Here is a 53,528-nt window from a genome sequence, read left to right as displayed (position 1 = left end):
TATGCAGATCCGAAGGCAGCCGATCGAGTGTTTGCAGCCTCGTGGAAAGTGACCGCGGTTCCGCTCAATCTCACAAATCGAACGGTGATGACGCGACAGGATATCGCCGCGGCCTCGGAAGGTGCCGATGCCGCCATGCAAATGGTAGCCGCACTGTCGCAAGGCTACATCGACTTCTACTTGCAATGGGGCGAAGCGGGTATGCTTGTGCACGACTGCAGCGCCGCAGTCTACCTGACCGACCCGCACTTATTCGCCACCCGATCCGGTTCGATCGTCGTATTGGAGGACGGCCCGGCGGCAGGTATGACCGTGCAGAGACTGGGCGCCGCCAGTTATTCACCGAACAAATGGGATCAACGTCCAATGCAGTCGGTGTGCGTTGGTGGCGATGCTGCAGGAATCTTGGCGAGGATTTACGCTGTCTGCAGGGGAAGTTTCGCGGAGCCATCCCCAAAAAGCTAAAAAGGCTCGCTCCGGCGAGAGAGCCGCGATAGCGCGCCCGAGCCTGTGGCGCGGCTTCTACCCACAGCCATCCAACGGGTCGGGCTCGAATGGTTCACCAGGCCCGACTCGAATGTTCCTCGAACGCGATTCTTGCAAATCGATCCGGTCTGTTCAGATCAGGACTTGTTCGTTGTCGACGGTTCGGTATCGGACAGCCTCCGGTGCACCGCCTCATCGGCTTTGTCGGCGGCGGACTTGACGACATCGCTGACCTTGTCAGCGAGCGTACCTTCGCTCGACGCCTGCCGTCCTGCTTCGTCGCTGGCCGCCTGGTAGGCTTCGGCTGCAACCTGCTTCACTTGGTCGACGCCCTTCTCGAGCGCGTCCTCGGCCCTCTCGCGAAGCTGTTCGCGATAGCCGCCGAGCCGCTCGTCTTCGAGTTGCGTGTGGGGCAGCATCGCGCCGATCGCTGCTCCGATCGCGAGACCGACAGCAGCAACTGCCAGAGGCTGATCCTCCATCAACTGCTGCGCGGAACGAGTGGCCCTCGTCGCCATGTCGGCCGTGGCTGTCGCCGAGTTCGTCAGCGTCTCCGCCGCGCCGCTTGCCATGCCAGATACGCTGCCGGCTGCGCTGCTGGCCATGTCAGACATGGTGCCGGCCGCACTGCTGGCCATTCCCGAGACAGTGCCGGCCGCACCGCTGGCCATGTCGCCGACAGAGGCATAGGTGTCCGAAGTCATGGTTCCGGTTCCAGCCGTAGATGTGCCGTCATGGCGGTCGGAACCGCGACGGGTCGCGTAGCCGGTCGCGGCGGTTGCGGCGGAAGCGCCGCTGCCCAGCATCAGCCAGGCCAGACCGGCGCCGATTACAGTCAGTGGCAGAGGATTGTCTCGCACCTGAGCCTTCAGGTTGTGGAGCATGTCGGAGCCTGCACCGCCGTTGAAAATACCGGTGAACTCATCGAAGAGCTGGCCGGGCGTCATCTTGCCTCGAATGGACTCGGCGGTCGCTACCACCCTTGCTCGCGTGGCCTCGGCTTCGCGTTCGAGTTCGGCTGCGGATTTGTCGCTCATCTCGCTTGTTCCTTGATTAAGTTCGCGTCACGCTTCAGTTGCTCCTGCGTACGGTCCGGCGCGAGCTCGGAGGGCGACATGCTCGCCATGCCGGTCCGCAGGAGGATGACACCCAGCACGGCAACGACCACTCCGACGAGCAAGGCGGACCAGCCGGCGCCCAGGCCGAGGCGGGTCAGGGCAATGACGAGCGCTTGCAGCAGCACTATCAGCGCGGCGAGAAGACATACCGCGCCGCCCAGAACCCCGACGGCGCCGGCCTCCGCTTTAGTCACGCTCTCGGATAGCTCCGCCCGCAGGAGTCTGGCCTCCGTTTGCACCAGCGTGCTCACCTGCTGTGCCAGGTCGGCGACCAGAGTGCCGAGGCTTTGATTGTCTTGAGTGTTCATTTCTTTAGCTCCGCTGCATTCCTGGGAGCGCCGCCGTCGACGCCCCAATTGGTCGTCGCGTCATCCCATGGCTTGCTCGCCTGCGCACCAGTCTGCCTGCTCGTTTCCCTACCAGTCTTCCCAGTCTTCCGTGGCGTCGCTGCGCTCTGCCCCGCGCGTCGTGTTTCCGGGGGAGAAGCCTTTATGAACCGTCCGAGCGCCAGTCCTGCCAGCACCGAACCAGCGATCAGAGTGCCGGGATTTTGGCGGCCGAAGTTCTGAATTTCCTCAAGCACCTCGCCGAAGGGCTTCTCCTTCAACGAGGAGGACAGCCTTTCCAGTCCGCCTGCCGCATCCCGCATGAAATTCGACGCCGAGCTCTGGTCGCTGTTGGCCAGATGGTCGCTTGCGGCACGCAGAGCGCCGGCGAATGCCGCCAGGCTCGATCCGATGTCGCGCTGCGTTTCCTCGGCCCTTTCCGACAGGGCCTCCTGTGCTTCCGACGCATAGTCGACTGCCCTGCGAGCAACCTCGTCGCGGGCATCGTGGAGCGCTTCGCCGGCGCTTTGGGTTTCTTTCTTAACTCGATCGGAAACTTCGTTCTTCGCCTTGGCGAAGTCGGCCGGCTCGCGGCCCTGATTATTTTCGCGCTGCATGACGCCTCCTAATGAAAGCCGAGAAAGGAGAGTATCGCGAGCACAACCACGATGAGACCGATAAGATAGATGACACTGTTCATGGCGCAGGCTCCTCCTTGCCTGTTCCAACTTCGCGCCCGCCGCGATGTTCCCTTCCGTGACCAGGATTTTTTGTAAGTAGCTACTTACCCCGATCGGCGCCTCCGAAGCCGGCAAGCTCGTCATCCGAACAGAGCAGCCGCGGCTGCGCCGGATCGGAGATATCGAGCTTGTCCCAAGGTATGCGGTAGAGGCCCTCGCGGCGCCGCAGCGCGAAAAAGTCGAGCAATGCGGTGCCGATGGCCGAGGCCGACAGGCGTTCAAAAGCTGCGAAGATGCCGACATGGAATTCGGTGACAACGAGGTCGTCGCCGTCCTGCTCGGCGATGACCTCCTCGATATGGCCGATGCTCCTGCCGCCCTGCGTGAGAACGCGCCGGCCAGCCAGATGCTCGAGATTCACATTTGGCATCCTCAGGCTCCCGGGATTCGGCCGACGATGCGATCGCGCAGCCAGCTCTGCCAGGCCAAGATCTTGGTCCTGCGCACGTCGATATCGAATTCGATGTCGACGCCGATGTCGCGCACCTTGGTCCAGGCGATGCGATGCGGCCGTGCCTGCTGCTTCCCGCTCAGCCTTGCGGCCAGCCGCGCCGTTAATCGCCCAGGCCGAGCGCCAAGCCGTCGGGCCAGCGCTATCACGCCAAGCTCGACCGCAACGACCCTCGGCGGCTTGCCCTGCCTCAGCTCGGCGACCAGTCCATCCACCTTGCCGATCTTCACTTGCTCGCGGTCGACGACCTGCTTGTCCAGGATATCGCGCAGCAGCTGCATCAGGTGCCTCCGAATATCTGCAGGGGAATAGTCACCACCGCCAGCACGAAGCCGAGCGCGATGACGAAGATCACGGCGGCATTGGAGATGACGCCGTTGCGGTGCTGGCCGACATAGCGCTCGTCATTCAGCAGGAAGAGGAACGGCACGACCGTCAGCGGCAGACTGGCGGCGGTCAACGCCATTGAGAAGATGGTGAGCCTCAGCGGGTCGAGACCAAGCGCTATCGGAACGGCTGCAAGAAAAAGCGTGAGCGTGTAGACGAGACTGAAGCCGGGATCGTCGCGCGGCTTGAGATCCTCGCCCCAGGTCCAGCCGAACCCTTGCGCGACGAGATAGGCCTGCTGCAGCGCCACTTCCAGAGCGGCTCCGAAACAGGCGATGCCGAGCGATGCGACGAAAAGGACGAAGCCCCAGAAGCCGAACACCGAGATCAGCATCAGCGGGAGCTGGTTGTAGTCGTCCACCTGGTTCACGCCGTGGGCGCCAAGCACAAGCGCGGCCACGATCAGCACGGCCACGGAGATCGTTCCTCCGAAGCTCATGCCGAGACCGGCAATCGCCCGGTTGGTGCCGAGATAGCTCTTGTCCCATTGATCCTCGACCGCGCCCGAGGAATAGAACATGAAAAGGTAGGGCGAGATGGAAGCGCCGAGGATGCTGACGGCCATGAACCAGTAGTTCGCCGTATCGTGTTGCGGCAGGCTGGGCACGGCACCGGCAGCCACCTGTTTCCATTCGGGCTTTAGCATCACCGATGCGACGACGAAGCAGAGCGTGATCAGGCCAAGCATCGACACGCCTTTCTCGATGAGGCCGAACGTGCCTTTCCACAGCAGCAGCCATGCGAGGAAAGCCGCTGGCAATGCCCACCATTGAAAGCCGATCCCGGTGGCAAGCTCGGCAGCAATGGCAACCCCGCCTATTTCTGCCGAGAGGACCAGGAAATTGACCAGCAGGACTGCAAGCAGCGGCCAAAGGAAAGCATTGAAGCCGAAGCGTTCGCGGATGCCGTCGGCGATGGTGTGATGGCTCACGGCGGCGAAGCGACCGGCCATCTCGACCAGGAAGATGATGCAGATGGTGCCGAGCACGATCGCCCAGATGAGTTGGAAGCCGAACAGGGCGCCTGCCTGCGCCGCTGTCGCCATCGAACCGACCTCCAGGAAGCCACCAACGCTGGTCACGACGCCAAGCGAAATTTCCAGCAGCTTCTTCATCGTTGCGGCGCGAAATAGCCGCGATAGGCCGTGGCGAGATCCGCCTGCGCGGCGCGAAGCTCGTTGCGTGCCCGGCTGGCCTGCGCCTGCTGTCCGGCCTCGACCGCGCTGTCGGCCCCGCTTGCCGCGGTGGACAGCCGGCTGATCGCCGCCTTCAGCGTGTCTCGCGTCGCAGGATCGGACGGCGAGGCCGATTCCACTTGCCGGCCGGCATCGGCGAGTGTCTCGGCGAAGGATTGTAGGGCAGAGGACGCGTAGTGGGACGGCGCGGCGCCGGAGAGCCAGGCATCGGTGACCAGCACCGCCGCCTGCGCGGTCGAGGCGGCACGCTTCGATTGCTGTTCGACGGTTTCAGACGAGGAGCAGGAAGCAAGTGTCAGTGCAAGCACCTGCAGTAAAGGCAGTTTTCGCCGAGCAATGCTGCGCAATGCTTCCTCTCACTGCTGCTGCTTCGAACATGGAGATAAAGCGGCGTGGATCGGAAGGTTCCCCGCCGTAGGCCGGTTGCACGGCACTGCTGCTTATCGGTCGCTCCGCTGCGCGTCCTCGGTGGTCGAAAGGGCAGCGATCTTGTCGATCATGGCGAGCACCGCCTGCGGGGCTGTCAGGTGCACCATATGCCCGGCATCGGGGACGATATCGACTACCGAGTTTGCGAGATCCGCGTGCAGCCGAAACGCTTCGGCCGGCGCGTCGAAAAGCTGATCGCCGGCGCCGGCGATTATCCCAACAGGAACGAAAATGTCGTTGTGCCGAGGCGTCACAAACGCCGCTGCGATCCACATCAGGAAGGACTCCGCCGCGATCGACCGCAGTTGCGAGGGGCGGCTCGCCAACTCCCTCGTCGTTGCGGTGAATGCCGCCGAGATCGCCGCCGGGGCAAATATCTTTCGCATTGACCAAGCCCAGCCAAGCCTGACCAGCGGCGGCAGCAAGGTGTGGCGGAAGGCCGTTCCGATCAAAGGCAAGATCGGCAACCCCGACAAGGCGAGTTCGAACCTTGGCGATGGATAGTGGTAGCCGGAGACAAGCACGACCCCGGCAACGCGCCCAGGGCGCCGTCGCGCCATCTCGAGCGCAACCGCGGCACCCCAAGAGTGGCCAACAACAATATAGCGTCCAATTCCGAGTTTCGCGGCCGCGGCATCGATCAGATCGGCCTGCGCGGCGGCCGACCAGATCCTGCCGATCGGGCGCGAGCTCCTGCCGAAGCCTGGTCTGTCGAAAGCCAGAACACGATAGTCTGCGGCCGCTTTGTCGACGATGCCGCTTGTCGTGAAATCCTCGGCCGAAGAGCCGTTGCCATGCAGCAACAACAGCGGCATGCCCTGGCCATCCTCGATCAGGTGCAGCCGCGCTCCGTCGACTTCGACGAAGCGTCCAAAACGTCGGCCGCGTAACGCCCGCCGCGCTCGCAGGCCATTGTAGAGGGCAAGCCCGGCCGCTGCCGCGGCAAGGAGGAGGACCACGTCGTTGAACGTGGCGATGTCAGGCATGATCCCGTGCTGCTACGGAGCCATGGCACAAGCCGCTGTTGAGAGAAGCGGCGGATGTACCCAGGCGCTGGCTTCCAAAGAAGGAGCTTTCAGGCCGAGCCCTTCTGAGGCAGCTTCGTCTCCTCATCGACCTGTTCCTGGAGAGCCCTGCGTTCGCGCTCTCTTCCCTCAGCGTCGACCGGTCGATCTTGCCGTTCAAGCTCGCGTTCCACCGTGTCACGCGCGCCCTCGACAGGATCTTCCTGCGGCAGACGCTTATCTGTTCGCTTTGTGCCTTGCTCGCTCGCCCGGTCACTGTCCGATCCCAGTTTGGACGGATCGTCCTTTGCAGAATGCTTCGTCATTGGCTTACTTACCTATCTGGCCTGCCACGTCGGCGGATCACGTGCCGATCTGTTCAGAAGCAGCCCAACAGGCGAGCTGTCTCTTTGTTCCGGCTATCCCGTGCGGCAGTCGGTCAGTCCCGATCCTCATGGTCTTCCGCCTGTGCCGGTTCCGACTCCTCGAGAGCTTCAATGACCGGGGCAAGCGAGGTCTCTTTCCGCTGATTTGATTCTGTCGGGTCCTCCTGCTCGGCCGTCATGTCGAGCGCCCGTTCGATTGCATCTTCGATATTGCCGATTTCCTCCTCGCGAACCTCGTGCCCGTAGCCCGCGGCGTCGGCGTCCTGCTCGAACTGTCGCACAAGCACCGGAACGCTGACTTGCGTGTCGGCAGGCAGGTTCCCGACGTTCTCCTCGAGCCAGCTTCGAAAGAACTCCTTGGTTGCACTCATGAGCCGCCTCCTTCGAGCTGAGAACGGCCGCCGTCTGCCAATGTTCCTCTGGCGGAGCTTGCGTTGCCGCGTCTTTCGTCTGAGCGGTTACAACGAGTATCTTCGCGGCAGACGGGATCGCTCATCCACGGCCCGACGGGAAGCTGGGCCCTCCAGTCGATCTGGAACCCTTAGCGCAGGAATGGCGGCTCCTCAGCAGCGTTCCTCGATCGACCGGATCACCTCGTCGACACCTCGCGGTCGATTTCGAGTTCCCGCGTGATTAGGTCATCTGGGGGCCTTGACATTCAGGGACCCGAAACGCCTTGCGCATGTTCGGAACGATCGAGTCCGACTGCCGTTACCGACAAAAGAACAGGAGGCACCGATGAGCGGACGCAGAACCCATGACCAGCAAGTGCGCATTCTGGAAGAACGTGAGAACACGAAGAACGCCAAGGCGGAGCTGAAGCAGTCGGCGGCGGAGCGCGAAGCGCGGCGGAAAGGTTCGGACCTCAGGAGCGACACGCCCGACCTCGTCGGCTCCGATGACCGCAACATGCTTCGCGGCAAGAATCAGGAAAGCGGCCGCAACAAGCATCGTGGCGACTAAGCGCGTCACGCATGTCTTGGTCCCGAAGCCGGATTTCACTTTCGGAAGACATGTTTTAGGCAGGGGGGCTTTCGGCGTAAGATGCGATCGTCCCCTTGCTGGCGGTCTTGGTTTGGGCACACCTGGTTCTGAATTCTTGGGCCTCGGCTTCCGTGAGATGCTCGATGCCGATGAAGTCGTTTTTTGCGCGGCCTGAGCGAATGAGCTCATCGAGCTTCGCCTGAATGGCCACGCCGTCGCGGTTCTGGGTGTTTTGAATCAGGAAAACCATCAGGAAAGTAACCATCGTCGTCGCGGTGTTGATGATCAGCTGCCAAGTCTCGGAATAATGAAAGGCCGGGCCGGCAATGGCCCAGAGGACCACCGAAACCACGCACAAGACGAAGGCCCATGCACGGCCCGCGGCATGGGCGACAATCTCCGCGAGCCGATTGAATGCTTTTTCCAACTTGAACTCCGGACTTTCACCCTGACGAAATTTCCCGCCAAGCCAGCCTGACGATATCGTACCGGATGAACTGCACCGAGGTGGAGCGGTCTATCCTGTCGGTCGGCGCTGGGTACCGGCAAGAAGTCAACTGAAGGCGACGCGACGCCAAGAAGGCGACCGCTCAGCGTTTCGCGAGGAGGCGGGCCCCGTCATTAATCGCGGCCCCGGTCAAAGAGACCGGGGCCGCGTCGCCAAGTCGACTTTTGGCATGCGAATAAGCGTTTATCGGGCGCCTTACGCGGCCGCCTGCATGGCCCGCTTGTTCGCACCACTTTCGCCGAGCTTGCTAAGTGCCTCGTCGGTAGCGGATTCTTCCTTGAGGGTGTCGCGCAGCAAGGGGAGGGCGTCTTTCAGGCCCAATTGCTCCGCCCAGGCAATCAGCGTGCCGTAGCGCGCTATTTCATAATGCTCGACCGCCTGGGCGGCAGCCACAAGGCCCGCGTCGAGCGCCGGCTCGTCCTTGTATTCCTCGAGGATCTCCGAACCCTCTTCAATGATGCCATCGATCGCGGGACACGTCTTGCCGCGCGCCGGCTTGCCCAGCATTTCGAAAACCTGCTCGAGCCGGTCGACCTGAGCTTCAGTCTCGGTGCGATGCTTTTCGAAGGCCGCGCCCAATTCCTGTGACTGCGCCGCCTTGGCCATCTTAGGCAGCGTCTTCAGGATCTTTTTCTCTGCATAATAAAGGTCTTTCAGGCCATCCACGAACAGGCTTTCCAAGCCGTTCGCCGCGCCGGACGAACTTTTCTTTGCCATCGACGTCTCCTTCGTTCGACTTTCTTGACCAAACAAAACCGGTGGGATCGACCGATGTTCCAGCGAAATATTTTTTGAAGCCGGGACGACGAGCCGAGGTGCGCGAGCGTTACTTCGGCGTGCCCTTGCCGTTGCGGGACGAAAGTTGGTCGAGCATGCTGAGCGCTGCACTGGGACCCGCATGCTCCAGCAGACCCTGCTCGGCGGCCGCCTTCTTGAAGGCGGCAAAGGCGATCGCCGGCCGGCAAATCCCGTTGGTCGCGTCTTCCACAAGCCGAACCGCCTTGCGATAGGCTGGTGAGTCCTTGCTCTTCCATTTCCGGCCAAGCGCCTTCTTGGCGTCAGCGATCGACGACACCATCATCGTGCCGCCGTTGACGAAGTGGATGGTGAGGGGCAGGAATCTGCTCAAGGCTCTTTCACCGTCCTAGCCATTCGCACACAGGCCGGGCGGGCCCGACGAAGAGGTCCGCGGTCGGCGCCGCCGCCAAGGGAATATCGGTCCGAAAGGATTTCATGGTGCTACCGCCTGTTTGAGATCGCATAAAACGAAGCTGCTGCCGGGTAGTTGCATTCAGCCGGCCCGTGGCGGTCAAAAAACGTGCTCCTTACTGATCGCCGTCCGGGTGAGCAGCGCCGGCGGTGGTGGCGGCCGTGGTTGAGGTCCCGACGGATGTCGCGACCGATGTCCGGATTGAGAGCCGGCAGCTTCGGAGCGAGGCCAACCTTTTCCGTTCGCGTGCGTTGTCCCTCGAAAGCGAAGGAGACACCGATGCCGACGAAATCCGACAGGATGACCGACTCCGCCACACCGATGAAATCGGCCCCGCGTACCAAATTCACCTCCGAGCAGGCGGCCAGCAAGCAGCGGAGCGTGCAACGCAAGGTCGACGCGACCGATCGCGCCAAGTCGAACGGCAAATCCAAATCAGAAGGCGCCATGCAGGCCGGCGCGCGGGAATACCCAGTGCCGCCTTTCCCGAAGCAGCATCATCCGAAACCGGGCGAGGAATGGGCGATCGAGCCCGCGCCACTCTACGACGCGCCGTTCTGGCAGGGATCGAACAAATTGGGAGGCAAGGTGGCGCTGATCACCGGCGGCGATTCCGGCATCGGCCGCGCAGTTGCCGTGTTGTTCGCCCGGGAAGGGGCGGATATCGCCATCGCCTATCTCAGCGAGGATCGCGACGCGAAGGCGACAAAGCAGGCAGTCGAGGCCGAAGGCAGGCGCTGCATCATCATGCGCGGCGACGTGGCCAGGCGGACCTTCTGCCACAAGGCGGTGGAGCGGACGCTGAAGGCCTTCGGCAGGCTCGACGTGCTCGTCAACAACGCTGCCTTCCAGGTGCATTCGACCGATTTCGCCGACCTCACCGAGCAGCACTTCGACACCACGCTGAAGACCAATCTCTACGGCTACTTCCACATGGCCCAGGAAGCCGTTCCGCACATGAAGCCGGGTTCGGCCATCATCAACACCGGGTCGGTCACCGGCATCGAAGGCTCGAAGGAACTCATCGATTATTCGATGACCAAGGGCGGCATTCACGCCTTCACCCGGGCGCTCTCTGGTAACCTGATCAGCAAGGGCATTCGCGTCAATGCCGTGGCGCCGGGGCCGGTTTGGACGCCGCTGAACCCGTCGGAGAAGGAAGCGGAGAAGGTCTCGCAGTTTGGCGCAAAGACCCCGATGAAACGGCCAGCCCAGCCGGAAGAGATCGCGCCTGCCTATGTATTTCTCGCTTCGCCGCAATGCTCCAGCTATATCACCGGCGAGATCCTGCCGATCATTGGGGGCTATTGACCGCGGCCGCCTATATGAAGGTCTTGATGAAAACGGCGGTTCTCGATCCCCCGGCCGTCTTGGTAATCCGGCCTGACGGGCCGCCCAGATAATCTGGTTGGCCAAACGGCCGGCAAGGCAGTCGCAGACGCTGGGAAGAGTCCGAAGGAATTCAGATTTTCGGCACAAGCCTGAACCTGTCGGCCTTTCGGCAGTTTTCAAGGCTAGGAGGTTTCGATGAACGAGCACACCGACAAAGGCGACTCGCATGACGGTGCCGTTGAGATCCTGGCCGGCCGATTGGCCAGGGAGGCAGACATTTCCGAAGAGCAAGCCCGCGAACTGATCGAGTTGATCGGGACCGATTGGAATTCCCTGCTTCGAGAGGCTCATTTTCTGAAGGCGCGGCATCGCCTATGAGCGAACGCGGGGCCGAATTCTTTGGCGAATGGATTACCAACAACGTGATGCGCGGCAGCGTCGGCGCTGACATCATTTCCGTCGCGGAATTGACGACCAAGCTCTTTGCAGATGCGAAGGCCGCAGGTGTTTCCGAGCATGAGATTGAAGAGGAGATCGGGAGCGCTTACGATGCCATACTGGCTGCAATCGTCGGACTTGAGGACTCGGGCAAGTCCGATTGAAAGCCAAGGCAGCCTGCAATTAACCCGGATAGGGGCGCGTTCAGCCCGCCTTGCGCGGAACGATGTAGCCCGTCCCTTTCGCGCCGCGGGATCGGCCGACGGACCGATGCTGCCTATGGGCTGCAGGCTCGATCGCCGGCGCTGTTTCCATCTGCGATCGCTCAGCGTCATCCGACATGACAAAGGAGAGCGCGATCAGATCGTCGGCGTCGATGCCGCCGCGACCGTTGTCCATATGGTCGGCGACCCTTTGAAATGCCTGCATGTCATCCATGCTCACGTTGGCCGCCCGCAGCCTTTCTTGGAGACCCGTCAACTTGGTGGCCAAGGCGTTGGAAATTTCGATCATAATTGCCTCCGTGGTTCCAATCTTAAGTGCCAGACCGAGGATAAGAGCCTCGAACAGTGCGGGGGCCGATGAACAGACTGATTTGCCATTACCTGCTATCGCCCAGCCGCTCGGCCTGCCTGGCAACCTTTGCGAACTCTCCGTCTGTTGAGATGACCTCGAGGGTGGCAGGGGCTCATCCTCGCCAGTCGCGACCCAATGAAATTTCTCGCAAGATGTTTCCTGCCCCCGACCTTTGAGTTGGCCCGTACGACATTTGTCCCGCATTCGCTGGGACCGGTGGCCGAGGTCCAGAATTTTAGGGAACGGTCGCTGTCGGATTTTGTTGATTGGATGCCTGCTGCGCACGTTGCCAGGTTTGCGCACTCAGGTACCAACCTCCAGAATACTCAGCCCGCAGGCTCCGGTCTGCGGGCTTTTTCGATGCCATGGGATGCGGCGCTCGCGCTGCCGCTGCCCGTCCGCATCTGGGACGGCGGCGTCGGCTGCGAGACTTGGCTCTCACTCATTAGCTTCGGAAACAAAAGGCCGGCCGGATCGTTCGCTCTATGCCAGACCACCGGGTGCCGCGCCATGCCATCCACCTCGATCAAGAAAACAAAATACGATCTGGCCAAAGGGATTCTTTCCGTATGGTTTGTGACCAGCGGGAAACGCTACGAGTTCGAGGGGGTGCCGCCGGAGACGTTCGCGGCATTCCGATCAGCCTTTGCCAAGGGCCGCTTTTTCAACGCGCACATCCGCAATCGCTTCCGATATCGTCGCGTCACAAGCGATGACGATGATTGACCGGCTATTCAGCGTCCAGTTCAAGCGGCTCGGCTGCGCTTGCTCATGGTTTGGCGTCACGGCGATCGACGCTCGTGCGGGATCTTGGTCATCCGCGAAGCTTTTCGGCCTCGCGTTCCAAGGTCTTCCGGTCGTTGCCGTGCTGTTTGATGAGATCGCGAACTTGTTGAGCCGTCAGGCCAACCTTGTTGGCGAAATGCCGTACTTCGTAGTCATCGTCCGCTGATACCCGGTTGCGGTCACCGCCGCCACGCTTGCTCTTGTCGTCTGCCATCGCTTCTTCCTCCGGCAGGGGAATAACAGCGGCCGCGCAGGAATGTTCCAGGCGCGGCAAGCGGCAATTTTAGGCGGGACTAACAAAAGTTATCGAAAACGGACTGCTCGCTCGTGCAGGATTGACGGTACTCCGCCCGCCACGGCGGAGGATGGGAGGACCGGCCTCAACAAAGCCGAAGGCCGGGTTACTTGGCCCGTTGCGCGGATCCCTTGGGCGCTGCGACGGGCCAAGGTCGCTTGCGTCAGTCTTTCCTCCAGCGGCGCCTTTCTCGCAAGCCAGTAGTGTACCATTAACATTTGTTACTGCGGACCTGCTAATGAACTGCGTAGATGACTTGGCGGGCGTTGCCCTGGGCTTTGGAGTTGGGTTCGGTTTGCGGCGACAGTGTCACCGACTTGAGAAGCGAACCGATAGCTAGGCCCGTTGTCTAACCTTGGCGGGTCACGGCAACGGGTCTAGCGTTCCTCCGCTTGGGAATGGGATTTCCGGCCGAAGATGAATGTGCCGTCTCTGACGGCGTTCACACTGCCCCGATACGAGCCCGAAACACCTTCGCGGCATGAGGAGACAGCCCGCCAGCGCTCACAAGGAACTTTAGCGGCATCTAGAAGTTCTCCTCGGGCAATCCCGCACTCCTTGGGTCGAACGATGGCCGAGCTGGCATCAACTTTCGCATATTCATCAGGGCTGACCGGCGATGATATGCTAAGCGCAGTCGTGTCGTTACTGGCCGGCCTGCTGCTCTATAATGTCATGCGCGAACCAAGCCGATAGGGGCTCCTGCCGAGACGAAATTCACAGACCGCGCAGTGACGCCGGACAAAAGTTCGGTGGGCGGCCGTTGCTCGGTAGCGCAGCATGGAGGCAATCGGCTATTTGCCCGGGACCTCAGTCCGATCCAATTGACTCGTAGCTGACTTTTTTGGGTGTATCCTTTCCCCGTTGTGGCGTATCGGGGTGAGGTAAACGATGCGTGGAATCGATCGCAATGCTGTCCCGCCCAAAAGTGCGGGATGCGGTATAGTTGAACCTGCAGAGGTCAACATTCTGGCCAAGGCGGTGAGTGACTACTGCTCCAGTCACAAGATCGAACGCAAGGACGAGCGCGAAAACGTCGCGGTCAAAGTCATGAGCCTTTTTGGACGCGGTGTGACTGATGCTGACCAGCTGTTGGAAGAACTCGAGAAGGTGCGCTAAAGCCTGGTGCCCTCGGCTGGAACAAGTCCACTAAAGCCGAAGTTCGCGTAACGGGTTCTGAGCAAATGAGCGCGTTCGGAAGAGCTTGTGCGAAATGATCCTCAGGCGATGTAGCACTGGGAGAGCGCTCTAGCCGAGAGACGCAACAGATGCCCGTCATTCCAGGAATGGCGGGCATCTATTTTCACTGCTGCCGACGAAGAAGGTGACGCATTTCCTCGCCGGCCCTACCAAATGATGCATCGGGCAAGTTGTTTCTAGCATAACGACCAATGCGCCGGCCTGTCTAACCTCAGTCGAGCGGAAAGAGGTCGTTCCTCGACGGCACTAGTTGGGATCGCCGGACCTCGAGCCCCCATGGGCTCCGCCGCCATAGCTGTCCCCCCGCGACCCTCCGTTGCCGGAGTTAAGAAACTTTGGCTTGGGCCCGACGTGAACGTGGTTCTTGTCACCCCATCCATTGCCCGGACGTGTTCCTCCCGATTTGGCAATCGCCCTGGAGTTCAAGCTTGTGCCGAGCAGCAATGTAATGGCCGGAGGCGTCACCGCAGCAAAGCGTCCAGCCTGCTTGAGAAAATCGCGGCGCGCGTTGGCCTCTGAAACAAGCTTTTCGGAATTCTTTTCAATAAGCCTTTTGCTCTCATTCGGCATTTTAGCACTCCTTTCCTGCAAGATACTTTAATTGCTGTCTGCAAAGAAAGTAGTTCTCCAAAAGGCGTACACCGCGCCGGTGTCCGGAGCGGCCCGGCTCTCTGGCCGACAAAGGCCAGAATTGAGCCGGGCCTGACCGGCGGGGGCTCGGAATCGCAACACGGCGCCGGCTGACCAATGAGCATATACCCCTGATTGTATAGCCGGAACGCATTCATAAGGATAAAGCCGAGCCGGATCAGTGCAGCCAATATTATGGCTTCAAGCTGGCGCTAATATTCGAGCAGGCTGATGGAACCCGAACAGTGCGGTTGGGTTGGTAACATGCGACCGCACTCGTTTTCTCCCATTCAGGGTGCGGCCGCTCTACTCCGTAAGCAACAGAAGCCCGTCGCGCTTGCGCCATTGCGCGACGGGCTTTCTGGTCCACTGAACTTGTAGGTCGATACCCTTCATGTGCGAAGCAGCACCGCGAAGGCGGCTTGACGGCTGAAAACCCAAACAGGTACCCGCCACCCGGGGGAGTGTATGGCGGGTACCTGACCTCTCTCCGCCGACGACTGAAGGGTTCCGCCGGCTCTACCAAATGTCGGAACGGGCCTAATGTTTCAGTACTGGGACCAATGCGTTTGGATGTCCGACTTCCGTCCGGAGCGACAATGCTTTCAAATCATTGGTTCAACCAACCCGCACTAGACCTGGGAAGTGCTCGGACTGGTCTATCATCAGCGCAATTCGATAGGCGCCTTTGTTCGCCACGCCACCCCAGATGAAGAACGCGGCAAGGGCGGCGACGATCAGCAGGATCGGTCGCATGGCTGGAACTCCCTCAAAGCTCTTCGTACGCGCGTGGCCTGATTATCCGCCTGTTCATCTATGTCTACAAGCAATTGCTAATATATTGAGAACTCGCCGGGCTCGCCGCCCCATAGCCCAGCCCCAAGCCCGACGAGTGCCGACCCGGGAGGGTACCGGCATCATCCTATTTGCAAGGCTGATGCCAGCATATTCCGTCCTGAAATGAAACAGAGGGTGTGTCAGCGTGCGCAGGCTTGAACGATGGCAAAGCCTATATGCCGATGACAACCGGTACGGAAACACTCCTCCTGCCCGAGACAAACGGATCATCAAGAAAATGTTCCGTCATCACCTCGCATTCGAAGAGGTTTGGGGCGCGGCGGCGCAATTCCCTCCCGATCATGTGCACAGCCGCCGGGCGGAGCCTCCCATTCTCCGCAGGCCCGCTCCCTGGCTCCCATCAGGGGCGGGCCGTTCTTTCAGATCGCGCTAAGGGAACGCTTACGGGAGTTCCATATTGAATCAAATTCGAGTTTCCCATTGGGGTTCGCATGCGCAAGCCTGCCGGCAGAGCCAGGCACGAATAGGAGTTCACCGCCATGGCGATCCGCCAAAGAGCACTGGAAGCGGAAATTTTCGATCCGGAAGAGCTGGAATTTCTGGCCCGCGTCTTCGACCGGTTGAAATATGATGGCCAAACTACGGAGCAGCGTGAGGCGCTGGCCTCTCGCATCATCGCCAACTTCATGGCGGGTATTGTGGACGAGAATGAACTGGTTTCGCTATCCAGGCTACCTTTAGGTAGGTAACGGTCTGAACGGACTGGACTGCCTGCCGCCCGCCCCTTGTGAATATTCGTCATTGTTGCCGCTGGGCTACAGCCCTTTGGGCGCGACTGTATTAGGAAACGCTTGTGCGGGGTTCCCGGAATCGGGCGGACCATCTGGGAAAGGGGCGCACAGCAGTTTTGAGGGAAGATGGCCCGTCGGCTTTGGTCGGCGGGCTTTTCTTTTGTATGGCCTTGTCTGTAGGGCCTTGTCGTCGATCAGCGCCGCTTCCTCGTGCTTCGGCCCTTCGTCGCTACTTCCGGACCTACATCTTTTTTAAATGACGGTCGGGTGCTGCCTCAGCCAGATCGGCGAGCCAACTTCAGCAAGGGGGATTCGCCATGAAGCGCACTTATGAAAAGCCCGTCCTGGTCAAGCGTGACCGCCTGTCCGCCGTTACGGCCGTGATCGTCGTCTCGCTCGTGAACGGCGCGACGTCCCAATAAGGACGATGCCCGTCACTCCAGGCAGGAAATGGCGGGCATCTCTCTAGCTGCTACCGACCAGGAAGGTGACGCACTTCCTCACCGGCTCTATCAAATGATGCAGCGAGGCTTAGGTTTCAGCATGGGGACCAAAGCGTCAGCCTCTCGGACTTCTGTCGCATCGGCGGAAGGGGACATTCTGCCAATCGTCCCGGTTGGGTCGCGCGGCGTGTGCCTCAGCTGAGGTTCACCTCGCCGCGAAAGGCGTTTCCTCAGCGCCCATTCGACCTTCCCAGGCGGGCGGGCTCTTTGTTTGTCTTGGAACAATTCGGTGCCGCTGCAGTTCGCATTCTGGGTGCAGCTCCCGGCAAGAAGAGACGGTCGAGCGCGCCTTGGTCGGGTTGCCCCCGACGCAAAGAGCCCGCCCGCGGAGGAGGTGCGGCGGGCTCTTCTGCTGATCCGGCTAATTCAGCCTGGCCGGCGGCTCGCCGGGATAGCAGTAGTGATTACTATCCGCAGGCCGACCGGGGTATAATCTCCAATGGCCGTTCGGATAGCGGTTGTCCTGGCGCTTCTCGCCGCCTTCGCCTACGGGTTTGCAAAACTCGTAGAGCGGTATGGCGGTGCGGGCAATGATCCCGCATCACCCTGCGGAAAGGTGCCAAGCGTCGATTGCCCGGACCCGAATGCGCCGCCTCCCTTTCCCAAGCCCGACCGGACGGAGCCTCAAAGGCAGTCCGGTGCGTCAAGCCTGAAGGCATATTTATAAATTGCGCGGTTTCCCTCATCGGTCACCCGCACCCAGAAATGTTCATCCCGTCTCGCCAGGACGTCTTTGCCGGTGACTTTCTGAGCAGCCTCCCAAGGTGCATGGGCATTGGCAACGTGATAAGCCACCACCTGGTCGCCAGCCATCTCTTCAACTCGGTATGTCTTCATGATCGCTCCAAACAGCGACCCGAACTTGGAGCAAGGAGGGTTGTTCCGGGTCTTCCATTTTCGCTCGCCCATAGCGAGCGATTGCAGGGCAGCCTTGGGCGCCTCTAGGCGGGGCAGGTGGCCCGGTAGCCTTGGGTGGCTATGGGGGTGGCCACCGGGCCTTGGCCGGCAGGGGCTTAGGGAACACGATGCCGGCGAACGAGTATATGCGCATCTACTAATAAATCAAAATTCAGCCAAAAGGCCGAGCTGGCCCTTGAAACGCAAACATGACGGCTGGACGCTCCAAGAGCTGATCGACGCGGGCATGTCTCCCACGGCCGGCAGCCTCAACTGCCGTCGTCAGAAAGCTCGATTGCCGGCGGTCCGCGACCGCTTCGGGCCAGAACATCAATCTGGCCCCAATCAGCCCGGTTTGGAGAGCCGGTTGAAATTTGTTCGGACGCGGCGGCCGGCAGGTTTGAGTGCCGCGACCATGGAATCCTTCAGAGCACCGCCGCTTAGAAAAGACGGGCTCCGGCCGGATAGAACTTCAGGCCAAAACCATAAAGCCGATCGTAAGATCACCAATTGTGCAGCCGCCATGCCTTCGGCGAAGGCGAGCGCCTTCTCGTTGACCGCAAGCATCGCCTCAATCCCTTTCGGGGCACGGCTGCTTGCATCCAAAGCAATCAGCGGAAGGCGCATGGCGACGACAGCGGGTGCCAACATCAGGTCTCCACAAAGCGAGAATGCATTTTGGGTGTGGCGCTTCTTGCGAGTTGACATTGTGCCCCCATCTGGACCCGGCTGTTCAGCCAATACGCACCAATCCGGGGTTTGTTCCTGGAGGATGGCGGCCTTCATGAGTCCGTCATAAGGTGCGAATACATTAGCGAGGCCGGATGTCCCATCATCGGCTCCTACAAAGTCTCCTGCCCGGTTTCGGCCGGGCATTCTTTTAGCCTTCAACGAGCGCCAGCTTCGACCTGATCGCGCAGTCGCGTTCACGACGGCATCGGCGGCGTGAAGGCCCAGCGCGATGTCCAAAAGACCCCGCAAGCGAATAGATCGGAACCTCCCGCCCGCGGCGTCATTGACCTCTGCGGGCCGCGTCAGCCGGACCTGGTGGCAAAGAGAACAGGGTGGTTTTTCCGGCTTCACATCCTGGCCAACGAAAAGGCAGTCGAGCTCTTGTCCCACCCGGCCCGCTTCAGTTCGGTGTCGAGCGCATGGCAAAGGACGGGAAATCAAGGACCGGCTGGCTTCAGGAGGCCTGGCTTCTGCTGAAAGAAAGCGTCAGCGGTTATATGGATGACAACGCGCTGAGCCATGGGGCGGCGATTGCCTTCTATGCCACTACCTCTCTTGCGCCGATCCTTCTGATCGTTGTGGCGGTCGCAGGTCTCGTCGTCGGCAACGACGCCGCCCAGCTCGCGCTCTCGGCCCAGATATCGGGCGTGATGGGTCCGCAGAGCGCCGACCTCTTGAAGGCGACGATCGAGACCGCTTCGCGTCCCTGGTCCGGCGCGCTTGCCACCATTATCGGGCTGGTGACGCTCCTGATCACAGCCTCCGGCGTGTTTGGCGAGATGCAGCAGTCGCTGAATGAGATCTGGAAGGTCGAGCCAAGGGCCATGTCGCTCTCGCGTTTGGTGCGGGCGAGGGCGGCGAGCCTTGGTCTCGTAGCCGCGCTCGGTTTCATGCTCCTCGTGTCGCTCGCGGCGAGCACGGCCATCTCGGTGTTGGCCGATGTCATCAACCAACACCTGCCGTTCGGCGAACTGATCGTGAGTTCGATCAACACGATCGTATCGTTCGCGTTGATCGCGCTGCTCTTCGCGGCGATTTACAAGGTCCTGCCGGACCGCAGTCTCAAATGGCGCGATGTCGCTGTCGGTGCGCTGGTCACCGCGCTTCTCTTCACCATCGGCAAGTCGCTGATCGGCTGGTACATCGGCAGCAGTTCGATCGCCACTTCCTATGGCGCCGCCGGCGCGCTGATGGTGGTGCTGCTATGGGTCTATTACTCGGCTCAAATCTTTCTGTTCGGCGCCGAAATCACGCGCGCCTATTCGGTGAGCAGAGGAAGCCGGGCCGACCTCAGGCGGGTTATGAAGCCGGAGGTCGGAAAGACGGAGAGGTGACGGTCAAGCAACGCCGGAGAACGCAACACTGCGCGCGACCCTCTGCCTAAAGAGATCAGGCGTTGGGCCAGACAGCGTTGGCTTAGGCTGACAACCTGAGAGGGATCGTCGCCACCTGTCGGTCCATCAGGACGTGATTAGGTTGCGAAGCCGCGATGAGGCCGCCGCAACCCAGTCACGCCCGGCGGGCGTCAACCGACGATCAAACAGACTCCGATGTCGTCGTTGTCATCAATGGGCGGTCTGCGAATGAACACCGCCCGGCGCCGAAATGCCGCTCAAAGCCTCTCCAGCCTCCCGTGTCTCACCCTTTCTTGCGAGGTCTCCGAGGGAGATGATGCCAACGAGCCGTTTGTCTCGGTTCAGAACCGGGAGCCGGCGCACCTGCAAGTCTCCCATGTTAGCAAGAACATGATCGACGTCTTCGTCATCGAAGCAATATCTTACCTCTTGGCTCATGACATCGCGCACCTTGGTATCGGGACCTTTGCCCAGCGCTATCCCGCGGATGACCATGTCCCGGTCGGTGATCATCCCCACCAGCCGGTCATTTTCACCGACAGGCACGACGCCGGCGTCGAGCTTGCCCATCATCAGCGCCACCTCGCGGATCGACTGTTCGGGATTCGCGACGGCAACGTCCTTTGTCATGCAACTGCCGACCTTCATGGCTATCTCCCTTTGTTGCGGAGCCCGCCCGCCGAACCTGAACTGAGAAAACAAATGCTCGGCGCTATTGGTTCCTTCAAATCTCGCGCGGGAGAGGGCATGGAAAGTTCCGCCGTGGGGCTCGAATGACAGCCGGACAGGCGACCGGTCCTTGCGGAGGCCCGAGGGAAGCAGGCCGGCACCCCATTGCGCATGTTCGGCCGAGACCCGTTCGTGCTGTTGCCGATCCGGCGATCGTTGCGTGCGCCGCTCATGGAACAGAGTCCTGCCTTCGGCCATTGTGTTATGGGCCGGGGGCGACCTGATAGGGGAGCCATGGCCGACTTTCGAAACCGGATCTCACCTGCCCGCGAGGCCGAGACAAGCTCGCGGCAAGCTAAGGCGCGCAACCGCTCCATCATCGTCATCGGGGCGTCCGCTGGCGGGGTTGAGCCCCTGAAAGCGATCGTGAGCGACCTGCCTGCCGATCTACCGGCGGCCGTGTTCGTCGTGGTCCATGTCGGCCAGGTCAGCTATCTGCCGGAAATCCTCGACCGTGCGGGAGCGCTGAAAGCCTCCGGCGCCAAGAACGGCGAGTCCTTCAAGATGGGAAACATCTATGTCGCGCCGCCCGGCTTCCATCTTCTTCTGCATGACGATCACATGATGCTGCGCCGCGGCCCGCGCGAAAACCTCGCGCGGCCGGCGGTAGACCCGCTGTTCCGCTCGGCGGCGCTGAGCTTCGGCGCAAGCGTCGTCGGCGTGCTGCTGTCGGGCGCGCTTTCCGACGGCACCGCCGGCCTGCGGGCAATCAAGGCGGTCGGCGGCCTCGCGGTGGTCCAGCATCCCAAGGACGCGCTGGTGCCTTCCATGGTGGAAAGCGCGCTGCGTTATGTCGACATCGATCATTGCGAACCCGCCGCCAAACTCGGCGGCTTGCTGGGCAAGCTGGCGGCCGAGCCGGCCGGAGAAACGTTGCCGGCCCCACCGACGGTCAGGCTGGAGGCCGCAATCGCGGCACAGGAGCATTCGACCATGAAAGAACCAGATCGACTTGGGCAACTGTCGGTGTTTACATGCCCGGAATGCCACGGGCCGCTGTGGGAGATCGAGGACGGTGACATGCTGCGCTATCGGTGCCATACCGGGCACGCTTTCACCGCCGATGCGATCATGGAGGCGCAGGCGATCGAGGCGGACGAGATCCTGTGGAGCCTGCTGCGGTCGCATCAGCAGCGGGCGGAGTTTGCCCGGCGCATGGCGGAGCGGGAGAAGACGCGACATCGCTCCCAACTCGCCAGCGAGTTCGGCAAGCGGGCGAGGGAATACGAAGCGGATGCCTCCGTCATCAAGCGCATCCTGGAAAGCAGGCGGACACAGGTAACAGGCAATGGCGCAGGCGGCGAGGAAGGCAAGCACAAGGAAGGCACGGACTAGCCCGCGCCAGGATGAGAGAGAGCCCGCGCTGTTCCCTGTCATCGGCATCGGCGCATCGGCCGGCGGCATCGCGGCGTTGCAGAAGTTCTTTCCGGAAGTGCCGGCCGACAGCGGCTTTGCCTATGTCGTGATCCAACACCTCGATGCCGAGCATGAGAGTGTGCTCGCGAGCATCATCCAGCGCTCCACCGCGATCGAAACGCAGACCGCGGTCGAAGGCGCGGAAGTCGAGCCGAACAACATCTACGTCATCCCGCCGGGCGTCTCGGTGACCATCCGGGGACAGCGTTTCAACATGGCCAAGATGGCCGCCACGCGCGCGAAGCGGACGCCGATCGACGATTTCTTCACGTCCCTGGCACAGGATCAAGGGGAGGATGCGGCCGGGCTGATCCTCTCCGGAACCGGCAGCGACGGCACGATCGGGCTCAGGGCAATAAAGGAACATGGCGGCCTAACGCTGGCGCAGCAGAGCGCCGAATATGATGGCATGATGCGCAGCGCCGTGCAGAGCGGCCTGGTTGACATGGTGCTGCCGGCCGAGGAGATGGCTGCGAAGCTCGTCGGCTATTTCAGCCACGCCAACCGCGATGAAAGCGAACGCGACCGCCGCAAGCGCGAAGTGGGCGAACAGCTTTCGCGGATCGCGGGGCTGTTGCGTACGCGCACGGGCCATGATTTCAGCGGCTACAAGGACAACACCATCCTGCGGCGCATCCAACGCCGCATGCAGGTGCTGCAGATCGACGATCCCACGGCTTTCTACGAGCGGCTGCGCGACGAGCCGCAGCAGGTCGACCTTCTGTTCCAGGACCTGCTCATCGGCGTGACCAGGTTCTTCCGGGACCCGCAGGCCTTCGATGCGCTAGAGAGCTTGGTTATTCCGAAGCTTTTCGGGGGCCGCAAGCCGGACGAGACGATCAGGGCCTGGGTGCCCGGCTGCGCCACCGGAGAGGAAGCCTATTCGATCGCCATGCTTTTGAAGGAGAACGCGCCGCGGGGCGCCGCTTCTCCCAACCTGCAGATCTTCGCCACCGACATCGACGAGCGTGCGCTGGAAGTGGCGCGCGCCGGCCGCTATCCGGCGACCGTCGCAAGCGACATCACGCCGAAGCGCCTGAAGGAATTCTTCTCGCGCGAGGACGGCACATATCGTGTTTCCGCCGAGTTGCGGGAAGCCTGCCTGTTCTCGGCGCACAATCTGTTGCGCGACCCGCCGTTTTCCAAGCTGGACCTCATCGCCTGCCGCAACCTCTTGATCTATATGGGGCCGGAGCTGCAGGAGAAGATCATCCCGATCTTCCATTATGCGTTGCGCAATAACGGCTATCTCTTCCTCGGCTCGTCCGAGAACGTTACGCGCCATGCGCGCCTGTTCTCGACCATCGACAAGGCGACCCGCATCTTCCAGAAGCGCAGTGAGGTCGCCGCGCAACGCCTGCCGGAATTCCCACTTGCCGCCGCCGCCAGGCAGGCTGTTCCCAGCACGCGCCCGCGGGCAACGACAGGAACCCTGCAAGAAGTTGCAGAACGCTTCCTGGTCGAGCGCTATGCTCCGGCCTACGTGGTCGTCAACGCCGCCGGCGAATTGATGCACAGCTCGGGCGGGACAGGCAAATATCTGGAACTTGCCGCCGGCGCGCCCGACCACAACGTCTTCTCCATGGCCCGTCGCGGGCTGCGCATGGATCTGCGCGCTGCCCTTCACAAGGCAGTCAGCACCGGACAGATGGCGGTGCAGAACAATATCAGCATCGGCACCAATGGCGGACGCCAGACGATCAGCCTCGCCGTGCAGCCGCTGCCGGTCGACGGCAATTCGGATCCGCTCTACATGCTGGTCTTCCGCGATATCGGCGGGATAAAGGCGGAGGCAGAGGACGAGCCTGTCCAGACGACCGACGATGTCGAAAGCGCCAATGTCAGTCAGCTCGAAAAGGAGCTGCGGGAAACCAGGGAACGGCTGCAGATCACGACGGAGGAGCTAGAATCCTCCAACGAGGAGTTGAAATCCTCCAACGAAGAACTGTCCTCTATCAACGAGGAGCTGCAATCGTCCAACGAGGAGTTGGAGACCTCCAAGGAGGAGCTGCAATCGATCAACGAGGAACTGCAGACCGTCAATGCCGAGCTCAACATCCGCGTCGACGAGCTCAGCCGCGCCAACAACGACATGTCCAACCTGCTCGAAAGCACGCAGATCGCGACCGTGTTCCTCGATCGCGACCTTTGTATCAAGAGCTTCACGCCGACGGCACGCGACCTGTTCAGGCTGGTCGAAAGCGATGTCGGCCGGCCGCTCGCGCATGTGCGGCCGCGCTTTGCCGCGGACCGGCTGCAGGCAGACATGGAGCAGGTGCTGCAGCGGCTGGGCACGATAGAAAGGCAGGTGGAAGGCACCGAAAGCGGCAAGCGCTACATCATGCGCGTGATGCCCTACCGCACCGTCGACAATGTCATCGCCGGCGTCGTCGTCACCTTCGTCGACATTACCCAGATCGCGCAGGCGGAGGAAAAGATCGGCGCGCTGTCGCACGACCTGCGCAACCGCCTCGAAAGCCTGGAGACTGTTCTGGATCTTGTGCCTGTCGGCATCTTCATCGCCGAGGACGGCGACGGCGATGCCATCCGCGCCAATCGCCGCGCCGCCGAGCTCGCCGGCCGGCGCGCGGCGGACGGCAAGCTCAGCACTGTGCCGGCGGTCCTGCCGCTGATGGTGAACGGCTCCGTGGTGGAAACGCACGAGCAGCCGCTGCAGAAGGCGATGCGAACGGGCAAGCCCGTGCCCGGCTACGAAGCCCGAATCGCGCAGGCGGACGGCTCAAGCATCGACGTGATGATGTCGGCCAATCCGCTGTTCGATGAATCCGGCAGGGTTCGGGGCGCGATCGCGGCCCTCGTCGACGTATCGAACCACAAGGAAGCCGAGCGCGCTCAGGAGAGGCTGCTGCACGAGCTGCAGCACCGCGTGAAGAACATCCTCGCCACGATCACCGCGCTGGCCGCGCGCATGATCCGCTCGTCAGCTTCGATGGGCGAATTCGCGGCCTCGTTCCACGAACGCTTGCACGCGATGGCCCGCACGCATGAGGTCCTGTCGTCCCATAATTGGGGCGACGCCGACCTCGAGCAGCTGCTCAGGGCGACATTTTCTCCGTACAACAGCACAGAACGGCAGAACCTGGTCCTGCATGGGCCGCCGTTTCATCTCGATGCGGCAACGGCGGCGGCGCTCGGCATGGTCTTCTTCGAGCTTGCCAGCAACGCTGCCAAATATGGGGCACTTTCCGTCGACACCGGCCGCATCGAAGTCTCCTGGAACATCGCGAAGCCGGGCATGCTGTCGATCAGCTGGAAGGAAGTCGGCGGTCCGGCCGTGGAAGAACCATCCCGCAGGAATTTCGGAACCACTTTCATCCAGCAGAGTTTAGAGTACGAGTTGAGGGGGAGTGTCGAATTGAACTTCCGGCCCACCGGCCTGGAGTGCCTGCTTGAAATCCCCCTTGCCCGAACCGAAGCCTTCGAGCCGCTGCCCGGCCACGCATGAACAAGAGCGCTCCATTATCGGGCCTGCGAATCCTCGTCGTCGAGGACGCTTTCCTGGTTGCGCTCGACCTCTCCGACGAACTGACCGATGCGGGCTGCCATGTGGTGGGGCCCGCGCCCTCGGTCCAACAGGCGCTCGAGCAGATCGATGGCGTCGAACTTGATGGGGCGGTGCTCGACGTGAACCTGCATGGCGAACGCAGTTTCCCGCTTGCCGAGCACCTCGCAGCGCGCCACGTTCCTTTCCTCTTCCTCACCGGCTATGACAGCGCAACGGTCTTTCCCGATCAGTTCCGGGATTCGCCGAGACTGTCGAAGCCAGTAGACTCCAAAGTGCTGATCGAGGCGGTCGCGCGATTTGGCGCGCATAAGCACTGAGGCTTCGGGGCGCCTCGCCTTTGGCAATCGGCTTCTTGCAAGCGTTCGCAACATCCAATGCAGGCATTGGTCCCGTCTGGCATCGTGGAGGACTTTTCCACTCTCCGCTGCTGTTGATCCGTTGGCTGACGAACGATCGCAGGATCGCGAGCGACCAGGTCAATAGCCGAAGCACCAACATCCTGGGGGACCACGACCGTGGTGATCTTTGCGGCCTCGGGGGGATTGGCGAGTTCGTTCCTCTAACTCGAACGGCGACGCCGGGGGTTGGCGAAGGCGTTCAAGCAAGTTCGCTTACAACAGGAACGATCATCATCGTCACGCATTCTCCCTAATCAATGCCCATCAACTCTCTCTGCTGGGGTGAGAACCGTGTTACCCAAAGGCCATGCCGTGCCTGACTGCGTACCGGGCGAGGTCGCTGTCGTCGACCTCATTCCTGCCTTGCGTGCTTTTGCGCGCACTTTTTGCCGCTTGCCCGATGATGCCGACGATTTGGTGCAGGAGACCCTGACCAAGGGGCTTGCGAATTTGGACAAGTTCGAGCCGGGGACGCGATTGAAGTCCTGGCTTTTCACCATCATGCGCAATACGCATTACACGCGGGTCAAGGCGGCAGCTAGGGAAGCGCCCGGTTTGCTTGACTGCGCCTCCAGCCGGCCGATTTCGGAAGCCTCGCAGGACTGGTCCGTTCGGACCAAGGAGGTCTACCGCGCCATCCAGAAGCTTCCGATACATCAGCGCGAGGTACTGACGCTAATCGGTGTGCTGGGCGTCAGCTACGAAGAAACCGCGGAGATATGCGATTGCGCGGTCGGGACCGTTAAAAGCCGTCTCAACCGGGCGCGTGCAAGCGTCCTGGAATTCCTTGATGAAAGCTCATCGCAAGCGCTGGTCGAAAGACACGACCATCTCGCGGAAGATCACTGGGACAGAAGCGCTGACAGGCATCGATGAGGCTTGTCGTCAGTTCTCCTTTTTGCACCGGCGCTTCTCGATCAGCGCATTCTGCAACTCGATCGCGAGCTTAGCCAGGCGATCAGGAACTTTTTCCTGCTCAATGGCGGTCAACAACGACGCGATCTCTTGGTCTATGCCCAGGCTTGCCTGGCTGACGGGATCGCGCTGGCTCGGACGAGACATGGCATTCTCTTAGCAAATGTGGCCCCTTCTAGATTCACTTGAGACCATACACGGCCGGAGTTTGCAAGGCGCTTCCAGCCGCCGATCAGCTTCAGCCCCGCAGCAGATCGTGGCGGAGCGAAAACCCTTTGCCTGAACTGATCCGTTCCGAGCCGGCAAAGTCTTGCGATAGTCCCCGCAAGATTCAGTCTTCCGGAATCCGGTTTGCCGCGTGGTCTTGATACTGATCGGACTTGATCCGATTGCTGTCGAGGCCGCGTTCTTTTGTATGCTGCTTCTTATCCCGGTTCGACAGGACGTCATTTTCGCCAATCATGTCTTTCGGAACCGTCGTCTTCGCTCCGGTCCCGGCACCTTTGCCCTGACTGCCGCGTCCCATGTGTTTCTTACCGCCGGACGCCATCTTCTTCTCCTGGGTCTTCCAGCTTCTGCGCAAGTGGTTTGGGGCCCGAACTTCGGTCCGTCGGTTATGTTCCGCCGGTACGACGAATAAGAAAGGCGGTGCCGTCCCATCGACGGAAAGGCATCTCACCATCGATGAGGACGTCCATGGCGCATATTCGGGCGAGGTGGCCGATGTCGGAGGAATCGGCGGCGGGCGACATCCGATATGAATAATTGAGGATTGCCGCCATCCCTCCTGGCCGCAACACGCGCGCCACTTCGATAAAGTGCCGCTCGGCGACGCCGGCAAGTACCAGGTAAGGGAAGCTGTCGACCGCCAGCACGCCATCAAAACCCGCATTGACGAATTCGCCAAGGTCGAGGCCGGAGGTCCGGCGGAATTCAACATTGCCAAGACCGGCGCAGCGTCGGCGCGCGACGGCAACCATCCTGGGGGAGATATCGATGCCGACGATATGCTTCGCTCTGGCGTGGAGCGCGCATTCGAAGCGGCCGATGCCGGAGCCGATATCGAGTATTGTCTTGTCCGCGCCGGTAAAATCCTGTCGCTCCAGCCAGGAGACGATTTCGGCCGTTGCAGCCGTAAGCTTTTCCTCGTCGCCAAGCGACGAAAGTTGGACGCTGGCCGCCGGAGAGATGGCGACCGCCTCGTCAAAGCCCTCGGCCAGCCGGCGGATCGTCATCTCACCGGTTTCGCCGCGCAGACGGTCATGACAAACCGAAGCTGCCGTTGACCTCAGACTATCGAAGGCATCTGCCTTGCCTGAAAGAAGCACAGCGATGTCCTTGAGCCAGCCCCTTTGCTCGACAGCGCTTGTACGCATGTCCAATGCGACGTCCGCCAATTCTGGCGCGCGCATATCCGTCTCGACTGCCAATCTGGCGACCGCGACTTCGGCGGACAGGTCGGTCGCCATGCAATCCTCGAGGATATGCCTCGCGGTCGACCTCACTCGCTCTGCTGTGGTCATGGCGAGGCGCTCCGGGTCCAGACCCGTTGTATGGTCCATCGGTCCTTTGCTCCCCAGCTGTATTTGTAGCTCTCCCGGCCGCGTAGAAAATCGAACTCTCGCGCGCCGTCCTGAACGGCTTCGGCGATAGCCTTGCCGATCAGAATGGCGCCGGGGCTCTCCGATGCGTAAGCGGGGTCGAAGCCGCCGAGATAGGCATAGGCGCGGTCGTGGTGATGAAAACCGTAATAGGCGCCGACGACGGCGCCGTCGATTTCCATCAGCCAGCACCGCGCCAAATGGCTCGCGGCGAGACGGGGCAAGGCATTGCGATGAAACTCGATCGCGCTTTGCGTCAGCACGCCGCCGCCCTGTCCGGCCCAGCGGGCGTCGTGCAGGCGGATCAGCTGACCGAGAAATATCTCCGGCGCGGCCTCCGCCCGGTTGATCGTCACCCGGCCTCTCCGTTGCGCGGCTCGCAGCGCGCGACGCAGCTGGCGTCTTCGCCGCGCGGGAACGCACCCTGCAAGCGTCTCGTCGCCAGCCAAGGCAAGCACGGGGCAGGCGGCATGGCAGGTAGATTGGCTCTCGTCGATATCGGGCAGCAAAAGCTCCAGGGATGCGGCTTCACTCCAAAGGTCCGGCAGGATCCATTGCGACCATTCGAGCGAAAGCACAGTCTCGGCAATCAAGATACCGACGGCTTCTTCGAACTTGGGTGCGCAAAGAATGTCGAGATAGTCGCTCAGCGATATTCCGATCGGAAGCAGGCGCAAACCGGAAGCGTGCCGTTCGAGGTAGAGTGGTGCCAGGCCGACGAGATCGTTTCCGTTCCACACGGCGATCGCCGAGAGATCGCCCGGCGCGAATGTCCGCCACCATGGCAGGAGCCAGGCGGGTGACTGGAAAGGCGTAGCAGAGCCGCATTGCGACCAGAGCGACCACCAATGCTGCTCTAGACCGTCGAGCGCATCTTGGTCGCGGATGACATCGGCACGCAGGCCGCTCATCCGGCGACTCCCAAATGTGTGCGGGACTCGCCGAGCTTTGCCAATGCCCGATAGGCATCCATATAGGCCGAAACCATGCGATCGAGCGAAAACCGATCTCGCGCCTCGGCCCGGCATGTTTCGTTGTCGAGGTCGGCCGAAGCGTCGATGGCCATCGCCATCTCGTCGATATCATTGACCAGGAACCCGGTCTTGCCGTGCTCAACGACATTGGGCAGGGCGCCATTCGGGAAGGCCACAACCGGCGTGCCGCAGGCGAGGGCTTCCATGGCAACGAGCGAGCTCGTCTCCGCGGCGAGGCTCGGAATGACCAGGCAGCGGGCGGCGTTGAGAAGCCGCCGCTTGGCGAAAAACCCGAGCGGTCCCAGGAAACGCCGCCGCCTGTCGAGGCGAGGCTCCACCTCGTCGGCGAAATACTGAACATGTGTCCGGTAGGGATATATCTGCCCTCCTATTGCAAGCGGCACTCCAGCGCGCTTCGCGGCGTCGATCGCCAGGTGGATGCCTTTTTCCGGGCATATTCGGCTTAACACGAGCGCGAAATTGCGATGCGACCGGGGGGCGGCAAGCGCATTGACGTCAACCCCGTTTGGGATGGGCGCGATCAGTCTCGATCCGGCCGGCGCGGTTGCTTGCTGCGCCTCCGAGACCGCGTGCAGCCACAGGTCTTCACGGGCCGGGCTCAGCACTCCGGCCGGATACCAGGCAAGCGGCAGGTGCAGTGTCACGAGCGTGGGGCCGTCATCGGGAAGATAGGCATCGAAATCGATGCCATGCAGATGGACGACATCGATCGGCCAGCGCGCACGCGCGGCTGCGATCGCCGCGCGGTGCGCGTCCTGGGCGCGGCTCTTTGCCGTCTCGTCGAGCGCGCCTGTTTCGGCAGGCGTCTCGACCAGGGTCCCGGCCGCGCTGGAGCCCCGGCAGGCGACGACGATGGATTGATGGCCTTGCCTGACCAGTGCGTGATCCAGCATCGACAGCACCTGCTCGGCGCCGCCGACCGCATCGAGGCCGACAGGCGCAAGCGGATAGGCGACGTTGAGCACGGTAAGCGTCATGGCTGATCGAGCCGAAGTGACCTCATGCGGCCGAGACCCGCCGCATCGGCATCGCGGCGTCGCGCACGCCAGGTGCGTAGCGGCGCACCATCTTCGCGCAGAACTCGGCGAACTCTTCGGGCGCCTGTGGCGGGCTGGTGTGATGAGGCTGCAGGCCTCGGTGCTCGGGCGTGAAGCAGAAAGTGATGGTGACGTTGAAGTCTGCCAGGGCTTCCATCTGGCGGTCGAACCAATCGAGGGCATTCGGTCTGAAACTGTCGGCCCAAGAGAGGCCGGTGCGCAGATTGGTGACGCCCAGCCGCTTCATCCAGGCGACGGCGTCGTCCAGCCGGTGGTCCTCGAAATGGAACCACTGGACGAGGCCCATTTCCGGAGTGTGCCGCACGAACTCTTCGAGCGCGGGCTTGGGCGAGCCATCCTCGCGCAGAAGACCCATGTAGAAATGACGGTAATAGGAAGAGCCTTCCACCTCGCGATGCCGTGTGGTCGCTCCCCAAGCATGAGGCAAATCATAAAGGCTATACCATTGGACGCGGGGCGCGTTGCCCAGCAGAAGCTCCGCCGTCCGCCGCAGGCCCCAGACCTGGACCTCCTCGGCGCCGAAGCTCGACACGCCGACTTCGCTGATCCAAATCGGCAGATCGGTAACTTGGGCGATCTCGCCGAGCTTTTGCGGCCATTCGTGGATCTGCCAAAGGTTCCAGTCGAGCGGGAAGCCGTGCACGGCGACGGCGTCGACATGGTCGAGGACACCATATCCCTTGATCAGCGACATGAAGCCGGCATCGATCGGCGAAATGCCGCCAAGCACCCTGGTGATCGCCGGGTTTTCAAGCCCGATCGCGTCCGCCGCCATGATCGTCATCCCGGCGAAGCGGCTCCAGTCCGGATCGAGCTCTGGGTCCCAATGCGACTTGTTGTTGGGCTCGTTCCAGATCATGGCGGCTTCAATCATCATTTCGTCCTTTCGACGGGTAAACCGCACCTTCACCCGCCGGCTCATCGGACGCGCGGCAGAAGTAGACCTCGTCTTCCGGGTGAAGCAGGATCTGGAAGCCGGCGCTGCGCAGCATCGCCTCGATGCAGCCGCGGTTCGGGATCCACCAGTTGGTCGGATCGTCGGCGTAGCGGTGCTCGATGAAGTGCAGCTTCGGGAATTCGGTTCGATCGAACAGGTCGAGCGTCCAAAAATCATAGTTCTGTTCGAGCGCGAGGATTTCGCTGCTCCCGCGTTGCATCGACTGGAAGACCATCAAGTCGCGCGCAACATGCTCGCGGATCAGGTCGAGCGCCAGCAACGGGTGGCGTAGATGGTAAAGCACGCCCATGAAGAGCACGATGTCGAAGGTCTCGCCGAGCGCGCCGACGTCGTAGACCGACAATTGCCGGAATTCGATGTCGCACTCGGCGATTTCGGCGGCGAAACGCGCTTGCGTCAGATAGTCCACGTCGAAATCGATGCCGAGCACGCGATCGGCGCCTCGCTTCTTCATTTCAATGGAATAGAACCCGGCGTTGCAGCCGATATCGAGCACCGACTTGCCCGAGAGATCGGCCGGGATCGCATCCGCGAATTTCTGCCATTTCACCAGAGGATAGTTGCCGAGGAAATGGTCGGGAGCGGTCTCCACGCCCGCCAGTTCCATGTTGTGGAACCACGGTCCAAGCGCATCGATACGGCGGCGAATTTCCGCGTCGGAATGCAGCACGGTCAGCCTCCTTCGCCTGGCAAGGATGGCACCTGCGAGCGGCTCGGCGGCACGAATATCGCTGTGTCTTCGTCTTCCCAGGCGTCGTTGTTTTCAAGCAGCCGGAGCGCCGTGCGGTAGCCGTTGAAGGTGCCGACATCGACATAGGCCGAGCCTGCCTTGACGCCCCAGGCTTCACCGCCGACGGCAAGGTAAGCATTGACCAGCGTTCCGAAATACTCGTCGCAGCCGTCCCGCTCGCGCCAAAGCGCCGCGAGCCGCTGAAAGATGCAGCCCGGCATCTTGAACGCGCCCCAGACCCAGTCGGTGGCTGCGTCCTGCTGCTTGACCTGGATCTGCTCGACGCGGCCGTCCTGATCGACGACCACGGCGTCGAAAAGCTCGGGACGGTCTACAGGAAACAGCAGGAATGACAGCCGGTCGTCCGGCAGATGGCAGAAGCCGTCCTCGGGGAACCAGATCGTGTCCGGCAGACCGACCAGGACGGTCTCTTGCGGCGCGACGAGAGGGGCGGCGCGGAAGATCGCGTCGCAAAGACCGACGGGAGAGGGCTGGGCCACGAAAATCGCGGCCGCGCTGTCATAGCCGGCCGCATAGTATTCGAGGATATCGGACTTACCCGAACCGATGATGAAGCAGATCCTGTCGACGCCGTTGCGCACCATTCGGCGCACCAGATACTCGCTGACCGCGCACGGACGCTCGGTTTGCCCGTCCATCCGGCTGCCAACCGGGAGCAGTTCCTTGGAAAAACCCAGCGGTTGAATGCGGCTGCCGCGCCCCGCCGCAGGCACGATACCCAACATCAGACTGTTTCCTTCATCGGTTCGCTTGCTGGCGCGGTGGCGGCTTCGACCAGAATCCGGTCCAGTTCCGCGGCGCGGCGTGCGGATGTGTGTTCGTCGAGGACGCGTTCGCGGGCTCGGCGGCGCAACGCCTCGAGCTCGCCGTCCGACAAACCGAGCGCGGCGACCACATCGTCGGTGGAATGTGCAAGCAGGATTTCGCAGCCGGGCTCGAAGAAGTCGTCCAGACCCGGCCAGTCGTCGGAAACGATGGCGGCGCCGCAGGCAGCCGCTTCGAACAGCCGGCCGGAGGGGCACCAGCCCTTGCGCGCCATGGCCTCGCGGGTGACATTCAGGGTGAGGCGTGACGAGCAGAAGAAGGCCGGATGATCGGCAGGCGGCAAATGCCTGACGAAGAAGATGTTGTCGCTCCACGGAAATTCCTGCGGATATTGAGCGCCGCCAATGACGAAACGGCGATCCGGCAGCCGGACAGCGGGCGCGACGAGCAGCTTCTCGACGCCGGCCTGGCGATCCGCGGCATAAGTGCCGAGGTAGGACAGATCGCCGGCAAACTCGGCCCTGGGCTTTGCCGGCCGATGACGCTCCGGATCGACATGACCGTAGAGCGGCACGACGCGGCGCGCCCCCAGCATGGACTTGAGCGCACCGAGTGCCTCGCCGCCGGTGTAGCTCAGCACCAAATCGAAATCGCGAAGGCCTTCTGGACCGAAATAGGGAGGCTGCTCGCCCTGCTCGATGCGCGCGAGCGTCACCGCGGTATCAAGATCGTAGAACACCTTGAGCCCACGGCAACTCTCCTGCGCGAGGCGTGAGGCTTCAACAGCATCCGGGCAGTAGGAGGTGACGATGACCGCGTCAGCCTGCCGGACCGCGATTGCCGCAGCCTGGGCAATATCATCCCATCCCGGATAGAGCACCACGTGGCCGCCATCGAGATGGGTGAGATCCCTTGCGCCGGCATAGTAGGGCGTGTCGCGCTCAAAGAAGCTGATCGACCAGCCGAGTGGCGCCAGCGCGCGTATCAGCCCGCGCCAAAGCGTGGCATGTCCGTTTCCCCAGGAAGAGGTGACCGTGAGGCCGAAGATCACCATGCGCATCGGGCAGCTCCAGTCAGGCGATTTCGTTCAGGCGAATGAGCTTAGAGCCCCAGTCGCCATGGACGACGGTGGTGATCGAGGCAGGTTCGATGTCGAAGCGAAAACAGTCGCCGAGCTGAAGGCCAAGCACCTTGCACACCGCAGCCTTGATGACGTCCGCGTGACTGATCAGTGCAACGCATCGGTTTGGGGCCTGTTCGCGAAGCACGTCCATGAGGTCGACGATCCGCTGCTGGGTGTCCTGCATGGTCTCGCCGCTCGGTGTTCGGGCGCTCTGTCGCTGGTCGTTCCACATCCGCCAGGCGGCGTCATCGGCCAGCTCTTCGAATGTCTTGCCGGACCATGCGCCGAAATCGATCTCGTCCAATTCCTGGCAGATTCCGATCTGCTCGATATTGCAGGCGACAGCGATCGGTTTCGCGGTTTCCAAGGTGCGCTTGCGCGGGCTGCTGAAAATGGCCGCGAGCGGTTCCCTCGCCAGACGGCGGGCCAGACGCAGCGTCTGTGCCTGGCCGGTTTGGCCAAGATCGATATCCTGGCGGCCTGCCAGATAGCGGCCGACATTGTCATACGCAGCATGCCGCACGAGGAAAATAGTCGTTGTCATTCCGCGGCGTCGAGCATCGGCTCGCCCCTACCGGCTATGAAGGCGAGGGTGCGCAGGCGGGCTTCGGCATCGGTGAACTGCTCCGGCGGAGACTTCATGAAATAACTGCAAGGCCCGGTGAGCGCCCCAGCGATACCGCGATCGAGCGCCAGCTTGGCGCAGCGCACCGCGTCGATGACCACTCCGGCGGAGTTGGGGGAATCCCAGACTTCCAGCTTGAGTTCGGCATTCAGCGGGACGCCGCCGAAGGTCGTGCCTTCGACCCGGATATAGGCCCATTTGCGGTCGGTGAGCCAAGGCACATGATCGCTGGGTCCGACATGGATGTTGCCGGGCTCGAGCGGTACATCGATCTGGCTGGTGACCGACTGCGTCTTGGAGATCTTTTTCGATTCCAGCCGCTCACGCTCCAGCATGTTGAGGAAGTCCGTGTTGCCGCCGAAGTTGAGCTGGTAGGTGCGGTCGATGCGCACCCCGCGCTCCCGAAACAGATTGGCGAGCAGCCGGTGAACGATGGTAGCGCCGACCTGGCTCTTGATGTCGTCTCCGATCAGGGGCAGGCCGCGCTCTTCGAAGCGGCGGCGCCATTCCGGCCGCGAAGCGATGAAGACCGGTATGCAGTTGACGAAAGCGCACCCGGCCGCCAACGCGCATTCGGCATAATAGCGGGTTGCCGCATCCGAGCCGACCGGCAGATAGGACACCAGCACCTCGGCCCCGCTTTCCCGAAGGCCTGCGGTCACGTCGGCGACCGGCTCATTCGCTTCCTCGATTTCATCGCGCAGATATTTGCCGATGCCGTCGAGTGTAGGTCCGCGTTGCACGCGCACGCCGATCGGCGCCACATCGGCAAAACGGAAGGTGTTGTTCGGGGCGTTGTAGATTGCTTCGGCCACATCGCGCCCGACCTTGCTCTTGGCGACGTCGAAGGCGCAGACGACCTCGATGTCTTCGACATGGTAGCCGCCGAGATCGGCATGCATTAGCCCGGGGATCGGCTCGTTGCTTTTTGCCTGACGATAATAGGTGAGGCCTTGCACTAGGGAGGATGCGCAATTGCCGACACCGACGATGCCGATGCGAACCTTTTTCGATGTCACGAAACCGCCGCCTCTATTGTTGGAGGTAAGTTCCTCGCGCCGAACTGTGACCGGTCAGGAATGTTCCTTGAGAGGTGGAAAATTCGCCGATGCGGTCGACGTTCAATACTCCCGTTGCCGCGTTGTCTCCGAGGCCAGCGCAGGACGCGACGTTCGGAGTGCGGCTAATGGAATCTCGCCCGCTCGGCCTCAAATCCGGCCCATGAGCGCCATGATCACCAGGATGACAAGTATGACGCCGAGCACGCCCGAAGGCCCATAGCCCCAGCCCGACGAATACGGCCAGGCCGGGATCGCGCCGATCAGCAACAAGATCAGGATAATAATGAGGATTGTGCCGAGACTCATATCGGGTCCCCTTCATTGGCGAGGTGGACGTTCGGACCTCAGACTGCGGGGCTCATATGCTATTTGTTCGTCATTCGTCTGAGGCGCTGGGGGCTCAGTCCAGCCTGCGCAGCATGTCAGCTTCCCGCTCGAGGATGGTTGCGACTTCTTCGCGTTGAAGATGCGTCATCATCAGGCTGACGCAACATTCGAGGTAGGTGATGGAGGCTCGTCGCAGGAAGGCGGCGGTTTCCGCGGCCGCCATCTGCTCGATGTCCTTGGCTGATCGCTTCGACTGCACGACTGCGTTCTCCGTGCCGGTTATCGGGCCCAACCAGAATCTCGGTCGGATGTTCCGCTTCGGTGAAAAGAACGCGGGACGCATCGGGATCCTGCGGGCCGCCGGTTTCAACTCCGTCTGCCCCGGACCTGTTGGTCGCGGTGGCGGGCGACACGGTCGCGCTGCCGTCGAGTTCGGCGAAGTAGACGACCGTTTGCAGCAGGCCCTGCCGGAGAGGCACCTTGGGGGCCCATCCGAGAAGCTCCTTCGCACGGGCTATATCGGGGCGTCGCCGGCGGGGATCGTCTTCCGGCAAAGGCAGGAATTTGACGGGCGACCTGGTGCCGGTCAGTTCCCTCACCAGGCCGGCCAGTTCGAGGACGGTGAATTCCCCGGGGTTGCCAAGATTGATCGGCTGGCGCGGATTGGGCTCGATGTCCATGAGCCGCAACAGGCCTTCGACCAGGTCGGTGACGTAGCAGAAGGATCGCGTCTGCCGGCCATCGCCGAATATCGTCATCGGCCGCTTTTCAAGTGCCTGCATGACCAGATTCGAGACGATGCGACCGTCGGCGGGGTCCATCCTTGGGCCATAAGTGTTGAAGATACGGGCGACACGCACGTCGGCCCGATCGGCCCGAAGGTAGTCGAAGCAAAGCGTCTCCGCAGTGCGCTTGCCTTCGTCGTAGCAGGCGCGCGGGCCGGTGCAGTTCACATGGCCGAGATAGTCCTCACGCTGCGGATGCTGCTCGGGATCACCATACACTTCGCTGGTCGATGCCTGCAGGAAGCGTGCACCGTCGCGAACGGCAAGCTCGAGGAGATTGAGCGACCCGACCACGCAGGTGCGCGTGGTATGAACGGGATCGGCCTGGTAGCGGGGCGGTGACGCCGCGCATGCCAGGTTGAAGACACGGTCGACCGGTTCACCCAGTTCCAGCGGGCTGCAGATATCCTGCTCGATCAACCGGAAGCGCGATTGGCCGATAAGCGGCGTAATGTTCTCCATTCGGCCGGTGAGAAAGTTGTCGATGCAGATCACGCGATAGCCGATGCCAAACAGGGCCTCGCATAGGTGCGAACCGAGGAAACCGGCACCGCCGGCGACAAGCGCCGTCCGTGTCTGTTGGGCCTTTCTTGAACGCCGCATCTGTGTGTTCTCCTGTCTGCCTGTCATGCTGCACTTTCGACATCCAGATCGAGCACCGGACGTGTCTGCCTTGCCCGCGCCAGCATCGACGTGAACTCTCGTGCCCGAGCAACTCCGGTGTGTCTTTCCAGGACCAGCGAATGGGCCTGCCTGGCCATGCTGAGCCTGGCGCGGTCGGGCTGTCCCAGAAGAATTCCCGTCACATCATCTGCGCTGCCGGCCGTCTGTATCGCCGTAGCCGGAAAGAAACTGTCGAGGCCGGGCCAGCGATCGCTGATGATCGGCGTCCCGCACGCCGCTGCTTCGAAAAGCCGGACGCTGGGCGACCATCCGGCTTCGACCATCGAAGTGCGTGTCACATTCAACGTGTAGCGCTGCCGGCTATAAAATCCGGCATGCTCGGCCGGCGGCAGGTGCTCGATCCGCTCGACATTATCGGGCCAGTCGATATCGTGCGGGTATTGCGAGCCCGCAACCACGAAGCGTCGATCCGGCAGTCGACGCGCAGGCTCGAGCAGAAGCGTTTCCAGGGTCTGTTGCCGATCCGGACTGTAGGTGCCGAGATAGCCTAGATCCCATTTGATCACATTTCGGTTTCGATGGTGCCGCTCGGGGTCGACGGAGCAATAGAGCGGTTCGGCCCGACGCGCGCCGAATTCGAGCTCCAGGCGATGGAGGGTCGGTCCGCCCGTGAAGGAGAAATAAAGGTTGAAATAGGGAATCTGCCGACGCGCGAGATAGTCGCAGTCATCCTCGGCAATCCTGGCCAGCGTCACCGGCGTGTCGATGTCGTAGAAGCAGAATAGCCCGGTGCACAGCGACGCGAGGTCGTCGATGACCGCCCTGCCTTCAGGCACGAACGAGCCGATGACCACAACATCGGCCTGCTGAAGGTCTCGTTCATGGCTGCGACGAAGCTCCTGGACGGTGTCGTAATAGCGCAAGTCGCAATAATCGGGGTCGCGCAGGTCGCGGTGGTGCGCGTACCAGGGCACGTCGCGTTCGAAGAAGGTGACGCGATGGCCGAGCTCGTCGAGGCCCCGCAGCAGCCCCCGAAACGTCGTCGCATGGCCATTGCCCCAGGAAGAGGACAGAGAAAGACCCAGGAACACGATATCGAGTGCCTTCGTCATTCTGCGGCCTCCACGGTCTCGCGCTCGAAATGCGCCTTTAAGATTGCGTCAACCCGTTCAGCCCTCAGTGTGTAGGTGTGCTCGGCCAGAACACGCCGAAGCGCTGCCGCCCCGATCGCCTTTGCGCGCCCTGGTGTGAGCGTGCACATGATCTCGACAACGTCGGCGCCGTCTCGCGCCACCAGGATTTCCTCGCCAGGCGTAAGGAACAGCTCGACACCGGCCCAGGCGTCGGTGATGAGGCATGCACCGGCGCCGGCCGCCTCGAACACCCGCGTTGCCGGCGAAAAGCCGTTGCTGGCCATGCTGTCGCGGCTGATGTTCAGCACCGCCTTCGGCGTGACATTGAAGGCGTTATGGTCTCGAGTGCCGACATGGCCGAGCCAGGAGACATTCGCCGGCATCGGCTTGTCGCCCCAGCCTGATCCGCCGAGCAGGAACTTCTGGTCCTCCAGCGCACCGGCCGGCTCGAGGAAGAAGCCTTCCACGCGGGCCTCGCGATCCGGCAGGCGATTGCCGAGAAAGGCGAGATCGCAGGCGAAGCGGGAATCTCGGGCGACGGGGAAATGCGTCTCGGGATCGAGCGCGTTGTAGATCGGCACACATTCGGCGGCGCCAAGCGCCCTATAGTCCCACACGACGGGATCTCCGCCGCCATAGGTCAGCACGAGGGCGATCCTTTTGAGCTCCTCGTGGAGAGGATGGCCGGCATCGTTCCGCAATTCGCTGAGCGTCGCCGGGGCGTCGACGTCCCAGAACACCGTCAGCGCGTCATTGCGGGCGTGGTCGAGCACGGCGCGCAACAGCGCTTCGTCTTCGAAGCCCACACCGCTTGCCTTGACCACGATGTCGGCCTGCGCGGCGCAGCAAGCGACTTGCATCAGCGCATCCGGCGTCGCCTCGTAGACGACGACGTCGCACCAGTCGGGAACCTCGATGTCGCGGTGCTTCTGCCGGTCAAAGGCGTCCGGCTCGTAGAAGACGATGTCGTAACCGCGCCGGGAAAGTGCCTTCAGCAGGCCGCGATAATAGGTGGCGGCGCCGTTCCAATAGGACGACAGCAGGCTGGATCCGTAAAAGGCGATCTTCATGCGGCGGCCTCCCTTGTTGGCACCCCGTCAACCGCATGGCGATTGCCGCATGCGGCGAGTATGTCGAACAATTCGTCGGCGCGGCGCCGGCATGTGTGCCGTGCCAGGATGGTTTCCAGCCCGGCTGCCGCCAGAGCCTTCGCAAGCGCGGCGTCGTGCAGCACGTCGCGCAGGTGCTGGCGCATCTCGGAGCCGTCGCGGGCAAACAGAAAGTCCTTGCCGGGACGGAACAGCTCTTCCACGTCCGACCATGGCGCAGAGACGAGGGGAATGCCGCAGGCCAATGCCTCGAACATGCGGATCGTGGGAATGCCCGGCAGATGGTCCCGATAGGGTCGGCGCGGGATGTGCACCGTCACGCGATGCTGCGCGAACGCTTTCGGGACGTCGGCATTTGCGATCCAACCCTCGTGGCGCAAGCCGGCGTCGGCGAGCGCGGCCCGCGCCTGCGCTGGGTAGCGCACCCCGTGAACGGTTCCCGACAGGCCAAGCTCGCGTGCCGGCGCGACGAGGAACTCGTGGATTTCGGCGCTGCGTTCGTCGTCGCCCCAGTTGCCGACCCAGACCAGATCCGATACGGCGTCGACTTCGGGAGAGGGTTTGAACAACCGTTCGTCCGCTGCTTCATGCCAGGTGAAAGCCCGTCGGCCCCAGCCGGCGCGAAGGTAGCTCTCCCGCAACGCCTCGCCGAAGACCAAGACGCCGTCATAGTGCTCCAGGTTCAGTGCCGAGATCGACTGCGTCGCCGACACGGCGCGGTGATGCGTGTCGTGAAACAGCAGCGTGAACTTGCCGCCGTTGAGCTTGGCCCGCCCGATCCGCGCCACAAGATCTGGATCGGTCCATTCATGGACGATCACCACATCCGCCTTCGCAATCCAGGCCTCGTGATCGAAGGACGCATCGTAGGTCACCGGCATCAGCTCGGGAAAATCCTTCCGGAAGCGCTCGACGGCGAAGGGGCCTTGCTCGGCCAGAAGGTTCGAACGACTCCAACCGTCCGCGGGTTCGAGCGCGAGGGCGTGGTGTCCGTTCGCAACAAGCTCGCGCATGATGCCGCGCTGGAAATGCGCATTGCCATGGTTCCAATCGGAAACGACGGAATGGGTGTAGAATACAAAATGCATGCTCAGCGCCCTGCGACGGCCATCGCCGCGCGATCGTAGATTTCACTCATCGCGACCGCCTGCGCCTGCGGCGAAAATTTGCGCGCGCGACGGACGGCGCGTCGGCCAAGCTGACGCCGCAAATTTTCGTCGCGCGAGAGGTGGGCGATGCATCCGGCAAGCGCATGCGGATCGCGCGTGTCGAAGAATATAGCCGCGCCGTCCCAGAGTTCGCGATAGGTCGCAATGTCGGCGAGGACCAGCGGCGCGCCCGAGAGCGCGGCTTCCAGAGCGGCAAGCCCGAAGGGCTCGTAGATCGATGGCGAAACGAAAATGCCGGCCCGCGCCATCCGCTGGCGCACTTGGGCATGGCCGATCGAGCCGAGCGCGACGCAATGATCGAGACACGCCATCTGCCCGTCCGGCCCGCCGAGGGGGCCGGCGGCATGGACCGGCCATTCCGTCATGGCAGCCGCGGCATCCAGCACAGCCGCGTTCTTTCCTTCATCCCACCAGCGGGCGGCGGCCAGGACGAAAGGCTCGCGGCGCGAGGCGACCGGGCCGGGAAGAGCACTGTTGTGGACAACACTTAGCCGCGCGACCGGCCCGTAGCAGGCCTCAAGCATGTCGGCGTGGCTTCGGCTGGGTGCCACCACAATATCGGCGCGATTGAAACCAGCCCGGTTGCGGTCTTTCTGCCAGGCCCAGCCGTCGGTCGGGACCTGACCGCGCACGGCATGCAGCCACGTCACGACGCAGGAATGCGAGACCACGAGGATGGGGCAGGGCAGATCGACCTCGGCCGCCTGGGCCGGAGCGTTAAGATGAACGAGGTCCGCGGCAGAGGTCGTTGCAAGCTCCCGAAGCTCGCCGGGCAGGCCGTCGAGATCGCTCTCGTTGCGCGTCATCCAGTCCGGAGGGGTCTCGAGCCATGCGAGCGTCGCGAAGGATTGCGCCTCTTGTGCCTGCTCCCGAGAAGGCCTAGGCCCTAGCCCGGCCAGCACGACGCTGTCCCCTCGGTTGGTGAGCTCGCGCGCCACGTCGAGCGAATATCGCCAGACGCCACCGACGGAGTCGGTGGTCATCAGGATGCGCCGCGGGCGATGGATCAATGATTGCAGCATGAGGACTCCAATTCGGCCAGCGCGCGCGGGCGCTGGTCCTGGATGTCGCTGAACGTCCGGAACGAAGCCAGATAGTGCTCATGCGCGCGCTCCCAGGCGAAATCGTCGGGTTCGCCCCACAGCTCGCGGTAACTTGGCGAGCTCGGATAGGGATAGAGCGGCACCGGCTCGTTGGCCCAGACGCCGTTGTCGATGAGGTGCTTGCGCCAATACTCCACCAGGGCCGGATCGTCCTCGACCACGCCGATCAGATTGGCTTGGACGAAAGGAACATGGCGGCGGGCATCGACCAGCAGCGCGGCCAATTCCTCGGTGCCCAGCCGACAGCGCTTGGCCAGCATCTCGCGGCCTTCGACGGTCAGGCTTTCCAGGCCAGCTTCGATCGAGACGCAGCCGGCCTCGCCCAACAATTCCAGCAACTCCGGTTTCCAGAGGTCGATGCGCGTCTGAACGCCGAATTGGATATCGCGGTCGACAAGGGCCTCGAGCAGCGCCTTCTGGGGCAGGAAAATCTCGTCGATGAAGTAGATGTAGCCGACGCCCTGGGCCATCAGACCGTCGATCTCGGCGACGACCGCGTCGTGGTTCCTGCGGCGGTAGGCGTCGCGAAAATCGATCTTGGCGCAGAAGCTGCAATTATAGGGGCAACCCCGCGAAGCTTCCACCTCTGCACCGGCGCCCTTCTGGTCCGCGTCGAACCGATGATGGTGGTGCGAATGGGCCGCAATCCAATCGGACGGCCAATGAAGTGCCGGGTGGTCGACGAAGCGGCTGACGCTCACGCCACCGTTGCAGGCCAGCACGCCGCTCTCGAGCCGCGCCGTGTGAGGGACGGCGCTCCATTCGCCGCGCCCGGCAAGCTCCGCCACCACCTCCTCGCATTCGCCGCGCACGACGACATCGACGCCAAGCTTGCGCAGGGTAGCGGCCGGCGTCGCCGAGCCATGCGGCCCGACGGCGGCGGTGCGCCCGCCGCGCCCGGCGAGATGCTTCAGGAATTCTGCCGGCACCCGCAGCTCCGGCGGCGCGCAGCGCCAGAACAGATAGGTCGGCGCGGTGGTCACGACGGTCATGTCCGGCGCGAACGCCGCCACGCGCTCGGCAAGTTCCGCGTTGTCGAGATGCTGCAACTGCCCGTCCAGCATCAGCACGCTGTGGCCGTCGGTCTCCAAGAGCGCTTTGCAGTAGCCAAGCTCCAGGGGCAGATGCGGCTGGCGGCAGCCGAAATAGATGCTGTGTTCATACGTCCAACGTGGATTGACCAGTGCGACTTTCATGCGACGTACCTCGCCACTTCAGCGTGCGGCTGAAGACGGTGCCGCAACAGCCAGCCGGCAAGGTCGCTGATGCCTTCGCGCCACGGGACATGCGCCCGCCAGCCAAGCGCGGCCTCTATCTTGCGGGTATCGGCGATGAAGAAGGGCTGGTCGCCGGTGCGTTCGAGATCCTGCCGCACCACGATGTCGCGGCCGGTCATGATGGCGATCTCCGACAGGAGCGAGCGCAGGCTGACGGCATTCCGCGGTCCGCCGCCAAGATTGAACGCCTGTCCCTTGAGGTCTTCGATCCTGGCCAGCACTCCGCGATAGGCGGCAACCGCGTCGGACACATGCAGGATGTCGCGCACCTGCTTGCCGTCGCCATAGACGGTGATGGGCCGGCCGCTGAGCGCGCTGAGGAGGAAATGGGCGACCCAGCCCTGGTCCTCGGTGCCGAACTGGCGCGGTCCATAGATGCAGCTCATGCGCAGCACCGCCGTCGGCAGGCCATAGGACTTGGCATAATCAAGGACATACTGGTCCGCAGCGCCCTTGGAGCAGCCATAGGGCGTGCAGAAATGGAGCCCGATCGTCTCGTCGACGCCATTGGCGCGGATGGCTTCGTTGCAAGGCTCGTAACGGTCGTCCGTTTCCTGCACCGCGAGCTGGGGCAAGCTGCCGTAGACCTTGTTAGTGCTGGCGAAGATTACCGGGGCGCTCACCTGGCGCGCCGCCTCAAGCACGTTGAAGGTGCCTTTGAGATTGATGTCGAGGTCCTCCGCGGGATCGATCAGGCTCGTGGTCACGGCGGTCTGGGCGGCCAGATGGAAGATCGCTCTTGCTGGCGTCAGCACGGAGGCCAGTCTGGCTTGGTCGCGCACGTCTACGGTTTCAACTCTAAGATCGCTGCCGTGCTTTTGCGCCAGCCATTCGAGGTTCTGCTCGACGCCGGCTCGGCTGAGATTGTCGATGACCAGAACGGGCTCGCCATCCGACAACAGGCTGTCGGCGAGGTTTGAGCCTATGAAGCCGCTGCCGCCGATGACGGCCACCGGCGCTTTGCCAAGGCCGCGATGCCGCTCACTCATGACACCAGCCCCCGCTCTTCAAGTTCGCGCTTCATGTCAGCGCCGCGGTCGATGACGACGGTGTTGCGAACCCAGGCCGCGAATTCACCGAGGGAGTTCTCAAGCCGATGGCTCGGCTCGAAGCCAAGCAGCTCGCGCGCCTTGGCAATGTCGGCAAAGCAGTTGCGGATGTCGCCGGAGCGCGCCTTGCCGAGGATTTCGGGCGGCCGCTTCGGAACGCCCATCGCTTCTGCAAGCAATCGAGCGACCTCGCTGATGGTGTAGGACCGTCCGCTGCCGATATTGATCGCGTGGCCGGCTGCCTGGCGTTGCTCCAGCGCCAGCCGGAAAGCCCGGGCGACATCGCGCACATGGACGAAGTCGCGCTTTTGCTCGCCGTCCTCGAAGATCATCGGCCGCTTGCCGTTGGCGAGCCGCGAAGCGAAGTTGGCAAGCACGCCGGTGTAGGGATTTGCGAGCGCTTGACCGGCGCCGAAGACGTTGAACAGGCGCAATGCCACCGCATCCACGTCATAAGCCTGACCGAAGATCAGCACCGCGCGTTCCTGCGCATATTTGGTCAGCGCGTAGATCGAAGCGAGGTCAGGACGTTTCTCCTCGTCGGTCGGAATCGGCGACAGCGCTTCGCCGGCAGCCGACAGCGGGTCCCATTGGCCGATCCTGATGTCGCTTGGCTTGCGATGGGCATCGTCGATACGCCGCCCGTCTGGTGTCTTGTAGAGGCCTTCGCCGTAGATGCTCATCGACGATGCGACGACAATGCGTTCGACTGGTTTCTTGATCAACGCCTCGAGCAGGGTCGCGGTGCCGAGATCGTTGGTGCCGACATATCGGGCGATCTCGTACATGGATTGGCCGACGCCGACCTCGGCAGCGAGGTGGATGACGGTGTCGACATCCGCTACCGCGTCGGCGACCGCGTCTCGATCACGTACATCTCCCCGTATCAGCTCGGCGCCAGCTGGAATGCTGACGGCTTCATTGCCGTGCACTTGGTCCAAGAGTGCGTCCAGGACACGGACCTCGTAGCCATGCTCGATGAGTTCCTGGGCGACATGCCGGCCAATGAAACCGCAGCCTCCCGTAACCAGGACACGTTTCACGAGAACTCCTTGCCGAGTTAGCGTTGGGGCCGATTTAGCGTTGGGGCCGATTTAGCGTTGGGCTCCCGAACTTCGGGACAAAAGGTTTGTTCCCTGCTTCATCAAAGTTCCCTCGTGGCGAAGCTGTCGGCGGGTCGCCCGCATGCCCGGGAACATTGCCCTTTGCGCGCTGTTAGGGCCGCTCACCGACGTGCGGCGAGAAAGGGAATGCCATGTCTGAAGCGAAGACGACCACCAATCACGACGAAATTCGCAAATGGGTTGAGGAGAGGGACGGCCATCCCGCCGTGGTTCGCACCAAGGGCGAGGGCGGCATCCTGCGCATCGACTTCGGCGAGCCGGAGGAAGCGCTCGAACCGATCGAGTGGGATGAGTTCTTCCGGATCTTCGACGAGAACGACCTTGCCTTCCTCCATCAGGACAAGGCCGGGAGCGGAGGAAAGAGCCGCTTCAACAAATTTGTCGAGCGGAGCGGGAATGGTTGACGCGGGCGGCGGCAGGTAACCAGCAACGAACGCACGCAAGCGGCCCGACCGGCGGAGGCTGCCGCGCCGCCCCGGTTGCCTCAATCCAATGGCTTGTCGGTTGGGCGCGGGGTGGTTCCGGCCTCGCGCTTGCGACCGGCATTGCGATTGGCAACCTTACTGTCGAGCGGTGATGTCGACTGTTCCTCGGCGGCGCCGGCTGTTTTGGGAACTGCCGGTCTCGCGCCGGCGTCGCTATCCATGGCATCGCGGTCAGGACGCGGAAGGCCTTCGGCGTTCGGTGACCTGGTGGCCGGCCGAGATGTGTTTTTCAGTTGAGCCATTTGATACCTCCTTACCTGATCGCAACGACAGGGCGCCCGGGCGAGTTCCGGGCAAAGACGTGGTCACCCGTGAGGGCGCATCACGACCTTGATGCAGCCGTCCTGCTTGTCGCGGAACTTCCTGTAGAGGTCGGGTCCGGCCTCGAGCCCGGCGCGGTGGGTGATCACGAAGGACGGGTCGATGTCGCCGCTTTGGACCTTGTGCAGGAGAGGCTCGAGATAGCGTTGCGTGTGGGTTTGTCCCATGCGGAACGTCAGCCCCTTGTTCATCGCTGCGCCGAACGGGATGTGGTCGACAAGGCCGATATAGACGCCGGGCACCGAAATGGTGCCTCCCTTGCGACAGCAATAGATCGCCTCGCGCAGCACATGCGGCCGGTCGGTGCTAAGATAGACACTCGCCTTGACCTTATCGAGCATGGAATCCGGGGTGGCGCTGGCATCGGCTTCGGTGCCGACACAGTCGATGCAACTGTCCGGGCCGCGACCGTTGGTCATGGCCATCAGGGCATCGTAGATATTCACGTTGCTGAAATGGAGGGTCTCGGCCTTGCCGTAGTCGCGCGCCATAGCGAGCCGCTCCGGCACCTTGTCGATGGCGATCACGCGACCGGCGCCAAGCATCCAGGCGCTCTGGATCGCGAACTGGCCGACCGGCCCGCAGCCCCAGATGGCGACGGTGTCGCCCTCCTGGATGCCGGCGTTCTCCGCCGCCATATAGCCGGTCGGGAAGATGTCGGAGAGGAACAGGACTTGTTCGTCGTCCATGCCGTCCGGCACCTTGATCGGGCCGACATCGGCAAAAGGCACGCGCAAATACTCGGCTTGCCCGCCCCAATAGCCACCGACCAGATGCGAATAGCCGAACAGGCCCGCGGGCGACTGGCCCATGACCTTGGCGGCCTGGTCGGCATTGGGATTCGACCGGTCGCAGAGTGAAAACAGGCCGTTCTGGCAAAACCAGCATTCGCCGCATGAGATATTGAAGGGAACGACGACGCGATCGCCCTTCTTGAACTTGCTGTGGCCACGGCCGACCTCCACCACTTCGCCCATGGTCTCATGGCCCAGCACGTCGCCCGATTTCATCGTCGGCATATAGCCGTCCATCAGATGCAGGTCCGAACCGCAAATGGCGCAGCAGGTAACCCTGATGATGATGTCGCGGTCGTCCTCGATCGCGGGATCGGCGACCGCGTCGCACCGGATATCGCCCTTGCCGTGCCATGTCAGCGCTTTCATCGTGCCGTTCCTGTCGATTGGAGGAGTGAGTGCATCGAACTTGCGCCCGGCTGGAATGTTCCCCGGGCGGCCTTTCTCCTGAGTCCCGAATTCGGTGCCCATCATGTCGGCGCGCTCGAAGAAGCGGGTCTGCGTCGCGCCGGGCATCAGCACTGTCACGGTCACACCGCTGTCCTCCAATTCATGGCGCAGCGCGATTGCGAATGAATCGATGAAGGCCTTGGTGCCGTTGTAGACCGCTTGGAAGGTGCCGGGCATGAAGCCGGCGATGGAGCCCGTGAACAGGATCCGGCCGCGGCCACGCCGGACCATCTGCCGGCCGAGCCGATGTGCCGGATAGACCGTGCCGGTGATGTTCGTGTCGATGACGCGGCGCGCCTTGGGCCAGTCCTGATCGACGAAGCCCCGGCCCAGGCCTCGTCCCGCGTTGAGGAACAGAAGGTCAATAGCGCGGTCACCAATCCTCGCGATCAGTTGATTGGCCCCTTACTCGGTCGCGAGGTCGGCTTCTACCGCCTCGACTGCAACGTGGTGAGATTGCAGCGCCTCGGCAGCCTGCTCTATCGCCGGCTCGTCGGCCACGATCACCAGTTCGTAGCCATCTCTCGCGCATATTTCGCCAGTTCCTTGCCGATGCCGCTGGAAGCGCCGGTCACCACGGCGAGCTTTCCGTTTCCATTTCGTTCTCCGACCGTGCGAGTGTGGTCCGGCCGAACATGCGCAGAGTGCGATTGTTCCGTTCGAATTCTTGGGACTCGGCAACGCGCGGCAAACGAGGCTTGGCGAGACGGAACCAATTCGGGGCACGGCTGTTCCGCCGTCAATGTGGAGCGACAACCATGGGCATCTTTTCCGATCTGGATAAGAAACTTACCGACAACCTCTATGAGCATGGCAGCCAGCTGATCGATCCCAGCGCTGATCTGCCCCGTCGGGTCAAGGAGAGGGTCGATCTGCTCATGCCGTTCATCCAGCCGGAGGCGCGTGAGGCGGTGAGGCTGCAAATCCTCGGCATCATTCACGAGCACATATTAGATGAGACCGAGATTGGGCCTGGAGAGCCAGCGGCCAAGGAATGAGAGAAGCTGGCTGGACGCGTCATCGATTTCCGGCCGCCCTCAAGCGGCAGCGCCGAACGGAGCCAGGCGCTAGCTGATATCTATGATTTTTCGCTTCTTGGGCGTCCGGCCCGGCCTAGCCGCGGGAGGAGGCGACTTTGCCGCCGGTGCCGCGGCCAAGCGCTGCTCGCGTAGTCGCGCCGTCTTTGCCTGGCGCGCCAGTCGTTCCGTCTCAAGCAGTTCGCGCGCCGCATTCGAGGTGCGCTCACGCCTGTCCTTGTCGATCTTCCGCGTCGCCACGGTCGTTCCAGATCAATTCGCCGTTGGAGCCGTATCCAACTTGCCCGAAGGCCCATTGTTCCGAATGATCCCGCGACGGACGGACGTTTCGAACGAGATGTCTGCAACTCGAATATGTCGGGCCAGGCCCTTGTCGGAAGCTCCCGTTGCTTCTCCCGCCGGGAAGTTCAGCGCTGCTTCCCGGTTCAGCCGGCTGAAGCCGACGCGATGCGCCGGCCTGCGACGTCGGAACCGAAGCGGTGCGTTCGCCGTTCCGGCTGCATTCCTGTCGCCAAGGAGATCGCCATGGCGCCGCGTCCCGCCTGGAGCGGTTATCTCAAACTGTCGCTGGTCACCTGTGCCGTCGAATTGACGAACGTCGTGACCCATGCCGAGAAGGTTTCCTTCCACGTGCTCAATCGCAAGACCGGCAACAGGGTCCGGCGCATCTATGTCGATGCCGAGAGCGGCAAGCCGCTGGATAAAGACGACGAGGTCAGGGGCTACGAAGTCGGCAAGGACGAATTCATCTTCATCGAAGAGGAAGACATCGAGGCGGTGCAGATCGAGTCCTCGCACACGCTCAATCTCGACGGCTTCGTCGACAAATCGTCGATCGAGCAGATCTATCTCGACGCACCCTACTACGTGACGCCCGCCGACAAGGTCTCGGAAGAGGCCTTTGCGGTGATCCGCGACGCGCTGGCAGAAAAGAAGATGGCCGGGCTCGCTCGCATCGTGCTCTATCAGAGGGAACGCCCGGTGGTGGTCGAATCACGCGGCAAGGGCATGATGCTGACCACCCTGCGTTATGGCGACACCGTGCGCGAGCCCGCCGGCGTCTTCGCCGAGATCAAGTCGGGAAAGCCCGACAGCGAGATGATCGGGTTGGCTGAGCACATCATCGATAAGCAGAAGGGCAAGTTCGATCCCACCGAGTTCCGAGATCGATATCAGGAGGCACTGCTGGAACTGGTTCGCGCCAAAAAGGCCGGCAGGAAGGCGCCGAAAGCCAAGGCGGAACCCAAGCCGTCCAATGTGGTCAATTTATTCGATGCGCTGAAAACGAGCCTCGGCGCGGAGGCCGGGGCAAAACCCAAATCCCCGAAGTCCAGGGGAGCGCCGAAACGAAAAAAGACGAAGAATTCTGCACGGGGGCGCAAATCGGCATAGCAGTTGTCTGTGCGGTGAGCGACATCAAGCTGGCTTGCAGACCGAGGCAAACAAGGCTGGAGTCTTGGCGCCTTCGCCGAGGAGGAATTCGGGTAACGCTCAGCGCGGGCTAAAACACCGTCCGTGGCAGAAGAGCACGAGCTCGAGGATTTCGCGCGCCGGGGCGCACCGGGCACGATCCAAAAATCTATCCGTTGCGTTCCTCGCTTTCACGCAACAGCCGCACGATCGCATCGACTGGGGATGGATTGGCCGCCGGCTGGATTTTCCGTCGCCAAAGATGGCGAAGAAGCTTTTTCAACATGGGCATGCACATACTCCCTAGCTATCAGACCTTGCATCGGGCGTTCCGGGTTGGAGCGCCACTTCCTCGGCGAGCCGGCATCCATCAACCCAGCCGGGCGGCAAGCAGGAAAGCGGCGCCCGCCAGAACCACGAGCGCCGCAATCACCAGCACCGGCCCGTTCCTGCTCGGTTGAAGGCCGGGCGTGTTCTGGGGGCGCTGCATGGCGTCGGCGAAGCTCGCCTGATTGGTGAATTTCGGTTTATCTGATGCGACGCGATGGGCGGAACTCGTCGACCCTCCCGCCTCTGCATCCGTTTCCTGCGGGGCGGCAGAAGGGTCGAATCCGGGCGTCTTGTCCCGGCTAATGCCCATCTGCATTTCGCCTCGACCCTCGGCGGGTGTTCGCTTGCTCGGTGAGGTCATCGGACAGCTCCTTCGCTACCAAACATCTGTCAGGCGTCGGTGTTCCCACGGGATCTTGAACGCGAAGTAGAAACGCTGCTGTCCAGGAACTCGTTTCCGGGAAGGGGGAACTATCAATCGCTGAGCGCGGCCGAACATTTCCTGTTGGGCAGCTTTTACCTTCGTTATCTAAGATGACGAGGCACCGATGCAGGTTCTCGAGACCCAAATAGTTTCCAACTCGGAAGGCGTGGTGACAGTCGAATTTCTCGGTGAGGGCGGCGAAAAGATTGCCGTCACAATGGCTGGATCCGATCCACGGCCGACGTACGGCGACACCGCTGTTATCGATCGCGCCAAAGAGATGATGGTGCAGTGCGCGGTTTTCGAGACCGTGGAACACCGGTCCGCGCAGGAGCGCAACCGCGACTTCAGCGAGCCCGCCAAGCCGGACAGCCCCTTCACATTCGAATATCGCGACCATGATGGCGTGCGGCAGCTCAAGGGCGTGGAATTCCCGAACCTGGAGGCCGTGCACGACGAGGCGCTGCGTTCGGCGATTGATTTGCTTGACGACACGGCCGCCGAAGGTGGGCAGCAGGGCTGGGCCGTCCGGGTTCGCGACGCCAACGGAAAGATCGTGCTGTCAATCGACTTCGACGAGGCGAAACGGAAGAAGGCGGCAGCGGAATGAGGACCGCGGGGGCCTGAAAAGGACCATGCTCCCGTTCCTATCACTGGATATGAGATATTCGACAATGCGCCTGCATCTTAGTCCAGCCTGGGCTCGCAACTGAAACGCCGTGCAGTCCTGCACTGCGGAACCTCATTCCAAATGAATTCCGTGTTCATCCGGAACTTTGGGGACGACTGTCAGTTCGATGATTTGCAGGCGCCGCTTTTTTGGCGCCTGCCGGAGATCGGTGGGAAACACTGATCGGCCCGCACCTCAGACGCGGGCCTGCCGACCCCGCCAGGACAAGCCGGTCAGCCAAGTATGGACGGGAGCCTATCATGAAACACCAAACGCTCGACCAACTGCACGCAGTCGCTGATATCAATCCGCTGGTGCCGCTCACGACAAGGACTGAAAAGATAGAGAGGTGGGCAGAACTGCTCGAGCGGAATCCGTTGCGCTGTCTCGCCGCGCTCACCGGCACCGAGTATCTCTATCCAGGCATGCGGGAAGAGGCGCGGGCGGCTGGATCCCCGCTGACGGTTGCGTTCGAAGACCCGCTGCTGAGGGCCTCGGGCCTGCAGTCCGATACCTATGGGGAAGCCAAACGCTTCTTTGAACTCTCCGATTGGCAGTTGCATGAAGTCGTCTGCAGCTGCCACACCGGCGCAACCATGCAGGCCAGTTGGGCTGCTGGACGCGTCCGGAGAATTGTCACAGGCAATCGCATTTTTGCCTGGCTGAGAAGCCGCTTCATACACTGACTGCGTCTCAACCTGCTCGCTATCGCGGCTGTTGCGACAGCCGCCGGCTTTGCTCGGACGTTGATCGATCCGCGGAGCGATAGGTCCATGCAGGGCGCGCGAGACCGCAATGCGGCGAAGACGGCGATGCGGTGAGAACGGCAAGTCGCCGATCGAAAGGCCCTGCTTCAGCCGTTCTGGTCGATCGCGTGGGGCGCTGGCTGCTGGCTCCCGCCGCTCGGGCGCTCGGGCTCTCGGCCGATCCAGGCCCAAACGGTTATCAACAAAATCACCACGATCGCGATCACTGCAACGATCCGGGGCATCAGAAATCCTTTCGTCCGCTGCTAGCCGCCCGGCTTTTTCGTGTTTGGAGCCGAAGCCGCGCCGACTGTCGGATCGGGCGCAACCGGACCGCGCTTGGCCTCCGAACCTCTGTTTGCCTAATTGGGCGATGGCGTGTTTGTTCCATCGGACTGATGGAGCCGATTGCCCGCGTCCCTTATCGGCCAGGTCGGGGAACGCTCTTCCGACGATCTTGTTATCCTCCAGATCAACCCGGAGAGAGTCATGGGCAAGGAAGAGAACCGCCGCGAGACCGGCGCCAGGAAGTACCCGGCCAATACCGATCCGGATCCCTCAGACCGGTTTTCGCAGGCCGCGGCCGGCAACGAAAAGCCTCACGATCGCTTTGGGCTCACCCGCAGACAGGGCGAGGTGGAAGACAAGACACATCAGTCGGAAGGGCAAAACCCTCCGGGACGGGCGACGCCTGGTCCTGCGACGCAAAAAACTTCCGGAGCCGGCCCATCGGTCGCCGAGCATTCCAAGGATGCGAAAGCACCCAGAGGCGGCCGCCGGTCTGGTGCCTACGTGAAAGAATAGTAGTCTTCGCTCGCCGCACCACGCGCCGAAGGTTCCGCATCAGCGCGATGTCGAATGCATTCGTCATGCCTACACGCCGAAGGGGTAGGTGTCCGGGACCCCGCGCGTCGCATGCTCCGGCCCGAGCGGCGTCACGGCGGTGGTTTCATCGAACCAGACGAAGGCATCGAATTGCCGCGCAAGCGAGGCGTCGGCATAGTGGCTGTGCAGTTCCGTTTCCGGCCGATAGATCACGCCGATGAACCGTTCGAGCCGACGTTCGGTCAGCCGATCATGAAGGGCTGGATCGGCTCCAAGGTCGAGCAGGAAACGAGCGGTGCCGGCGTCGTGGCAAAGCCGCTCATAGCTGTCCTCGCGCGAAGGCCGCACGGACATGATTTCCATTTCGCCGTCCCAATGCTTGGCGGCAGCGACCGTGCCGGCATGCGTGCCGAAGCCGATGACGGCTACGTCGTCGCCGAACCGCTGGCGACAGAGCTGACCGATGTTCACTTCGTCCCTGACGATTCCCATCTCCGTGAAGCGGGCGTCGCCGATATGGGAGTTGTGCGCCCAGACCACGGCCTTGGCATCGGGAGAACGCGCTTCGATAACATGTTGCAGCGTGTCGAACATGTGCGTGTCGCGCAGGTTCCAGGATTGCGCGCCGCCATAGTACATCACGCGATAGTAGTGCTCGGCGGAGGCAATGAGCCGGGCGTTCTGCGCGGCGTCGAACAATTCGTCGCCGTCCTGGCCGGCGTGATCGAGCTGACGCGACAGCATGTCCCGGCACTGCCGCAGCACCGCCTCCTCGCATTCCCGGTAGCCTCGGGTTAGCGCCGCCCGGCCATAGGTGGCGGGTTCGTGCTGCCACGGCGTCAGGCAGCCGTAGCGTTC

Annotated in this window: 63 protein-coding genes and 2 pseudogenes (1 of these 65 running past the window's edge); 20 read left to right on the top strand and 45 right to left on the bottom strand. The window is 62.3% G+C overall.

The features are described 5' to 3' along the window. Positions 1-465, top strand: the 3' portion of a protein-coding gene (locus EOA49_RS03045; protein ID WP_127239683.1) for a nucleoside hydrolase. The gene continues 510 nt to the left of window position 1, outside the view; only the last 465 of its 975 coding nucleotides appear in the window; its start codon lies beyond the left edge, outside the window; the stop codon is at positions 463-465. Between the two features lie 158 nt (positions 466-623). Here the strand turns inward: EOA49_RS03045 and EOA49_RS03040 are convergent, their stop codons facing one another. The 10 genes from EOA49_RS03040 to EOA49_RS02995 all read right to left on the bottom strand — a co-directional run bounded on the left by EOA49_RS03040 (position 624) and on the right by EOA49_RS02995 (position 6,893). After that, positions 624-1,523: a DUF3618 domain-containing protein gene (locus EOA49_RS03040; RefSeq protein ID WP_127239684.1), complete on the bottom strand. Its 900-nt coding sequence runs from the start codon at positions 1,521-1,523 to the stop codon at positions 624-626. Beyond that, positions 1,520-1,912 (bottom strand): phage holin family protein, encoded by a 393-nt coding sequence (locus tag EOA49_RS03035; RefSeq protein ID WP_067320528.1) that lies wholly within the window; start codon positions 1,910-1,912, stop codon positions 1,520-1,522. Before EOA49_RS03035 ends, EOA49_RS03040 begins: the two co-directional genes overlap by 4 nt. Further along, positions 1,909-2,745 (bottom strand): hypothetical protein, encoded by an 837-nt coding sequence (locus tag EOA49_RS33010; protein WP_206519867.1) that lies wholly within the window; start codon positions 2,743-2,745, stop codon positions 1,909-1,911. Before EOA49_RS33010 ends, EOA49_RS03035 begins: the two co-directional genes overlap by 4 nt. Continuing rightward, the gene (locus EOA49_RS03025) at positions 2,711-3,040 is read right to left on the bottom strand and encodes a hypothetical protein (RefSeq protein WP_067320531.1); all 330 of its coding nucleotides are present in this window, start codon (positions 3,038-3,040) and stop codon (positions 2,711-2,713) included. The genes EOA49_RS33010 and EOA49_RS03025 overlap by 35 nt, the downstream gene beginning before the upstream one ends. Before the next feature lie 2 nt (positions 3,041-3,042). After that, positions 3,043-3,402, bottom strand: a complete 360-nt coding sequence (locus EOA49_RS03020; RefSeq protein WP_127239685.1) for a hypothetical protein — start codon at positions 3,400-3,402, stop codon at positions 3,043-3,045. After that, the gene (locus EOA49_RS03015) at positions 3,402-4,622 is read right to left on the bottom strand and encodes a divalent metal cation transporter (protein ID WP_095802617.1); all 1,221 of its coding nucleotides are present in this window, start codon (positions 4,620-4,622) and stop codon (positions 3,402-3,404) included. Before EOA49_RS03015 ends, EOA49_RS03020 begins: the two co-directional genes overlap by 1 nt. Continuing rightward, on the bottom strand, positions 4,619-5,050 hold the full coding sequence (locus EOA49_RS03010; RefSeq protein WP_127239686.1) for a hypothetical protein: 432 nt from the start codon (positions 5,048-5,050) through the stop codon (positions 4,619-4,621). The genes EOA49_RS03015 and EOA49_RS03010 overlap by 4 nt, the downstream gene beginning before the upstream one ends. A gap of 93 nt (positions 5,051-5,143) precedes the next feature. Continuing rightward, positions 5,144-6,118, bottom strand: a complete 975-nt coding sequence (locus EOA49_RS03005) for an alpha/beta hydrolase (RefSeq protein WP_127239687.1) — start codon at positions 6,116-6,118, stop codon at positions 5,144-5,146. 89 nt (positions 6,119-6,207) lie between these two features. Then, positions 6,208-6,462 carry a hypothetical protein gene (locus EOA49_RS03000; protein WP_067320542.1) on the bottom strand — a complete coding sequence of 85 codons (255 nt, stop codon included), beginning with the start codon at positions 6,460-6,462 and terminating at the stop codon, positions 6,208-6,210. Between the two features lie 113 nt (positions 6,463-6,575). Continuing rightward, positions 6,576-6,893, bottom strand: a complete 318-nt coding sequence (locus EOA49_RS02995; protein ID WP_127239688.1) for a hypothetical protein — start codon at positions 6,891-6,893, stop codon at positions 6,576-6,578. 367 nt (positions 6,894-7,260) lie between these two features. On the opposite strand from EOA49_RS02995, the gene EOA49_RS02990 reads away from it, so the two are divergent. After that, positions 7,261-7,485 carry a hypothetical protein gene (locus EOA49_RS02990; RefSeq protein ID WP_127239689.1) on the top strand — a complete coding sequence of 75 codons (225 nt, stop codon included), beginning with the start codon at positions 7,261-7,263 and terminating at the stop codon, positions 7,483-7,485. Between the two features lie 55 nt (positions 7,486-7,540). Here EOA49_RS02990 and EOA49_RS02985 read toward each other — a convergent pair whose 3' ends face one another. The 3 genes from EOA49_RS02985 to EOA49_RS02975 all read right to left on the bottom strand — a co-directional run bounded on the left by EOA49_RS02985 (position 7,541) and on the right by EOA49_RS02975 (position 9,143). Further along, positions 7,541-7,933, bottom strand: a complete 393-nt coding sequence (locus EOA49_RS02985) for a low affinity iron permease family protein (protein WP_127239690.1) — start codon at positions 7,931-7,933, stop codon at positions 7,541-7,543. 276 nt (positions 7,934-8,209) lie between these two features. After that, positions 8,210-8,731, bottom strand: coding sequence for a ferritin-like domain-containing protein (locus EOA49_RS02980; RefSeq protein ID WP_127243048.1), 522 nt, complete (start codon positions 8,729-8,731; stop codon positions 8,210-8,212). A 109-nt stretch (positions 8,732-8,840) separates the two neighbouring features. Then, on the bottom strand, positions 8,841-9,143 hold the full coding sequence (locus tag EOA49_RS02975; RefSeq protein ID WP_066994825.1) for a DUF982 domain-containing protein: 303 nt from the start codon (positions 9,141-9,143) through the stop codon (positions 8,841-8,843). Between the two features lie 402 nt (positions 9,144-9,545). Between EOA49_RS02975 and EOA49_RS02970 the strand changes: the two genes are divergently transcribed. The 3 genes from EOA49_RS02970 (at position 9,546) to EOA49_RS02960 (ending at position 11,158) form a co-directional block, all read left to right on the top strand. Next, positions 9,546-10,535, top strand: coding sequence for an SDR family oxidoreductase (locus EOA49_RS02970; RefSeq protein WP_127239694.1), 990 nt, complete (start codon positions 9,546-9,548; stop codon positions 10,533-10,535). A gap of 216 nt (positions 10,536-10,751) precedes the next feature. Continuing rightward, on the top strand, positions 10,752-10,934 hold the full coding sequence (locus EOA49_RS02965; RefSeq protein ID WP_067320556.1) for a hypothetical protein: 183 nt from the start codon (positions 10,752-10,754) through the stop codon (positions 10,932-10,934). Further along, positions 10,931-11,158 (top strand): DUF768 domain-containing protein, encoded by a 228-nt coding sequence (locus EOA49_RS02960; protein ID WP_095779498.1) that lies wholly within the window; start codon positions 10,931-10,933, stop codon positions 11,156-11,158. Before EOA49_RS02965 ends, EOA49_RS02960 begins: the two co-directional genes overlap by 4 nt. A 40-nt stretch (positions 11,159-11,198) precedes the next feature. Here EOA49_RS02960 and EOA49_RS02955 read toward each other — a convergent pair whose 3' ends face one another. Beyond that, the gene (locus EOA49_RS02955; protein ID WP_127239691.1) at positions 11,199-11,507 is read right to left on the bottom strand and encodes a hypothetical protein; all 309 of its coding nucleotides are present in this window, start codon (positions 11,505-11,507) and stop codon (positions 11,199-11,201) included. Positions 11,508-11,705: 198 nt separating this feature from the next. On the opposite strand from EOA49_RS02955, the gene EOA49_RS33285 reads away from it, so the two are divergent. Further along, complete coding sequence (locus tag EOA49_RS33285) at positions 11,706-12,296, top strand: KTSC domain-containing protein (protein WP_245460501.1); 591 nt, start codon at positions 11,706-11,708, stop codon at positions 12,294-12,296. A gap of 88 nt (positions 12,297-12,384) precedes the next feature. Here the strand turns inward: EOA49_RS33285 and EOA49_RS02945 are convergent, their stop codons facing one another. Next, positions 12,385-12,570, bottom strand: a complete 186-nt coding sequence (locus EOA49_RS02945; RefSeq protein ID WP_127239692.1) for a DUF3606 domain-containing protein — start codon at positions 12,568-12,570, stop codon at positions 12,385-12,387. Positions 12,571-13,542: 972 nt separating this feature from the next. Between EOA49_RS02945 and EOA49_RS02940 the strand changes: the two genes are divergently transcribed. Beyond that, positions 13,543-13,770, top strand: coding sequence for a hypothetical protein (locus tag EOA49_RS02940; RefSeq protein WP_127239693.1), 228 nt, complete (start codon positions 13,543-13,545; stop codon positions 13,768-13,770). 327 nt (positions 13,771-14,097) lie between these two features. Here EOA49_RS02940 and EOA49_RS02935 read toward each other — a convergent pair whose 3' ends face one another. Next, positions 14,098-14,421, bottom strand: a complete 324-nt coding sequence (locus EOA49_RS02935; RefSeq protein ID WP_245460499.1) for a hypothetical protein — start codon at positions 14,419-14,421, stop codon at positions 14,098-14,100. A gap of 678 nt (positions 14,422-15,099) precedes the next feature. Then, positions 15,100-15,237 (bottom strand): hypothetical protein, encoded by a 138-nt coding sequence (locus EOA49_RS32520; protein ID WP_164746658.1) that lies wholly within the window; start codon positions 15,235-15,237, stop codon positions 15,100-15,102. A gap of 581 nt (positions 15,238-15,818) precedes the next feature. Here EOA49_RS32520 and EOA49_RS02930 point away from each other — a divergent pair. Together EOA49_RS02930 and EOA49_RS33005 are read left to right on the top strand one after the other, a co-directional pair. After that, positions 15,819-16,028, top strand: coding sequence for a hypothetical protein (locus EOA49_RS02930; protein ID WP_066994857.1), 210 nt, complete (start codon positions 15,819-15,821; stop codon positions 16,026-16,028). Between the two features lie 359 nt (positions 16,029-16,387). Further along, positions 16,388-16,492 (top strand): putative RiPP precursor, encoded by a 105-nt coding sequence (locus tag EOA49_RS33005; RefSeq protein ID WP_206516957.1) that lies wholly within the window; start codon positions 16,388-16,390, stop codon positions 16,490-16,492. Positions 16,493-17,197: 705 nt separating this feature from the next. Here the strand turns inward: EOA49_RS33005 and EOA49_RS02925 are convergent. Together EOA49_RS02925 and EOA49_RS02920 are read right to left on the bottom strand one after the other, a co-directional pair. Then, on the bottom strand, positions 17,198-17,410 hold the full coding sequence (locus EOA49_RS02925) for a hypothetical protein (RefSeq protein ID WP_067320567.1): 213 nt from the start codon (positions 17,408-17,410) through the stop codon (positions 17,198-17,200). 405 nt (positions 17,411-17,815) lie between these two features. Beyond that, positions 17,816-18,256, bottom strand: coding sequence for a hypothetical protein (locus EOA49_RS02920; protein ID WP_245460498.1), 441 nt, complete (start codon positions 18,254-18,256; stop codon positions 17,816-17,818). A gap of 365 nt (positions 18,257-18,621) precedes the next feature. Between EOA49_RS02920 and EOA49_RS02915 the strand changes: the two genes are divergently transcribed. Next, on the top strand, positions 18,622-19,536 hold the full coding sequence (locus tag EOA49_RS02915; RefSeq protein ID WP_095826182.1) for a YihY/virulence factor BrkB family protein: 915 nt from the start codon (positions 18,622-18,624) through the stop codon (positions 19,534-19,536). Positions 19,537-19,767: 231 nt separating this feature from the next. Here EOA49_RS02915 and EOA49_RS02910 read toward each other — a convergent pair whose 3' ends face one another. Beyond that, entirely contained in the window at positions 19,768-20,205 is a 438-nt protein-coding gene (locus EOA49_RS02910; protein ID WP_095779493.1) for a CBS domain-containing protein, read from the bottom strand. Between the two features lie 213 nt (positions 20,206-20,418). On the opposite strand from EOA49_RS02910, the gene EOA49_RS02905 reads away from it, so the two are divergent. The 4 genes from EOA49_RS02905 to EOA49_RS02890 all read left to right on the top strand — a co-directional run bounded on the left by EOA49_RS02905 (position 20,419) and on the right by EOA49_RS02890 (position 26,502). Next, positions 20,419-21,621 (top strand): chemotaxis protein CheB, encoded by a 1,203-nt coding sequence (locus tag EOA49_RS02905; RefSeq protein WP_245460497.1) that lies wholly within the window; start codon positions 20,419-20,421, stop codon positions 21,619-21,621. Then, a complete protein-coding gene (locus tag EOA49_RS02900; RefSeq protein WP_127243046.1) occupies positions 21,575-25,168 on the top strand; it encodes a CheR family methyltransferase in 3,594 nt (1,197 codons plus the stop codon). Before EOA49_RS02905 ends, EOA49_RS02900 begins: the two co-directional genes overlap by 47 nt. Next, positions 25,165-25,545, top strand: coding sequence for a response regulator (locus EOA49_RS02895; protein ID WP_095802758.1), 381 nt, complete (start codon positions 25,165-25,167; stop codon positions 25,543-25,545). Before EOA49_RS02900 ends, EOA49_RS02895 begins: the two co-directional genes overlap by 4 nt. 372 nt (positions 25,546-25,917) lie before the next feature. Beyond that, the gene (locus EOA49_RS02890; protein WP_348626855.1) at positions 25,918-26,502 is read left to right on the top strand and encodes a sigma-70 family RNA polymerase sigma factor; all 585 of its coding nucleotides are present in this window, start codon (positions 25,918-25,920) and stop codon (positions 26,500-26,502) included. A gap of 9 nt (positions 26,503-26,511) precedes the next feature. On the opposite strand, the gene EOA49_RS32515 is transcribed toward EOA49_RS02890, so the two are convergent. The 20 genes and pseudogenes from EOA49_RS32515 to EOA49_RS02795 form a co-directional block, all read right to left on the bottom strand. Further along, positions 26,512-26,688: a hypothetical protein gene (locus tag EOA49_RS32515; RefSeq protein ID WP_082953720.1), complete on the bottom strand. Its 177-nt coding sequence runs from the start codon at positions 26,686-26,688 to the stop codon at positions 26,512-26,514. Between the two features lie 184 nt (positions 26,689-26,872). Next, positions 26,873-27,091: a hypothetical protein gene (locus EOA49_RS02885; protein WP_066992288.1), complete on the bottom strand. Its 219-nt coding sequence runs from the start codon at positions 27,089-27,091 to the stop codon at positions 26,873-26,875. A 64-nt stretch (positions 27,092-27,155) separates the two neighbouring features. After that, positions 27,156-28,064 (bottom strand): class I SAM-dependent methyltransferase, encoded by a 909-nt coding sequence (locus tag EOA49_RS02880; RefSeq protein WP_127240295.1) that lies wholly within the window; start codon positions 28,062-28,064, stop codon positions 27,156-27,158. Then, complete coding sequence (locus EOA49_RS02875; RefSeq protein ID WP_127240297.1) at positions 28,061-29,053, bottom strand: GNAT family N-acetyltransferase; 993 nt, start codon at positions 29,051-29,053, stop codon at positions 28,061-28,063. Before EOA49_RS02875 ends, EOA49_RS02880 begins: the two co-directional genes overlap by 4 nt. Further along, positions 29,050-30,114, bottom strand: coding sequence for a glycosyltransferase (locus EOA49_RS02870; RefSeq protein ID WP_127240299.1), 1,065 nt, complete (start codon positions 30,112-30,114; stop codon positions 29,050-29,052). Before EOA49_RS02870 ends, EOA49_RS02875 begins: the two co-directional genes overlap by 4 nt. 22 nt (positions 30,115-30,136) lie before the next feature. Continuing rightward, entirely contained in the window at positions 30,137-31,069 is a 933-nt protein-coding gene (locus tag EOA49_RS02865; protein WP_127240301.1) for a beta-xylosidase, read from the bottom strand. Continuing rightward, a complete protein-coding gene (locus EOA49_RS02860) occupies positions 31,062-31,823 on the bottom strand; it encodes a TIGR04290 family methyltransferase (protein WP_095827600.1) in 762 nt (253 codons plus the stop codon). The genes EOA49_RS02865 and EOA49_RS02860 overlap by 8 nt, the downstream gene beginning before the upstream one ends. A gap of 2 nt (positions 31,824-31,825) precedes the next feature. Next, the gene (locus tag EOA49_RS02855; RefSeq protein WP_127240304.1) at positions 31,826-32,629 is read right to left on the bottom strand and encodes a sugar phosphate nucleotidyltransferase; all 804 of its coding nucleotides are present in this window, start codon (positions 32,627-32,629) and stop codon (positions 31,826-31,828) included. Next, a complete protein-coding gene (locus EOA49_RS02850; RefSeq protein WP_095802764.1) occupies positions 32,629-33,729 on the bottom strand; it encodes a glycosyltransferase in 1,101 nt (366 codons plus the stop codon). The genes EOA49_RS02855 and EOA49_RS02850 overlap by 1 nt, the downstream gene beginning before the upstream one ends. Positions 33,730-33,742: 13 nt before the next feature. Next, a complete protein-coding gene (locus tag EOA49_RS02845) occupies positions 33,743-34,336 on the bottom strand; it encodes a histidine phosphatase family protein (protein ID WP_067320596.1) in 594 nt (197 codons plus the stop codon). Further along, positions 34,333-35,436 (bottom strand): inositol-3-phosphate synthase, encoded by a 1,104-nt coding sequence (locus EOA49_RS02840; protein WP_067320599.1) that lies wholly within the window; start codon positions 35,434-35,436, stop codon positions 34,333-34,335. Before EOA49_RS02840 ends, EOA49_RS02845 begins: the two co-directional genes overlap by 4 nt. A 189-nt stretch (positions 35,437-35,625) precedes the next feature. Continuing rightward, positions 35,626-35,784: a DUF3309 domain-containing protein gene (locus EOA49_RS02835; protein WP_066991972.1), complete on the bottom strand. Its 159-nt coding sequence runs from the start codon at positions 35,782-35,784 to the stop codon at positions 35,626-35,628. 452 nt (positions 35,785-36,236) lie between these two features. Beyond that, positions 36,237-37,193: pseudogene (locus tag EOA49_RS02830) on the bottom strand (UDP-glucuronic acid decarboxylase family protein); the annotation flags it as partial. 23 nt (positions 37,194-37,216) lie between these two features. Further along, on the bottom strand, positions 37,217-38,326 hold the full coding sequence (locus EOA49_RS02825) for a glycosyltransferase (protein WP_095826276.1): 1,110 nt from the start codon (positions 38,324-38,326) through the stop codon (positions 37,217-37,219). Continuing rightward, positions 38,323-39,417, bottom strand: coding sequence for a glycosyltransferase (locus EOA49_RS02820; RefSeq protein ID WP_095826277.1), 1,095 nt, complete (start codon positions 39,415-39,417; stop codon positions 38,323-38,325). The genes EOA49_RS02825 and EOA49_RS02820 overlap by 4 nt, the downstream gene beginning before the upstream one ends. Further along, the gene (locus EOA49_RS02815; protein ID WP_127240306.1) at positions 39,414-40,544 is read right to left on the bottom strand and encodes a glycosyltransferase; all 1,131 of its coding nucleotides are present in this window, start codon (positions 40,542-40,544) and stop codon (positions 39,414-39,416) included. The genes EOA49_RS02820 and EOA49_RS02815 overlap by 4 nt, the downstream gene beginning before the upstream one ends. A gap of 2 nt (positions 40,545-40,546) precedes the next feature. Next, positions 40,547-41,647, bottom strand: coding sequence for a glycosyltransferase family 4 protein (locus EOA49_RS02810; protein ID WP_127240308.1), 1,101 nt, complete (start codon positions 41,645-41,647; stop codon positions 40,547-40,549). Next, on the bottom strand, positions 41,632-42,924 hold the full coding sequence (locus EOA49_RS02805; protein WP_127240310.1) for a TIGR04295 family B12-binding domain-containing radical SAM protein: 1,293 nt from the start codon (positions 42,922-42,924) through the stop codon (positions 41,632-41,634). The genes EOA49_RS02810 and EOA49_RS02805 overlap by 16 nt, the downstream gene beginning before the upstream one ends. After that, entirely contained in the window at positions 42,921-43,994 is a 1,074-nt protein-coding gene (locus EOA49_RS02800; RefSeq protein ID WP_127243045.1) for an NAD-dependent epimerase/dehydratase family protein, read from the bottom strand. Before EOA49_RS02800 ends, EOA49_RS02805 begins: the two co-directional genes overlap by 4 nt. Further along, positions 43,991-45,097, bottom strand: a complete 1,107-nt coding sequence (locus tag EOA49_RS02795; protein WP_067320618.1) for an SDR family NAD(P)-dependent oxidoreductase — start codon at positions 45,095-45,097, stop codon at positions 43,991-43,993. The genes EOA49_RS02800 and EOA49_RS02795 overlap by 4 nt, the downstream gene beginning before the upstream one ends. A 212-nt stretch (positions 45,098-45,309) precedes the next feature. On the opposite strand from EOA49_RS02795, the gene EOA49_RS02790 reads away from it, so the two are divergent. Beyond that, the gene (locus tag EOA49_RS02790) at positions 45,310-45,582 is read left to right on the top strand and encodes a hypothetical protein (RefSeq protein WP_095779479.1); all 273 of its coding nucleotides are present in this window, start codon (positions 45,310-45,312) and stop codon (positions 45,580-45,582) included. Between the two features lie 80 nt (positions 45,583-45,662). Here EOA49_RS02790 and EOA49_RS02785 read toward each other — a convergent pair whose 3' ends face one another. The 3 genes and pseudogenes from EOA49_RS02785 to EOA49_RS02775 form a co-directional block, all read right to left on the bottom strand. Then, on the bottom strand, positions 45,663-45,905 hold the full coding sequence (locus EOA49_RS02785; protein ID WP_127242060.1) for a hypothetical protein: 243 nt from the start codon (positions 45,903-45,905) through the stop codon (positions 45,663-45,665). Between the two features lie 63 nt (positions 45,906-45,968). Further along, positions 45,969-47,147, bottom strand: a complete 1,179-nt coding sequence (locus EOA49_RS02780; RefSeq protein ID WP_127242061.1) for a zinc-dependent alcohol dehydrogenase — start codon at positions 47,145-47,147, stop codon at positions 45,969-45,971. Between the two features lie 93 nt (positions 47,148-47,240). Continuing rightward, a pseudogene (locus EOA49_RS02775) lies at positions 47,241-47,806 on the bottom strand (SDR family NAD(P)-dependent oxidoreductase); the annotation flags it as partial. A 180-nt stretch (positions 47,807-47,986) separates the two neighbouring features. Between EOA49_RS02775 and EOA49_RS02770 the strand changes: the two are divergent. Together EOA49_RS02770 and EOA49_RS02765 are read left to right on the top strand one after the other, a co-directional pair. After that, entirely contained in the window at positions 47,987-48,226 is a 240-nt protein-coding gene (locus EOA49_RS02770; RefSeq protein ID WP_127242059.1) for a hypothetical protein, read from the top strand. A gap of 564 nt (positions 48,227-48,790) precedes the next feature. Beyond that, entirely contained in the window at positions 48,791-49,657 is an 867-nt protein-coding gene (locus EOA49_RS02765) for a Ku protein (protein WP_127241331.1), read from the top strand. 388 nt (positions 49,658-50,045) lie between these two features. On the opposite strand, the gene EOA49_RS02760 is transcribed toward EOA49_RS02765, so the two are convergent. Then, positions 50,046-50,366, bottom strand: coding sequence for a hypothetical protein (locus EOA49_RS02760; RefSeq protein WP_127241332.1), 321 nt, complete (start codon positions 50,364-50,366; stop codon positions 50,046-50,048). A gap of 187 nt (positions 50,367-50,553) precedes the next feature. Here EOA49_RS02760 and EOA49_RS02755 point away from each other — a divergent pair, with 187 nt between their 5' ends. The 3 genes from EOA49_RS02755 to EOA49_RS02745 all read left to right on the top strand — a co-directional run bounded on the left by EOA49_RS02755 (position 50,554) and on the right by EOA49_RS02745 (position 52,649). Beyond that, positions 50,554-51,039 carry a hypothetical protein gene (locus EOA49_RS02755; RefSeq protein ID WP_127241333.1) on the top strand — a complete coding sequence of 162 codons (486 nt, stop codon included), beginning with the start codon at positions 50,554-50,556 and terminating at the stop codon, positions 51,037-51,039. Between the two features lie 320 nt (positions 51,040-51,359). Then, the gene (locus EOA49_RS02750; protein ID WP_067320635.1) at positions 51,360-51,785 is read left to right on the top strand and encodes a hypothetical protein; all 426 of its coding nucleotides are present in this window, start codon (positions 51,360-51,362) and stop codon (positions 51,783-51,785) included. Positions 51,786-52,334: 549 nt separating this feature from the next. Further along, positions 52,335-52,649 carry a hypothetical protein gene (locus EOA49_RS02745; protein ID WP_095826296.1) on the top strand — a complete coding sequence of 105 codons (315 nt, stop codon included), beginning with the start codon at positions 52,335-52,337 and terminating at the stop codon, positions 52,647-52,649. 69 nt (positions 52,650-52,718) lie between these two features. On the opposite strand, the gene EOA49_RS02740 is transcribed toward EOA49_RS02745, so the two are convergent. Further along, positions 52,719-53,528: erythromycin esterase family protein (locus tag EOA49_RS02740; protein WP_164749189.1), on the bottom strand; the 810-nt coding region annotated here is incomplete at its 5' end.

Source organism: Mesorhizobium sp. M1A.F.Ca.IN.020.04.1.1 (assembly GCF_003997315.1).
Classification (GTDB): Bacteria; Pseudomonadota; Alphaproteobacteria; order Rhizobiales; family Rhizobiaceae; genus Mesorhizobium.
Note: the sequence above shows the minus strand (reverse complement) of the source record. Positions and strands in the feature narration are given on the sequence as shown.

Excerpts from the sequence above, each read along its gene's own strand:
- EOA49_RS02940 (WP_127239693.1), top strand. The coding sequence starts at position 13,543 with ATGCGTGGAATCGATCGCAATGCTGTCCCGCCCAAAAGTGCGGGATGC.
- EOA49_RS02900 (WP_127243046.1), top strand. The coding sequence starts at position 21,575 with ATGGCGCAGGCGGCGAGGAAGGCAAGCACAAGGAAGGCACGGACTAGC.
- EOA49_RS02815 (WP_127240306.1), bottom strand. The coding sequence starts at position 40,544 with ATGCATTTTGTATTCTACACCCATTCCGTCGTTTCCGATTGGAACCAT.
- EOA49_RS02770 (WP_127242059.1), top strand. The coding sequence starts at position 47,987 with ATGGGCATCTTTTCCGATCTGGATAAGAAACTTACCGACAACCTCTAT.
- EOA49_RS33005 (WP_206516957.1), top strand. The coding sequence starts at position 16,388 with ATGAAGCGCACTTATGAAAAGCCCGTCCTGGTCAAGCGTGACCGCCTG.
- EOA49_RS03020 (WP_127239685.1), bottom strand. The coding sequence starts at position 3,402 with ATGCAGCTGCTGCGCGATATCCTGGACAAGCAGGTCGTCGACCGCGAG.
- EOA49_RS02960 (WP_095779498.1), top strand. The coding sequence starts at position 10,931 with ATGAGCGAACGCGGGGCCGAATTCTTTGGCGAATGGATTACCAACAAC.
- EOA49_RS02990 (WP_127239689.1), top strand. The coding sequence starts at position 7,261 with ATGAGCGGACGCAGAACCCATGACCAGCAAGTGCGCATTCTGGAAGAA.
- EOA49_RS03035 (WP_067320528.1), bottom strand. The coding sequence starts at position 1,912 with ATGAACACTCAAGACAATCAAAGCCTCGGCACTCTGGTCGCCGACCTG.
- EOA49_RS02935 (WP_245460499.1), bottom strand. The coding sequence starts at position 14,421 with ATGCCGAATGAGAGCAAAAGGCTTATTGAAAAGAATTCCGAAAAGCTT.
- EOA49_RS02805 (WP_127240310.1), bottom strand. The coding sequence starts at position 42,924 with ATGAAAGTCGCACTGGTCAATCCACGTTGGACGTATGAACACAGCATC.
- EOA49_RS02865 (WP_127240301.1), bottom strand. The coding sequence starts at position 31,069 with ATGATTGAAGCCGCCATGATCTGGAACGAGCCCAACAACAAGTCGCAT.
- EOA49_RS02880 (WP_127240295.1), bottom strand. The coding sequence starts at position 28,064 with ATGACCACAGCAGAGCGAGTGAGGTCGACCGCGAGGCATATCCTCGAG.
- EOA49_RS02910 (WP_095779493.1), bottom strand. The coding sequence starts at position 20,205 with ATGAAGGTCGGCAGTTGCATGACAAAGGACGTTGCCGTCGCGAATCCC.
- EOA49_RS32515 (WP_082953720.1), bottom strand. The coding sequence starts at position 26,688 with ATGTCTCGTCCGAGCCAGCGCGATCCCGTCAGCCAGGCAAGCCTGGGC.
- EOA49_RS02925 (WP_067320567.1), bottom strand. The coding sequence starts at position 17,410 with ATGAAGACATACCGAGTTGAAGAGATGGCTGGCGACCAGGTGGTGGCT.
- EOA49_RS02790 (WP_095779479.1), top strand. The coding sequence starts at position 45,310 with ATGTCTGAAGCGAAGACGACCACCAATCACGACGAAATTCGCAAATGG.
- EOA49_RS02970 (WP_127239694.1), top strand. The coding sequence starts at position 9,546 with ATGAAATCGGCCCCGCGTACCAAATTCACCTCCGAGCAGGCGGCCAGC.
- EOA49_RS02875 (WP_127240297.1), bottom strand. The coding sequence starts at position 29,053 with ATGAGCGGCCTGCGTGCCGATGTCATCCGCGACCAAGATGCGCTCGAC.
- EOA49_RS02785 (WP_127242060.1), bottom strand. The coding sequence starts at position 45,905 with ATGGCTCAACTGAAAAACACATCTCGGCCGGCCACCAGGTCACCGAAC.
- EOA49_RS03015 (WP_095802617.1), bottom strand. The coding sequence starts at position 4,622 with ATGAAGAAGCTGCTGGAAATTTCGCTTGGCGTCGTGACCAGCGTTGGT.
- EOA49_RS02755 (WP_127241333.1), top strand. The coding sequence starts at position 50,554 with ATGCAGGTTCTCGAGACCCAAATAGTTTCCAACTCGGAAGGCGTGGTG.
- EOA49_RS33285 (WP_245460501.1), top strand. The coding sequence starts at position 11,706 with ATGAAATTTCTCGCAAGATGTTTCCTGCCCCCGACCTTTGAGTTGGCC.
- EOA49_RS02885 (WP_066992288.1), bottom strand. The coding sequence starts at position 27,091 with ATGGCGTCCGGCGGTAAGAAACACATGGGACGCGGCAGTCAGGGCAAA.
- EOA49_RS02995 (WP_127239688.1), bottom strand. The coding sequence starts at position 6,893 with ATGAGTGCAACCAAGGAGTTCTTTCGAAGCTGGCTCGAGGAGAACGTC.
- EOA49_RS03040 (WP_127239684.1), bottom strand. The coding sequence starts at position 1,523 with ATGAGCGACAAATCCGCAGCCGAACTCGAACGCGAAGCCGAGGCCACG.
- EOA49_RS03005 (WP_127239687.1), bottom strand. The coding sequence starts at position 6,118 with ATGCCTGACATCGCCACGTTCAACGACGTGGTCCTCCTCCTTGCCGCG.
- EOA49_RS02895 (WP_095802758.1), top strand. The coding sequence starts at position 25,165 with ATGAACAAGAGCGCTCCATTATCGGGCCTGCGAATCCTCGTCGTCGAG.
- EOA49_RS02750 (WP_067320635.1), top strand. The coding sequence starts at position 51,360 with ATGAAACACCAAACGCTCGACCAACTGCACGCAGTCGCTGATATCAAT.
- EOA49_RS02745 (WP_095826296.1), top strand. The coding sequence starts at position 52,335 with ATGGGCAAGGAAGAGAACCGCCGCGAGACCGGCGCCAGGAAGTACCCG.
- EOA49_RS02955 (WP_127239691.1), bottom strand. The coding sequence starts at position 11,507 with ATGATCGAAATTTCCAACGCCTTGGCCACCAAGTTGACGGGTCTCCAA.
- EOA49_RS02980 (WP_127243048.1), bottom strand. The coding sequence starts at position 8,731 with ATGGCAAAGAAAAGTTCGTCCGGCGCGGCGAACGGCTTGGAAAGCCTG.
- EOA49_RS02945 (WP_127239692.1), bottom strand. The coding sequence starts at position 12,570 with ATGGCAGACGACAAGAGCAAGCGTGGCGGCGGTGACCGCAACCGGGTA.
- EOA49_RS02780 (WP_127242061.1), bottom strand. The coding sequence starts at position 47,147 with ATGAAAGCGCTGACATGGCACGGCAAGGGCGATATCCGGTGCGACGCG.
- EOA49_RS02765 (WP_127241331.1), top strand. The coding sequence starts at position 48,791 with ATGGCGCCGCGTCCCGCCTGGAGCGGTTATCTCAAACTGTCGCTGGTC.
- EOA49_RS02810 (WP_127240308.1), bottom strand. The coding sequence starts at position 41,647 with ATGCTGCAATCATTGATCCATCGCCCGCGGCGCATCCTGATGACCACC.
- EOA49_RS02855 (WP_127240304.1), bottom strand. The coding sequence starts at position 32,629 with ATGTTGGGTATCGTGCCTGCGGCGGGGCGCGGCAGCCGCATTCAACCG.
- EOA49_RS03000 (WP_067320542.1), bottom strand. The coding sequence starts at position 6,462 with ATGACGAAGCATTCTGCAAAGGACGATCCGTCCAAACTGGGATCGGAC.
- EOA49_RS02920 (WP_245460498.1), bottom strand. The coding sequence starts at position 18,256 with ATGAAGGCCGCCATCCTCCAGGAACAAACCCCGGATTGGTGCGTATTG.
- EOA49_RS03025 (WP_067320531.1), bottom strand. The coding sequence starts at position 3,040 with ATGCCAAATGTGAATCTCGAGCATCTGGCTGGCCGGCGCGTTCTCACG.
- EOA49_RS32520 (WP_164746658.1), bottom strand. The coding sequence starts at position 15,237 with ATGCGACCGATCCTGCTGATCGTCGCCGCCCTTGCCGCGTTCTTCATC.
- EOA49_RS02760 (WP_127241332.1), bottom strand. The coding sequence starts at position 50,366 with ATGACCTCACCGAGCAAGCGAACACCCGCCGAGGGTCGAGGCGAAATG.
- EOA49_RS02965 (WP_067320556.1), top strand. The coding sequence starts at position 10,752 with ATGAACGAGCACACCGACAAAGGCGACTCGCATGACGGTGCCGTTGAG.
- EOA49_RS02825 (WP_095826276.1), bottom strand. The coding sequence starts at position 38,326 with ATGACGAAGGCACTCGATATCGTGTTCCTGGGTCTTTCTCTGTCCTCT.
- EOA49_RS02835 (WP_066991972.1), bottom strand. The coding sequence starts at position 35,784 with ATGAGTCTCGGCACAATCCTCATTATTATCCTGATCTTGTTGCTGATC.
- EOA49_RS02820 (WP_095826277.1), bottom strand. The coding sequence starts at position 39,417 with ATGAAGATCGCCTTTTACGGATCCAGCCTGCTGTCGTCCTATTGGAAC.
- EOA49_RS02800 (WP_127243045.1), bottom strand. The coding sequence starts at position 43,994 with ATGAGTGAGCGGCATCGCGGCCTTGGCAAAGCGCCGGTGGCCGTCATC.
- EOA49_RS02930 (WP_066994857.1), top strand. The coding sequence starts at position 15,819 with ATGGCGATCCGCCAAAGAGCACTGGAAGCGGAAATTTTCGATCCGGAA.
- EOA49_RS02915 (WP_095826182.1), top strand. The coding sequence starts at position 18,622 with ATGGCAAAGGACGGGAAATCAAGGACCGGCTGGCTTCAGGAGGCCTGG.
- EOA49_RS02870 (WP_127240299.1), bottom strand. The coding sequence starts at position 30,114 with ATGACGCTTACCGTGCTCAACGTCGCCTATCCGCTTGCGCCTGTCGGC.
- EOA49_RS02845 (WP_067320596.1), bottom strand. The coding sequence starts at position 34,336 with ATGACAACGACTATTTTCCTCGTGCGGCATGCTGCGTATGACAATGTC.
- EOA49_RS02850 (WP_095802764.1), bottom strand. The coding sequence starts at position 33,729 with ATGCGCATGGTGATCTTCGGCCTCACGGTCACCTCTTCCTGGGGAAAC.